Origin of the sequence: Paracidovorax wautersii (genome assembly GCF_900113035.1) — a bacterium.
GTDB classification, from domain to species: Bacteria; Pseudomonadota; Gammaproteobacteria; order Burkholderiales; family Burkholderiaceae_C; genus Paracidovorax; species Paracidovorax wautersii.
In genome coordinates, this window is the sequence record NZ_FONX01000007.1 from 169,004 (window position 1) to 226,049 (window position 57,046).

General features: G+C 69.7%; 46 protein-coding genes and 1 pseudogene (2 of these 47 cut by a window edge). 29 read left to right on the forward strand and 18 right to left on the reverse strand.

Annotation, left to right across the window (positions count from 1 at the left end; translation table 11 throughout):
• On the forward strand, positions 1-629 hold the end of the coding sequence (ahpF, locus tag BM070_RS12725; RefSeq protein WP_092939778.1) for an alkyl hydroperoxide reductase subunit F. 940 nt of this gene lie to the left of the window's left edge; only the last 629 of its 1,569 coding nucleotides appear in the window; its start codon lies beyond the left edge, outside the window; the stop codon is at positions 627-629.
• A gap of 128 nt (positions 630-757) precedes the next feature.
• Here ahpF and BM070_RS12730 read toward each other — a convergent pair whose 3' ends face one another.
• Complete coding sequence (locus BM070_RS12730; protein ID WP_092939779.1) at positions 758-1,663, reverse strand: LysR family transcriptional regulator; 906 nt, start codon at positions 1,661-1,663, stop codon at positions 758-760.
• A gap of 104 nt (positions 1,664-1,767) precedes the next feature.
• On the opposite strand from BM070_RS12730, the gene BM070_RS12735 reads away from it, so the two are divergent.
• A complete protein-coding gene (locus tag BM070_RS12735) occupies positions 1,768-3,261 on the forward strand; it encodes a carboxylesterase/lipase family protein (protein WP_092939780.1) in 1,494 nt (497 codons plus the stop codon).
• Positions 3,262-3,348: 87 nt separating this feature from the next.
• On the opposite strand, the gene BM070_RS25280 is transcribed toward BM070_RS12735, so the two are convergent.
• Positions 3,349-3,471 (reverse strand): hypothetical protein, encoded by a 123-nt coding sequence (locus BM070_RS25280; protein ID WP_281245415.1) that lies wholly within the window; start codon positions 3,469-3,471, stop codon positions 3,349-3,351.
• Here BM070_RS25280 and BM070_RS24240 point away from each other — a divergent pair.
• The 3 genes from BM070_RS24240 to BM070_RS12745 all read left to right on the forward strand — a co-directional run bounded on the left by BM070_RS24240 (position 3,470) and on the right by BM070_RS12745 (position 6,871).
• Positions 3,470-3,664, forward strand: a complete 195-nt coding sequence (locus BM070_RS24240; protein WP_217648946.1) for a hypothetical protein — start codon at positions 3,470-3,472, stop codon at positions 3,662-3,664. The genes BM070_RS25280 and BM070_RS24240 overlap by 2 nt on opposite strands.
• Before the next feature lie 53 nt (positions 3,665-3,717).
• A complete protein-coding gene (locus tag BM070_RS12740) occupies positions 3,718-5,922 on the forward strand; it encodes a phosphocholine-specific phospholipase C (protein ID WP_092939781.1) in 2,205 nt (734 codons plus the stop codon).
• Positions 5,923-6,097: 175 nt separating this feature from the next.
• The gene (locus BM070_RS12745) at positions 6,098-6,871 is read left to right on the forward strand and encodes a DeoR/GlpR family DNA-binding transcription regulator (protein ID WP_092939782.1); all 774 of its coding nucleotides are present in this window, start codon (positions 6,098-6,100) and stop codon (positions 6,869-6,871) included.
• A gap of 41 nt (positions 6,872-6,912) precedes the next feature.
• On the opposite strand, the gene BM070_RS12750 is transcribed toward BM070_RS12745, so the two are convergent.
• The 4 genes from BM070_RS12750 to BM070_RS12765 all read right to left on the reverse strand — a co-directional run bounded on the left by BM070_RS12750 (position 6,913) and on the right by BM070_RS12765 (position 14,769).
• On the reverse strand, positions 6,913-8,487 hold the full coding sequence (locus tag BM070_RS12750) for a methyl-accepting chemotaxis protein (RefSeq protein WP_092939783.1): 1,575 nt from the start codon (positions 8,485-8,487) through the stop codon (positions 6,913-6,915).
• A 135-nt stretch (positions 8,488-8,622) separates the two neighbouring features.
• Positions 8,623-10,206: an efflux transporter outer membrane subunit gene (locus BM070_RS12755; RefSeq protein WP_092939784.1), complete on the reverse strand. Its 1,584-nt coding sequence runs from the start codon at positions 10,204-10,206 to the stop codon at positions 8,623-8,625.
• Complete coding sequence (locus BM070_RS12760) at positions 10,203-13,397, reverse strand: efflux RND transporter permease subunit (protein WP_139222822.1); 3,195 nt, start codon at positions 13,395-13,397, stop codon at positions 10,203-10,205. The genes BM070_RS12755 and BM070_RS12760 overlap by 4 nt, the downstream gene beginning before the upstream one ends.
• 16 nt (positions 13,398-13,413) lie before the next feature.
• Positions 13,414-14,769, reverse strand: a complete 1,356-nt coding sequence (locus BM070_RS12765) for an efflux RND transporter periplasmic adaptor subunit (protein WP_092939785.1) — start codon at positions 14,767-14,769, stop codon at positions 13,414-13,416.
• Positions 14,770-14,980: 211 nt separating this feature from the next.
• Between BM070_RS12765 and baeS the strand changes: the two genes are divergently transcribed.
• From baeS to BM070_RS12795, 6 genes and pseudogenes are all read left to right on the forward strand, one after another.
• A complete protein-coding gene (gene baeS / locus BM070_RS12770; RefSeq protein ID WP_245785201.1) occupies positions 14,981-16,450 on the forward strand; it encodes a sensor histidine kinase efflux regulator BaeS in 1,470 nt (489 codons plus the stop codon).
• On the forward strand, positions 16,447-17,175 hold the full coding sequence (locus BM070_RS12775; protein WP_092939786.1) for a response regulator: 729 nt from the start codon (positions 16,447-16,449) through the stop codon (positions 17,173-17,175). The genes baeS and BM070_RS12775 overlap by 4 nt, the downstream gene beginning before the upstream one ends.
• A 310-nt stretch (positions 17,176-17,485) precedes the next feature.
• Positions 17,486-19,155, forward strand: a pseudogene (locus BM070_RS12780) (methyl-accepting chemotaxis protein).
• A gap of 283 nt (positions 19,156-19,438) precedes the next feature.
• Positions 19,439-20,092: a DUF937 domain-containing protein gene (locus BM070_RS12785; protein ID WP_092939787.1), complete on the forward strand. Its 654-nt coding sequence runs from the start codon at positions 19,439-19,441 to the stop codon at positions 20,090-20,092.
• A 168-nt stretch (positions 20,093-20,260) separates the two neighbouring features.
• Positions 20,261-20,707 carry a CBS domain-containing protein gene (locus BM070_RS12790; protein WP_092939788.1) on the forward strand — a complete coding sequence of 149 codons (447 nt, stop codon included), beginning with the start codon at positions 20,261-20,263 and terminating at the stop codon, positions 20,705-20,707.
• A gap of 82 nt (positions 20,708-20,789) precedes the next feature.
• A complete protein-coding gene (locus tag BM070_RS12795; RefSeq protein ID WP_092939833.1) occupies positions 20,790-22,568 on the forward strand; it encodes a bifunctional protein-serine/threonine kinase/phosphatase in 1,779 nt (592 codons plus the stop codon).
• Positions 22,569-22,574: 6 nt separating this feature from the next.
• Here BM070_RS12795 and BM070_RS12800 read toward each other — a convergent pair whose 3' ends face one another.
• Positions 22,575-23,792, reverse strand: coding sequence for an MFS transporter (locus BM070_RS12800; protein WP_092939834.1), 1,218 nt, complete (start codon positions 23,790-23,792; stop codon positions 22,575-22,577).
• A 373-nt stretch (positions 23,793-24,165) separates the two neighbouring features.
• On the opposite strand from BM070_RS12800, the gene BM070_RS12805 reads away from it, so the two are divergent.
• The 5 genes from BM070_RS12805 (at position 24,166) to BM070_RS12825 (ending at position 29,488) form a co-directional block, all read left to right on the forward strand.
• On the forward strand, positions 24,166-26,517 hold the full coding sequence (locus BM070_RS12805) for an ATP-binding protein (protein WP_092939789.1): 2,352 nt from the start codon (positions 24,166-24,168) through the stop codon (positions 26,515-26,517).
• Complete coding sequence (locus tag BM070_RS12810; RefSeq protein WP_139222825.1) at positions 26,517-27,254, forward strand: methyl-accepting chemotaxis protein; 738 nt, start codon at positions 26,517-26,519, stop codon at positions 27,252-27,254. The genes BM070_RS12805 and BM070_RS12810 overlap by 1 nt, the downstream gene beginning before the upstream one ends.
• Positions 27,251-27,889, forward strand: a complete 639-nt coding sequence (locus tag BM070_RS12815) for a hypothetical protein (RefSeq protein WP_245785203.1) — start codon at positions 27,251-27,253, stop codon at positions 27,887-27,889. Before BM070_RS12810 ends, BM070_RS12815 begins: the two co-directional genes overlap by 4 nt.
• Positions 27,890-27,997: 108 nt before the next feature.
• Positions 27,998-29,065 (forward strand): chemotaxis protein CheX, encoded by a 1,068-nt coding sequence (locus tag BM070_RS12820; protein ID WP_092939790.1) that lies wholly within the window; start codon positions 27,998-28,000, stop codon positions 29,063-29,065.
• A 57-nt stretch (positions 29,066-29,122) separates the two neighbouring features.
• Complete coding sequence (locus BM070_RS12825; RefSeq protein WP_092939791.1) at positions 29,123-29,488, forward strand: response regulator; 366 nt, start codon at positions 29,123-29,125, stop codon at positions 29,486-29,488.
• A 783-nt stretch (positions 29,489-30,271) separates the two neighbouring features.
• On the opposite strand, the gene BM070_RS12830 is transcribed toward BM070_RS12825, so the two are convergent.
• The 5 genes from BM070_RS12830 to BM070_RS12850 all read right to left on the reverse strand — a co-directional run bounded on the left by BM070_RS12830 (position 30,272) and on the right by BM070_RS12850 (position 36,953).
• Positions 30,272-31,084 carry an ABC transporter ATP-binding protein gene (locus BM070_RS12830; protein WP_092939792.1) on the reverse strand — a complete coding sequence of 271 codons (813 nt, stop codon included), beginning with the start codon at positions 31,082-31,084 and terminating at the stop codon, positions 30,272-30,274.
• Positions 31,081-32,037, reverse strand: coding sequence for a nitrate ABC transporter permease (gene ntrB, locus BM070_RS12835; protein WP_092939793.1), 957 nt, complete (start codon positions 32,035-32,037; stop codon positions 31,081-31,083). The genes BM070_RS12830 and ntrB overlap by 4 nt, the downstream gene beginning before the upstream one ends.
• 66 nt (positions 32,038-32,103) lie before the next feature.
• Positions 32,104-33,348 carry a CmpA/NrtA family ABC transporter substrate-binding protein gene (locus tag BM070_RS12840; RefSeq protein WP_092939794.1) on the reverse strand — a complete coding sequence of 415 codons (1,245 nt, stop codon included), beginning with the start codon at positions 33,346-33,348 and terminating at the stop codon, positions 32,104-32,106.
• 426 nt (positions 33,349-33,774) lie between these two features.
• A complete protein-coding gene (locus tag BM070_RS12845; RefSeq protein ID WP_092939837.1) occupies positions 33,775-34,401 on the reverse strand; it encodes an ANTAR domain-containing response regulator in 627 nt (208 codons plus the stop codon).
• 149 nt (positions 34,402-34,550) lie between these two features.
• On the reverse strand, positions 34,551-36,953 hold the full coding sequence (locus tag BM070_RS12850; protein WP_245785204.1) for a S53 family peptidase: 2,403 nt from the start codon (positions 36,951-36,953) through the stop codon (positions 34,551-34,553).
• A gap of 225 nt (positions 36,954-37,178) precedes the next feature.
• On the opposite strand from BM070_RS12850, the gene tsaD reads away from it, so the two are divergent.
• Positions 37,179-38,243: a tRNA (adenosine(37)-N6)-threonylcarbamoyltransferase complex transferase subunit TsaD gene (tsaD, locus tag BM070_RS12855; protein WP_092939796.1), complete on the forward strand. Its 1,065-nt coding sequence runs from the start codon at positions 37,179-37,181 to the stop codon at positions 38,241-38,243.
• 90 nt (positions 38,244-38,333) lie between these two features.
• On the opposite strand, the gene ppsR is transcribed toward tsaD, so the two are convergent.
• On the reverse strand, positions 38,334-39,155 hold the full coding sequence (gene ppsR, locus BM070_RS12860; RefSeq protein ID WP_092939797.1) for a posphoenolpyruvate synthetase regulatory kinase/phosphorylase PpsR: 822 nt from the start codon (positions 39,153-39,155) through the stop codon (positions 38,334-38,336).
• Between the two features lie 239 nt (positions 39,156-39,394).
• Here ppsR and ppsA point away from each other — a divergent pair, with 239 nt between their 5' ends.
• The 5 genes from ppsA to BM070_RS12885 all read left to right on the forward strand — a co-directional run bounded on the left by ppsA (position 39,395) and on the right by BM070_RS12885 (position 45,439).
• Complete coding sequence (ppsA, locus tag BM070_RS12865; RefSeq protein WP_092939798.1) at positions 39,395-41,785, forward strand: phosphoenolpyruvate synthase; 2,391 nt, start codon at positions 39,395-39,397, stop codon at positions 41,783-41,785.
• A gap of 37 nt (positions 41,786-41,822) precedes the next feature.
• Positions 41,823-42,179, forward strand: a complete 357-nt coding sequence (locus BM070_RS12870; protein WP_092939799.1) for a DUF4212 domain-containing protein — start codon at positions 41,823-41,825, stop codon at positions 42,177-42,179.
• The gene (locus tag BM070_RS12875; protein ID WP_092939800.1) at positions 42,172-44,280 is read left to right on the forward strand and encodes a VC_2705 family sodium/solute symporter; all 2,109 of its coding nucleotides are present in this window, start codon (positions 42,172-42,174) and stop codon (positions 44,278-44,280) included. Before BM070_RS12870 ends, BM070_RS12875 begins: the two co-directional genes overlap by 8 nt.
• Positions 44,281-44,400: 120 nt before the next feature.
• Positions 44,401-44,877, forward strand: coding sequence for a hypothetical protein (locus BM070_RS12880; protein WP_092939801.1), 477 nt, complete (start codon positions 44,401-44,403; stop codon positions 44,875-44,877).
• A gap of 145 nt (positions 44,878-45,022) precedes the next feature.
• The gene (locus BM070_RS12885; protein ID WP_092939802.1) at positions 45,023-45,439 is read left to right on the forward strand and encodes a nuclear transport factor 2 family protein; all 417 of its coding nucleotides are present in this window, start codon (positions 45,023-45,025) and stop codon (positions 45,437-45,439) included.
• 122 nt (positions 45,440-45,561) lie between these two features.
• On the opposite strand, the gene BM070_RS12890 is transcribed toward BM070_RS12885, so the two are convergent.
• A complete protein-coding gene (locus BM070_RS12890) occupies positions 45,562-45,921 on the reverse strand; it encodes an FKBP-type peptidyl-prolyl cis-trans isomerase (RefSeq protein ID WP_092939803.1) in 360 nt (119 codons plus the stop codon).
• Between the two features lie 120 nt (positions 45,922-46,041).
• Positions 46,042-46,347, reverse strand: a complete 306-nt coding sequence (locus tag BM070_RS12895; RefSeq protein WP_092939804.1) for a winged helix-turn-helix transcriptional regulator — start codon at positions 46,345-46,347, stop codon at positions 46,042-46,044.
• Between the two features lie 246 nt (positions 46,348-46,593).
• Between BM070_RS12895 and BM070_RS12900 the strand changes: the two genes are divergently transcribed.
• The 3 genes from BM070_RS12900 (at position 46,594) to BM070_RS12910 (ending at position 49,318) form a co-directional block, all read left to right on the forward strand.
• Positions 46,594-47,850: a CaiB/BaiF CoA transferase family protein gene (locus tag BM070_RS12900; protein ID WP_092939805.1), complete on the forward strand. Its 1,257-nt coding sequence runs from the start codon at positions 46,594-46,596 to the stop codon at positions 47,848-47,850.
• A 147-nt stretch (positions 47,851-47,997) separates the two neighbouring features.
• A complete protein-coding gene (locus tag BM070_RS12905) occupies positions 47,998-48,999 on the forward strand; it encodes a DnaJ C-terminal domain-containing protein (protein WP_092939806.1) in 1,002 nt (333 codons plus the stop codon).
• 4 nt (positions 49,000-49,003) lie between these two features.
• Entirely contained in the window at positions 49,004-49,318 is a 315-nt protein-coding gene (locus BM070_RS12910) for a chaperone modulator CbpM (RefSeq protein WP_092939807.1), read from the forward strand.
• 183 nt (positions 49,319-49,501) lie between these two features.
• On the opposite strand, the gene BM070_RS12915 is transcribed toward BM070_RS12910, so the two are convergent.
• Positions 49,502-50,500: a LysR family transcriptional regulator gene (locus BM070_RS12915; protein ID WP_092939808.1), complete on the reverse strand. Its 999-nt coding sequence runs from the start codon at positions 50,498-50,500 to the stop codon at positions 49,502-49,504.
• A gap of 126 nt (positions 50,501-50,626) precedes the next feature.
• On the opposite strand from BM070_RS12915, the gene BM070_RS12920 reads away from it, so the two are divergent.
• The 4 genes from BM070_RS12920 (at position 50,627) to BM070_RS12935 (ending at position 54,577) form a co-directional block, all read left to right on the forward strand.
• Positions 50,627-51,574, forward strand: coding sequence for a dihydrodipicolinate synthase family protein (locus tag BM070_RS12920; RefSeq protein ID WP_092939809.1), 948 nt, complete (start codon positions 50,627-50,629; stop codon positions 51,572-51,574).
• A 78-nt stretch (positions 51,575-51,652) separates the two neighbouring features.
• Complete coding sequence (locus tag BM070_RS12925; protein ID WP_092939810.1) at positions 51,653-52,627, forward strand: Bug family tripartite tricarboxylate transporter substrate binding protein; 975 nt, start codon at positions 51,653-51,655, stop codon at positions 52,625-52,627.
• Positions 52,617-53,342 carry an SDR family NAD(P)-dependent oxidoreductase gene (locus tag BM070_RS12930; RefSeq protein WP_092939811.1) on the forward strand — a complete coding sequence of 242 codons (726 nt, stop codon included), beginning with the start codon at positions 52,617-52,619 and terminating at the stop codon, positions 53,340-53,342. Before BM070_RS12925 ends, BM070_RS12930 begins: the two co-directional genes overlap by 11 nt.
• A 65-nt stretch (positions 53,343-53,407) precedes the next feature.
• Positions 53,408-54,577 carry a mandelate racemase/muconate lactonizing enzyme family protein gene (locus BM070_RS12935; protein WP_092939812.1) on the forward strand — a complete coding sequence of 390 codons (1,170 nt, stop codon included), beginning with the start codon at positions 53,408-53,410 and terminating at the stop codon, positions 54,575-54,577.
• Positions 54,578-54,860: 283 nt separating this feature from the next.
• On the opposite strand, the gene BM070_RS24245 is transcribed toward BM070_RS12935, so the two are convergent.
• Positions 54,861-55,952, reverse strand: a complete 1,092-nt coding sequence (locus BM070_RS24245) for a hypothetical protein (protein WP_139222823.1) — start codon at positions 55,950-55,952, stop codon at positions 54,861-54,863.
• A gap of 464 nt (positions 55,953-56,416) precedes the next feature.
• A protein-coding gene (locus BM070_RS12940; protein WP_092939813.1) for an amino acid ABC transporter permease crosses the window boundary here: on the reverse strand, positions 56,417-57,046 show its 3' portion. Its footprint extends 171 nt past the window's final position; 630 of the gene's 801 nt are visible here — the last part of the coding sequence; its start codon lies beyond the right edge, outside the window; the stop codon is at positions 56,417-56,419.

Here is a 57,046-nt window from a genome sequence, read left to right on the forward strand (position 1 = left end):
AGTCCCGCTCCGTCATCATTTCGACCGGCGCGCGCTGGCGCAACATGAACGTGCCGGGCGAAGAGCAGTACCGCACCAAGGGCGTGACCTACTGCCCGCACTGCGACGGCCCGCTCTTCAAGGGCAAGCGCGTGGCGGTGATCGGCGGCGGCAACTCCGGCGTGGAAGCGGCCATCGACCTGGCCGGCGTGGTGGCCCATGTCACGGTGCTGGAATTCGCCGGTGAACTGAAGGCCGATGCCGTGCTGCAGCGCAAACTGCGCAGCCTGCCGAACGTGGACGTGATCCTCAACGCCCAGACCACCGAGGTGAAGGGCGACGGCAACCGCGTGACCGGCCTGAGCTACAAGGACCGCACCACCGAAGAGCACCATGTGCTGGCGCTGGAAGGCATCTTCGTGCAGATCGGCCTGCTGCCCAACACCGACTGGCTCAAGGGCACGGTGGAGCTGTCGCGCTTCGGCGAGATCGTGGTCGATTCGCATGGCCGCACCAGCGTGCCCGGCGTGTTCGCGGCCGGCGACTGCACCACGGTGCCGTACAAGCAGATCATCATCGCGGCCGGCGAGGGCGCGAAGGCGGCGCTGGGCGCGTTCGACCACCTGATCCGCACCTCGGCTCCGGCCTGAGATCGTGAACACGTTCTAGGGGCGCGGCGGGCCTTGCGCCCGTCAGCGGTAGAAAAGGAAAAGACGAAGGGAGCGGCCGCAGGGTCGCTCCCTTTTTTGCTGCCTTGCGCGCCGCCCGGCCGCGCCGCTCAGGCGGAGGCGAGCCGCCGGGGCAGGTGTTCCGCGAGCATCGCCAGGAAGCGGCGCGCCGCCGCCGTGAGCGCGCGGCCGCTGGGGTAGAGCGCATAGATGGTCGCCGGCTCCGGCGTCCAGTCCGGCAGCAGCCGCGTGAGGTGCCCGCGGGCGATCGCGTCCTGGCAGAGTGCCTGCGGCAGCGCGGCGACGCCCAGGCCCTGCAGCGCGGCCTGCAGCAGCGCCGTGGGCACGTTGGTGGTGAACACCGGCTCGAAGCGGTGCGTGGCCGTGTGGCGCCCGCGGCGTAGCCGCCAGACCCATTCGGCGCCGCGCCCGCCCAGGCCCAGGCAGCGCAGCGGCGCCAGGTCGTCCGGGTGCAGGGGCGCTGCGCCGGCTGCGAGCACGCCCGGGCCGGCCACGAGCGCGTAGTCCACGGCGGCGATCCTGCGCGCGACCAGCGAGGCATCCGGCAGCGGGGCGAAACCCGGATGGATGATGAGATCGGCATGCCGGTCGCCCGGGTCGAAGGCCCCGGCGACTTCTTCGAGATGCAGGCGCACATCCGGCATCGACGCCGCGAAACGGGCCGCCAGCCCGTCCACGATGGCCGCGCCGATGGCGGGCGGGCAGACCACGTGCAGCACGCCGCTGGGCCGGTTGCGCAGCCGGTCGGCCAGGGCCAGCACCTTGTCGGCCTCGGCCGCCAGCTGCACGCAGTGGGCATGGCATTGCGCGCCGAAGGACGTCAGCGCAAAGCCCTGGCCGCCCCGGTGGTAGAGCGGCAGGCCGAGCCGTGCTTCCAGCTCGCCGATGCGGCGCGCCAGCGTGGACTTGGGCAGGTCCAGACTCCGTGCCGCAGCGGAGATGCCGCCGTGCTCCACCACGGCCCTGAACAGGTACATGTCGTCGATGCCATGCATGCTGCCGTCCCATTCCTGTCGATATGAAGTCCTGATTATGGGACGGCTGGCGACGGGGCCCGGACGTAGGATTTCCCCATCGCAACACTCCAGGAGCCATTGCCATGCGGGAACCCTCCGAAACCATCGTCCATACCCTTTTCGGCGCGCTGCGCGGCGACGCGCACGACGGCGTCGCCTGCTTTCGCCGCGTGCCCTACGCTCCCGCGCCGGTGGGCCCCGGCCGATTCGCGCCGCCCGGCGAGCCGCCGTGCTGGGCCGGCGTGCGCGAAGCGCGCTCGCCTGGCACGGTGGCGCCGCAGCTGCCGTCGCGGCTGGACGCCGTCATGGGCGCCTACCCGGCGGACATGGACGAAGACTGCCTGCACCTGGACATCTGGACGCCCTGGCCGGACGGCGCGCTGCCTGCCGCGCCCGCGCCGGTGCTGGTCTTCCTGCACGGCGGCGCGTTCATGACGGGCGGCGGCTCGCTGCCTTGCTACGACGGCGCCTTGCTGGCCCGCCGGGCCGGCATCGTGGTGGTGAACGCCAGCTACCGGCTGGGGCTCTTCGGCTTTCTCGCGCACCCGGGCTTCGCGCCGGCCAACCTGGGGCTGCGCGACCAGCGGGCCGCCGTGCGCTGGGTGTCGCGGGCGATCGGCGCCTTCGGCGGCGATGCCGGGAACATCACGGTGGCCGGCCAGTCGGTGGGGGCCTTCGGCGTGGCGGCCTTGCTGGCCGAGCCGTCCTGCCGGGGGCTGTTCCAGCGGGCCATCCTCATGAGCGCGCCGCTGGGCCTGGCGCTGCCCCGCGCCCTGGCCGCGCCGCCGACGGCCGAGGCCCTGCTGCGTGCGCTGGGGCGCGATCCCGCGGACCTGGAGCCGCTGCGCACCCTGCCCGTGGCCGATCTGCTGGGTGCGCTGGACCGGGTGCAGCAGGCAGGCCGGCTGGAGCCGCCCCTGGTGCCGGGCGACATGACGCCGCCCTTCCTGCCCGCGATCGACGGGGACTGGCTGGCCCGCGACCCCCTCGATGCGCTGCGCGAAGGGGCTGGCGCCTGGTGCGACACCCTGGTGGGCACCACGCGCGACGAGTACGCGGCGTTCTCGCACGGCAACCCGTCGTTCGAGCGGTTCACGGCGGCCGAGCTGTGGACGGAATACGCACGCCTGCATGGCGAACGCGCGCAAGAAGCGCTGGCCTGCGCGCGGGCGCGGCTGGCGCCCGCCGATCCCGGCTCGGTGCTCAGCGCCCTGCGTGGCGACGAGATATTCACCGGCCCGGCGGTCGATCTGGCGCGGGCGCAGGCGCGGCATGGGGCGCGTTCGTACCTGTATCAGTTCGACTGGTCTGCGCCGCAGTCCGGCCTGGGCGCCTGCCACTGCATCGACCTGCCATTCCTCTTCGGCAACTTCGGCACATGGCAGGCCGCGCCCATGCTCCAGGGGGCCGGTGCGCGGGAGCTGCAGGATCTGTCGTCGATCTTCCAGGGAGCGCTCTGCGACTTCATCCGCACGGGCAGCCCCGACGGCGGCAGCCGGCCCCGCTGGCCCCAGTTCGGCCACAACGGAGCGCGCATGCATTTCGACGCCAGGGTGGGCGCCAGCGCCGATTGCTGAGGGCCGCGCAGGAGGGCAGGGCGCGTGGGGCAACGCGGAGGGCAAGAGGCTGCATCCCGGTCATCGGACTGACATGGGGCAGGCGGATCATGCGACCTGTTGATTTGCGAATTTGTGTGTTTGTGCAAATTTCTGCAAATAGGTCTGTCGTGCCCGGGCCTGGCCCGGCGGCAGGCCCATCGCTTCCTTCACCCCGATGAGGCCCTCCATGACCCCTTCCACAGATTCCCTCGCGCGTCCTCGCTGGATGCGGCTCGTTCTCGGCCTGATGGCCGGCTCGGCACTGGCCTGCGCCCTGGCCGGTTGCGGCGGCGGCGGCTCCGCCGGCAACGGCGGCGGCGGCAATCCGGGCAGCGGCAACCCGCCGGCTGCCGAGCAGCCGCGCCTGCGCTGCGCGCCGTAGCCCTCTTGCGCCGCCCTCCCATCCCACGCCCCCGGAACCCTCCCGCGCCCACCATGACCATCGATCTTTCCAAACGCAAGCTCCTGCAGGCCGCTGCAGGCACCACGGCCGGTGTTGCGGCACTGAGCCTTTTCCCGCCCAGCATCCGCCGCGCCCTGGCCATTCCCGCCGCCCAGCGCACCGGCACGATCGCGGACGTGCAGCACGTCGTGATCGTGATGCAGGAAAACCGCTCGTTCGACCACTACTTCGGCACGCTGGCCGGCGTGCGCGGCTTCGGCGACCGCTTCACCATTCCCCTGCCGAACGGCCGCAGCGTGTGGCAGCAGTTCGACGCCAACGGCAACCCCGTGCTGCCCTATCACCTGGATCAGTCCGCCGGCAACGCCCAGCGCGTGAGCGGCACGCCGCACAGCTGGGTGGATGCGCGCAACGCCTGGGACCGTGGCCGCATGAGCGAATGGCCGCGCTACAAGAAGCCGCAGTCCATGGGCTACTACATGCAGACCGAGGCCCCGTTCCAGTTCGCGCTGGCCAATGCCTTCACGGTGTGCGATGCGTATTTCTGCTCGCTGCACGGCGGCACCAACTCCAACCGGCTCTTCCACTGGACCGGCACCAACGGCGCCACCGGGCCCTCCGGCCAGGTGGTGGTGAACAACGTCTGGGACGAACTGGATTCGGACACCGACATCCGCACAGGCGGCTACGACTGGACGACCTACCCGGAGCGCCTGCAGCAGGCCGGCGTGTCGTGGATGGTCTATCAGAACATGCCCGACAACTTCACCGACAACCCCCTCGTCGGCTTCAAGCAGTACCGCCAGGCCAACCTCGCCTCGGGCAAGCCGGTGTACAGCGACCAGGCCGTCTGCCCGGCCTACGACCCGGCCAAGGACGATGCCGGCAACCCGCTCTACAAGGGCATCGCCAACACCATGCCCGACGGGGGCTTCCTCGGCACCTTCCGCCAGGCCGTGCTCGACGGCTCGCTGCCGCAGGTGTCGTGGATCATTCCGCCGGCCACCTATTCCGAGCATCCCGGCCCGTCCAGCCCCGTGCAGGGCGCCTGGTACGTGCAGGAACTGCTGGACGCGCTCACCGCCAACCCCGACGTGTGGAGCAAGACCGTGCTGCTCATCAACTTCGACGAGAACGACGGCTACTTCGACCACCTGCCGCCCCCTTGCGCGCCCTCGCTGGACGGGCAGGGCGGCACGCTGGGCAAGTCCACGCTGGCGGCGGGCGACATGGCCTACGAGTACTACACCCACACGCCCTACGCCGGCACCAACATGCCGCCGCCCGACGGCGATTGCTACGGCCCGGGACCGCGGGTGCCGATGTGGGTGATCTCACCCTGGAGCCGCGGCGGCTGGGTGAATTCGCAGCACTTCGACCACACCTCGATCCTGCGTTTCCTGGAGGCGCGCTTCGGCGTGAAGGCGCCGCTGATCAGCCCGTACCGCCGCGCCGTCTTCGGCGACCTGACCAGCGCCTTCAACTTCGCCACGCCCAACGATGCGCCCCTGGCCACCCTGGCGGGCCGGCGCAGCAAGGTGGACGCCGACGCGCTGCGCACCGCGCAGGGGGCGCTGCCGCAGATCGCCGTGCCGTCGCCACAGGCGCTGCCGCTCCAGGATGCGGGCACGCGCCCGTCCCGCGCGCTGCCCTACGAGCTGCACACCAGCGCCCGCGCCGACGCCGCCGGCGGCACGGTGCAGCTGATCTTCTCCAACACCGGCAGCGCCGCGGCCGTGTTCCACGTCTATGACCGGCTGCACCTGGACCGCGCGCCCCGGCGCTACGTGGTGGAGGCGGGCAAGCAGCTCGACGACCGCTGGGACACCACGGCCGACAGCGGCGCCTACGACCTCTGGGTGCTCGGCCCCAACGGCTTTCACCGCAGCTTCGTGGGCAACCTGGCCGCGCTGCGCGCCGCCGCAACGCCCCACCCCGAGGTGCGCGTGTGCTACGACATCGACAAGGGCAACGTCTATCTCACGCTCATGAACCAGGGCACCGCCAACGCGGCGCTGCAGGTCAAGGCCGCCGCCTATCGCAACGACGGCCCCTGGAGCGCCAGCGTGGCGCCGGGGCAGACGCAGGAGCTGCACTGGGACCTGGGCGGCAGCGCCAGCTGGTACGACTTCGTGGTCACCTGCGATGCGCTGCCGGGCTTCGTGCGGCGCTTCGCCGGCCGCGTCGAGACCGGCCGTGACGGGCTGAGCGACCCGGCCATGGCCGCCGCGGGCTGAGCTGCCGCGCTGCCGCGCGCACGGCGGCCCGCTCGCAGAGAGCGCGCCGCCGTGGCACGATGAGGGCGCGTTCGCGTCGCCGGGGGCTCCTGCATGGCAGCAGCCCCCGGCGGCCGTTCCACCCCTGCATTCCGCACCCCTTCGTTCCATCCCCGCCAGGAGCCCTGAACCCGCCATGCTGCAAGAGGAGCGCCTGCTGCGCATCGAATCCCTGCTGGCCACCGACGTGCGCGTGAGCACCGAACGGATCGCCCAGGAACTGGACATCTCCCGCGAAACCGCGCGCCGCGACATCCTGGCGCTCGAATCCCGTGGCGCGCTGCGCCGGGTGCACGGCGGCGCCGTGGCCCTCAACCCCGTGATGCCCGAGGCCCCCTATGCCGAACGCCAGCGGCTGCGCGAGCGGGAAAAGCGCGCCATCGCCAAGGCCGCGCTGCGGCTGGTCTCGCCCGGGCAGACGCTGTTCATGGACGCGGGCAGCACCATGCACTGCTTCGCGCAGGAGCTGCGTTCCCTGAAGGGCCTGACCGTGGTCACCAATTCCATCGCCATCGCGCTGACGCTCGCCTCCCCGGACGGCAGCGGGGGCCACCGCGTGGTGCTGCTGGGCGGCGAGCCCCGCGCCGACGTGCAGGCCACCTTCGGCGAGGCCACGGTGGGCGAGATCCACCGCTTCCGGGCCGACATCGCCATGCTCTCGCCCGTGGGCCTGTGCGTGCAGCAGGGCGCGAGCAGCTACGAACACCACGAGGCCGCCGTGGCGCAGGCCATGGTGCGGCAGGCGGACCAGGTGGCGCTGCTGGCCGACCACACCAAGATCGGCGCGGCCAGCCGCCTGGCCTATTGCACGGCGCAGGACGTGGACGTGCTGGTCACCAACCGCCACGCCTCCACGCAGGCCGGGCTGGCGCTGCTGCAGCGCGAGGTGGGGCGGCTGGTGGTCGCCTAGAGGCTGTAACCACGGGCGGCCGCTGAAGCCACCTCCCGCGTTCAGCCGTGCGCCGGGGTGCCCCCCCGGGCGGCATTGCCGTTCAGGCGGAAGATCGAAACCGCATCCATGAGGGTGCGGGCCTGGCGCTCCAGGCTGTGCGCCGCCGCGGCGCTTTCTTCTGCCAGCGCCGCATTGCGCTGGGTGGAGTCGTCCAGCTCGCCGATGGCGCTGCCCACGGCCGCGACGCCGGTGCTCTGCTCCGCGGTGGCCGTGGCGATCTCCTTGACCATGGTGGCCATGCGCTGCACGGCGGTTTCGATCTCCTGCATCGCATCGCCGGACTCGGTCGCGATGGTGGAGCCGCTCTCCACCTGGGACTGGCTGGTCTGGATCAGCGCCTTGATCTCCCGGGCGGCGGCCGCGCTGCGCTGCGCCAGGTTGCGCACTTCCGACGCCACCACGGCGAAGCCGCGGCCTTCCTCGCCGGCACGGGCGGCCTCGACGGCGGCGTTCAGCGCCAGGATGTTGGTCTGGAAGGCGATGCCGTCGATCACGCCGATGATGTCGCCGATGCGGTTGGAGCTGCCGTTGATGTCGCGCATGGCTTCCACGACGCGCGATACCGCGCTGCGGCCCTTGAGGGCCACCTCGGCCGCGTCTTCGGCCAGCCGGCTCGCGGCATGCGTGTGGTCGGCGTTCGAGCGCACGGACTGCGTGAGCTCGTCCATGGTGGCTGCCGTTTCCTCCAGCGCGCTCGCCTGGCGCTCGGTCTGCTGGCTCAGGTTGGAGCTGCCCGCGGCGATCTGCGTGGCGCCGGTGGAGATGGAGTCGGAGGCCTGCTGCACCTGGGTGACGATGCCGTGCAGGCTTTGCTGCATGGAGGCGATCAGCGCGAGCACGCTGTCGGGCTGGGCGGAGGCCGGCAGGGTGATCGGTGTCAGGTCACCTTGGGCGACCTGCAGCGCCGCGCCGCCCAGTTCGGTGGGCTCGCCGCCCAGCGAGCGGCGGACGCTGCGCACGATGGCCCAGGCGGCGCCCGCGGCCAGCAGCGCGCCCAGCCCGCCCAGCGCCAGGGCCAGCCAGGCGGTCCGCTGCGCGTCCTGCCGCGCGTCCTGCGCGAGCGAGGCGGAGAGTTCCACCTGCCGCTTCACGCCGTCGTCCATCGCCTTGACGAGCGGCATCTGGCGTTCGCGCATCGGACCGATCAGGTTCTTGCGGGCGTCGTCCAGCGAGCCGGCCAGCGCCAGCCGGGCGGTGTTGTCGATCTCGGTGTTGAAGGGCTCCAGCAGCCGGGCGATGTCCTGCAGGTGGCGGCGCTCGGCGTCGTCGGTTTCGACCAGCAGCAGGTCCGCCACGATCTTCTGGTTGGCGGCCTTGATGGCGTTCGCCTTCTTCAGCTCGGCGTCCTGGAAGGCGCGGTCCGGGCTGATGAGCACGTTGCGCAGCTGGTGGCCCTGGGCGTTGAAGTTGTTGCGCAGCAGCTGGAGCTGTTCCAGGCGCACGATCCGCTGGCTGGCGATGACATCGGCCACGTCGGCCAGGCCGCTCATGCGCAGGGAGAAGTAGCCGCAGACGATGATGAGCAGTGCAACGATGAGTGCGTAGCCCAGAGCGATGCGCGTGGAGAGCTTCATGGCAACGTGGCGATGTGATCGTGGTGCCACGAATGTATCAATATGTCACTTTCACATCGTGAAGAATTGACAGCTGTTGGGCCCTGCCTACAGAGGCTGGACGCAGCGTTCTGCCGTGTGACCCCGGCGGTGCGCTCAGTCCGCGCCGCCCAGCACCTTGTAGAGCGTGATGCGGTTGGTCTGCTCGGTCAGCTGCAGGCCGATCAGCGTCTGCTGCGCGGCGTAGAGCGAGCGCTGCGCGTCCAGCACCGCGAGGTAGCTGTCGGCGCCCAGGCGCCAGCGCGCCAGGGTCAGGTCCAGCGCCCGCTGCGTGTTGGCGACCAGCGATGCCTGCGCCTGCAGGCGTTCCTGCAGCGTGGCGCGGTCGGCCAGGGCGTCCGCCGCCTCGCGGAAGGCGGTCTGCACGGCCTTGTCGTACTGCGCCAGCGCCGTGTCGCGGGCCACTTCGGCCACGCGCAGGTTGGCCTGGTTGCGGCCCGCGTCGAAGATCGGCAGGCGGATCTGCGGCGCGAAGCTCCAGGTGCTGTTGCCCGATCCGAAGAGGCCCGAGAGCGCGTTGCTGGCCGTGCCGACGCTGGTCGTGAGCGTGATCGACGGGAAGAACGCGGCGCGCGCGGCACCGATGCTGGCGTAGCTGCCCTGCAGCGACCGTTCGGCGGCCTGGATGTCCGGGCGGCGCAGCAGCACGCTGGAGGGCAGGGCGGAGGGCACGGCCAGCAGCGGGGCGGCTTCCAGCGTGGGGCGCTGCCAGCGCGCGGCGTCGGGGCTGCCGGCCTGTGCCGATGGGGCCGCGCCGGCAGCCGCTTCCATGGTGGTGGGCGTGGCAGCCAGGGCGAAGGCTTCCACCGCGCTGGGCGGCAGCAGCGTCTCGGGCAGTGGCGCGCCGACCAGCAATTGCAGGGCGTTGCGGTCCTTGGCGATCTGCGCGGCGGCGGCGGCGGCATCGGCGCGGGCGCTGTCCACCGTGGTCTGCGTCTGGGTCAGTGTCAGGCCCGAGGTGGCGCCGCGTTCGCGGCTCTGGCGCGACACGGCGAGCGACTGCTCGCGCGTGCGCAGCGTTTCGCGGGCCAGCAGCAGGCGGCGCGCGTCGGCATCGAGCGTGAGCCAGGCGCCCGCCACGTCGGCGATGAGCGACAGGCGCAGGCTGCGCGCGTTCTCGCCCACGCGCAGGAATTCCTGCAGCGCGGCGTCGTTCAGGTTGCGCACGCGGCCGAAGAAGTCGAGCTCGTAGCTCGCGAAGCCGACCTGGGCGCTGTATTGGCCCGTGGTGTTGCTGCGGCCGGCGGCGGTCAGGTCGTCGGCCGTGCGTGCGCGTGTGCCTCCGCCGGTGGCGGCCACGGTGGGCAGCAGGTCGGCGCGGCTCACGCCGTACTGGGCGCGGGCGCGCTCGATGGCGAGCAGGGCCACGCGCAGGTCGCGGTTCCCTGCCAGGGCGCGGCCGACCACGTCGCGCAGGCGCGGGTCGGTGATGAACGATTCCCAGGCCGGCAGGCGGGCGCCGTCCTGCGCGGCAGCGTCGGCCGATGCGCTGGCCGCAGCGGTTGACGCAGCGGTTGAGGTCGCGGAGGCGCCGGCCGTGGCCTGGCCCTCCAGCGTGGCGGGCACCGGCAGGGCCGGCGGCGCATAGGGCGGCGCCAGATTGGCGCAGCCGGCCAGCAGCGCGGCGGCGGCGCAGGCCAGCAGCGCGCGGCGCGATGGGGGGAGCGAGATGCGCGTCATGCGGAGGCTCCGGAAGAAGAGTCGCCTGCGCCCGGGTGGGAGGGCGGGGCGCTGCCGGCATCGCGCACGGCGCCGCGGGCGAAGAAGCTGCGGATCAGCACGAAGAACACCGGCACGAAGAAGATGCCCAGCACCGTGGCGGCCACCATGCCGCCCAGCACGGCCGAGCCGATGGCCTGGCGCCCGCCGGCGCCCGCGCCCGTGCCGATGGCCAGGGGCAGCACGCCGAAGCCGAAGGCCAGCGAGGTCATGAGGATGGGGCGCAGCCGCAGCCGCACGGCTTCGAGCGTGGCGTCGATCACGCTCTTGCCGGCGGCCTGCAGCTGGGTGGCGAATTCCACGATCAGGATGGCGTTCTTGCAGGCCAGCCCCACGGTGGTGAGCAGGCCCACCTGGAAGTACACGTCGTTCGACAGCCCGCGGATGCCGATGCCCAGCAGCGCGCCCACGATGCCCAGCGGCACCACCAGGATCACCGAGAACGGCACCGACCAGCTTTCGTAGAGCGCCGCCAGGCACAGGAACACGAACAGGATGGAGACGGCGTAGAGCGCCGGCGCCTGCGAGCCCGAGAGCCGTTCCTGGAAGGAGGCGCCGGTCCATTCGTAGCCGATGCCCGGGGGCATCTGCTTCATGATGTCTTCCACCGCCGCCATGGCCGCGCCGGAGCTCACGCCCGGCGCCGCGTCGCCCACGAATTCATAGCTGGAGCTGCCGTTGTAGCGCTGCAGCTGGGGCGAGCCGTAGGTCCAGTAGGTGCTGGAGAAGGCCGAGAACGGCACCATCTGGCCCTGGTTGTTGCGCACCGTCCAGGGGCCGATGTCCTGCGGCAGCATGCGGAAGGGCGCATCGCCCTGCATGTAGACGCGCTTGACCCGGCCCTTGTTGAGGAAGTCGTTCACGTAGGTGCCGCCGATGGCGCTGGAGAGCGTGCTGTTGATGTCGGCGGTCGCCAGGCCCAGCGCGCCGGCCTTGGCGTCGTCGATGGTCACGCCCAGCTGCGAGGTGTCGTCCGCGTTGTTGAAGCGCAGGTTGGAGATCTCGTGCCGGCCGCGGGCCAGCTCCAGCACCTTGTCGCGCGCGGCCACCAGCGCCTCGTGGCCCAGTCCGTTCAGGTCCTTGAGCTGGAAGTTGAAGCCCGCGTTGGCGCCCAGGCCGCGCACGGCCGGCGGCAGCACCACGAAGATGCGCGCATCGCGGATCTGGCGCAGGTCGCGCGTGGCCTTGCGGGCGATGGCGTCGGCGCTCTGCTCGGGCCGGGTGCGCTGGCTCCAGTCGGTCAGGCGCACGAAGCCGCGCGCCGAGCTCTGGTCGCCGTTGGCGCCGGTGATGGAGTTGAAGCTCACCACGTCGGGCTGGGCGGCGAAGTATTTCTGCACCTCGGCCATCACGGCCTGCAGCCGCGTGTTGGAGGAGCCCGCCGGCAGCGTGATCTGGATCTGCACCGCGCCCTGGTCTTCGTTGGGCAGGAACGAGGTGGGCAGGCGCATGAAAAGCACCGCCATGCCGCCCACGATGAGCGCATAGACGACCATCATGCGGCCGCCCCGGCGCACCACGCGGCCCACGCCGCGCTGGTAGCCGTCGGCCGTGCGGTCGAAGCGGCGGTTGAAGCCGTCGAAGAAACGGTCCGTCAGGCCCATCAGCCCGCGCCGCGGCGCGGCCCCGTGGGGGCTGTGCGCGCCCTTGGGGATCGGCTTGAGCAGCGTGGCGCAGAGCGCCGGCGTGAGCGTCAGCGCCACCAGCACCGACAGCACCATGGCCGAGACGATGGTGATGGAGAACTGCCGGTAGATCACGCCCGTGGAGCCGCCGAAGAAGGCCATGGGGATGAACACCGCCGACAGCGTGAGCGCGATGCCCACCAGGGCCGGCGTGATCTCGGCCATGGACTTGCGCGTGGCCTCCTTCGGGGAGAGGCCTTCCTCGCTCATCACGCGCTCGACGTTCTCCACCACCACGATGGCGTCGTCCACCAGCAGGCCGATGGCCAGCACCATGCCGAACATGGTCAGCGTGTTGATCGAATAGCCCGCGGCCGACAGCACGCCGAAGGTGCCCAGCAGCACCACCGGCACCGCGATCGCGGGGATCAGCGTGGCGCGGAAGTTCTGCAGGAAGAGATACATCACCAGCACCACCAGGGCCATGGCTTCCACCAGGGCCTTGATGACCTCTTCGATCGAGGCCTTGACGAAGGGCGTGGTGTCGTAGCTGGTGAAGGGCTTGAGCTCGTAGGGGAAGAAGGGCTGCAGCTCGGCGATCTTGGCGTTCACCGCCTCGGCCACCGCCATGGCGTTGGCGCCGTCGGCCAGCACCACGCCCATGCCCGCGCCGGGCTGGCCATTGAGGCGCGTGGTGATGGTGAGGTTGTCCGCGCCCAGCTCGATGCGCGCCACGTCCTTCAGCCGCACCACGGCGCCGTCGGTGGCGACCTTGAGCACGATGTTCTCGAACTGCTCCTTGCTCTGCAGCTTGCTGCGCGCCGTGATGGTGGCGTTGAGCTGCTGCTGGCCCACGGCGGGCAGGGCGCCCAGCTGGCCGGCCGAGACCTGGGCGTTCTGCGAGTTGAGCGCGCTGCCCACGTCGGAGGGCATGAGCCCGTATTTCTCCAGCTTGGCCGGGTCCATCCACACACGCATGGCGTAGCCCGTGCCCAGCGTGGCCACGTCGCCCACGCCGTCGATGCGGCTGATGACGTCCACCAGGTTGCTGGAGATGTAGTCGCCGATGTCCACCTGCGAGGCCGACGGGTCGGGCGAGGTGAAGGTGATGACCATCAGGTAGTCGTTGCCGCCCTTGGTCACCGTGACGCCGCGGCTCTGCACGGCCGGCGGCAGGCGCGACATGGCCTGCTGCAGCTTGTTCTGCACCTGCACCTGGGCCACGTCGATGTTGGTGCCGGCGTTGAAGGTGAGCGTGGTGCGCGAGTTGCCCGAGGCATCGCTGGTCGAGCCCATGTAGATGAGGTTGTCCAGCCCCTTGAGCTGCTGCTCGATCACCTGGGTGACCGAATCCTCCACCGTCTTGGCCGAGGCGCCCGTGTAGGTGGCGCTGATGGACACGCGCGGCGGGGCGATGTCCGGGTACTGCTCCAGCGGCAGGTTGCGGATGGAGAGCGCGCCCGCCAGCATGATGATGATGGCGATGACCCACGCGAAGATGGGCCGGTTGATGAAGAACTGTGCCATGGGCCGCGTTCCCCGGTCAGCGCGAGGCGGCCACGGCCGGCGCGGACGCTGCGGCTGCGGCAGGGGCTGCTGCCGCCGTGCCGCCGCCTGGTTGCGAGGCTGGTGCGGCTTGGGCGGCTTGCGCGGCCTGCGGCTTGATCTGCACTTCCACCGGCTCAGCGGCGTCGCCCGGCTTCACGCGCTGCAGGCCATCGACCACCACGCGGTCGCCGGCCGCGAGGCCCTGGGTGACCAGCCAGCGGTTGCCCACGGCGGAGCCCACCTCGATGCGGCGGCGCTCGATCTTGCTCTGCGCATTCACCAGCAGCACGCTGGCGCTGCCGGCCGTGTCGCGCGACACGCCCTGCTGGGGCACCAGCAGGGCCTGCTCATCCACGCCGGCCTGCAGCACGGCGCGCACGTACATGCCGGGCAGCAGCAGGCCGTCGGGGTTGGGCACTACGGCGCGCAGCGTGATGGTGCCGGTGGTCGGGTTCACGTTCACGCCGCTGAACTGCAGCCGGCCCGGATGCGGATAGGTGCTGCCGTCTTCCAGCAGCAGCTGGATGCGCGCGCTGCCGCCATCCGCCTGCTGGAAGCGGCCCTGCGCCATGTCGCGCTTCAAGCGCAGCACGTCGGTGGTGGACTGGGTCACATCCACATAGAGCGGGTCGATCTGCGAGATGGTGGTGAGCGCGCCCGTCTGGTTGGCCGTGACCAGCGCGCCCGGCGTGACCGTGGACGTGGTGGTGCGCCCGCCGATGGGCGCCTTGATGCGGGTGTAGCCCAGGTTGATGCGCGCGTTCTCCACCGCCGCCGCCGCCACGCCCAGGTCGGCACGCGCCTGCGAGAGCGCGGCCTGGCTGTCGTCATAGACCTGGCGGCTGATGGCGTCGATCTTCACCAGCTCGGCATTGCGCCGCGCATTGGTTTCGGCCGTGGTGACGGCCGAGCGGGCCTTGGCCTGGGCGGCCTCGGCGCTGGCCAGGGCCACGGCGAAGCCCGCATCGTCCAGCTGATAGAGCACCTGCCCGGCCTTGACCGAGGCGCCTTCCGTGAAAAGCCGCTTTTGCACGATGCCGCCCACCTGGGGCCTGATCTCGGCGCTCAGGTAGGCCGTGGTGCGGCCCGGCAGCTCGGTGGTGACCGTCTGCCGCTGCGGCTGCAGCGTGACCACGCCGACCTGCACCGGCCCGCGCGCCGCAGGCTGCTGCGCGGCCTTGTCGGAGCAGGCGGACAAGGCGACGAGCGCCACCAGCGCCGCAGCGCCGGCCCGCCAGCGCAGGCCGTGCCCCGGGCGGGTGCGCGGCGCGGCGGCAGGGGTGGCGAAGAGGTCGGATGCGGGCGGGAATGCGGGAGACGGGCGGTTGCTGGGGCGAGGGGGCGGATTCATCGTGCGGGCGCAAACCGGAGGGCGGAGGGCTGGGGGAGACTTGGAACATTCTGCCGGCGAATGTGGGAGAAAGGTTGAAGCGCCCCGCGCCGCGCCGGGTCGTGCGCCCGGGGCGGCGCGGCGGGTGATCTAATCCCTGCGCGACCCCTGGGAGATCGTGAACACGTTCTCAGGCGGCACCCTTTTCATCACCCTCGCTCCACAGGTATCCGTGCAACTTCCCTGGCGTCGCTTCCAGCCCGGCATCACGGCGCAGCTCTTCCTGGCCGTGCTCAGCACGGCCATCTTCATGGTCGTGGCCATGGGCGCGGCGGCGCAGTGGAGCTTCAGCCGCGGCTTCCTGGGCTATCTGAACGAAGCGGCGGCCGACCGCCTGCAGGCCGTGCGCCCGCGGCTGGAGCAGGCCTACGCCGAAAACGGCGGGCAGTGGGACTTCCTGCGCGATGACCGCAAGCGCTGGTTCAAGCTGCTGCGCCCGGTGGCCGACGCCGATGCCTCCCCCGCGGCCGTGCTCGCGCAGCGCCCGCTGTCGGACCTGACCGGCGCGGCCCTGCGCAGCACGCTGCTCGATGCCGAGCTGCATTTCGTCGTCGGCTACGAGGGCTTCCGGCTCGATGCGCCCCGCTGGTCGGTGCAGGTAGGCGGCCGCACGGTGGGCTGGATCACCACCGCGCCGTTCGAAAGCGTGAGCGCGGCGGGCGACGTGCGCTTCGCCGCCAGCCAGTACCGCGCCAGCTGGACCATGGGCGCCGTCTCCGTGCTGCTGGCCGCGCTGATCGCGCTCTGGGCGGCGCGCCGGCTGCTGCGCCCCTTGCGGGCGGTGGCGGCGGCCACCCACCGGCTGGCGGCGGGCGACTATGCCACCCGCGTGCCGGTGGTGGCGGCCGGCGAGGTCGGCCAGCTCGCCTCGGACTTCAACCGCCTGGCCGTCACCCTGGAGCGCAACGAGCAGATGCGGCGCGACTTCATGGCCGACATATCGCACGAGCTGCGCACGCCGCTGGGCGTGCTGCACGGCGAGCTGGAGGCCATGGAAGACGGCGTGCGCCCGCTCAACCGCGCGGCGGTGCATTCGCTGCAGGCCGAGGTCGCCACGCTCAACAAGCTGGTGAGCGATCTCTACGACCTGTCGCTGGCCGAAGCCGGCGCCATGACCTTCCGGCTGGTGCCGCTCGATCTGGCGGAGCTGCTGCAGGCCAGCGCCACGGCCTACCGTTCGCGGCTGGCCAGTGCCGGCATCGCGCTGGAGATGCGGCTGGCGGCGCAGTCGCTGGCCGTGGCGGGCGACGGGCGGCGGCTGCACCAGCTCTTCGGCAACCTGCTGGAGAACGCGGTGCGCTACACCGACGGCGGCGGCACGCTGCGCATCGAGGCCGAGCGCGATGCCGCGGGCTGGGTGCGGGTGGCGTTCAGCGATTCGGCCCCCGGCGTGGCGCCCGAGCATCTGCCGCGCCTCTTCGACCGCTTCTACCGCGTGGATGCCTCGCGCAACCGCGCCAGCGGCGGCGCCGGCCTGGGCCTGGCCATCTGCCGCCGCATCGCCGAAGCCCATGGCGGCCGCATCGAAGCCCGGCAGTCGCCGCTGGGCGGCCTGTGCGTGCTGCTGTGGCTGCCGGTGCCAGTGGGCGATTCGCTCGCGCAGGGTGCGAGCCTTCCCCCGTCGATGGAGGAAGCGCCATGAGTTCCTTGGTGCAGCGCGCAGCCGAGGCCGTGCCGCCGGCCCGCATCCTGGTGGTGGAGGATGAGCCCAAGATGGCCGCGCTGCTGCTGGACTACCTGCGCGCCGCCGGCCACGAACCGCACTGGCTGGACGATGGCCGCGCCGTGGCGCCCCATGTGCGCGAGCACGCGCCCGACCTGGTGCTGTTGGACGTGATGCTGCCCGGCCGCGATGGGCTGGAGGTGTGCCGCGAGCTGCGCGGCTTCAGCGACGTGCCCATCGTCATGCTCACCGCGCGCGTGGAAGAGGCCGACCGCCTGGCCGGCCTGGAGTGGGGCGCCGACGACTACATCTGCAAGACGCCGTTCAGCCCGCGCGAGATCGTGGCGCGCGTCAAGGCCATCCTGCGGCGCAGCCGGCTGGTGCCGGCGCAGGCCGCCGCGCCCGCACCCGTGAGCGAGCCGGTGCTGCGCATCGACGTGGAGAGCTACCGCGCCTACTTCCACGGCGCGCTGCTGGACCTGACGCCCGTCGAATTCCGCCTGCTGCGCACCCTGGCCGCGGCGCCCGGGCATGTCTTCTCGCGCGACGTGCTGCTGACCAAGCTGCACCACGACCACCGCGCCGTGACCGACCGGGCGGTGGACAGCCACATCAAGAACCTGCGCCGCAAGCTGGCCCAGGTGGATGCGGACTGCGATCCGATCCGCGCGGTCTATGGCGTGGGCTTCCGGCTCGATCTGTAGCGCTTGGCCTGCCGGGCGCTGCCCGGGAATACCTTCTGCGTTTCCTTCTCCACTGGGCCCTTGGGCGCCCAGGCGGCCTGCGTTGCGCGCGGTCTTCGCATTTTCTTGATGTGGGTCAAGCGCTACCCAATCAGTCTCGCGGGCCCGCTCGCGCTCTGGAGAATGCTGTTTACCAGCAGATGAAATTCTGGATGATTTGATGGATATGAAATAACATTTGAAAAAAATGTGAAATAAAACATTAAGTGCGGCTGGCGGGTGGGCGATCCCCATACCCCCGGTCGGTGGAACCCGCCATATCGAGGACCTCATGCGCGTCAACCTTCCCGTTACCACCCGCGAATATCCCTTCCCTCGCGGAGAGACCCTGGTTTCCACGACCGACCTGCAGGGTCGCATGCTGTACTGCAACCCGATGTTCATCGAGGTCAGCGGCTACACGCGCGAGGAATTGCTGGGCCAGCCGCACAACATGATTCGCCACCCCGACATGCCCGAGGAAGCCTTCCGCGACATGTGGGCCACCATCTCTTCCGGCCTGCCCTGGTCGGCCCCGGTGAAGAACCGGCGCAAGGACGGCGACTTCTACTGGGTGATGGCCAACGTCACGCCGCTGATCGAGGGCGACCGTCCGGTGGGCTACATGTCGGTGCGCACCGAGGCCACGCGCGAGCAGATCCAGGCGGCGGAAGCGCTCTACGCCCGCATGCGCGCCGAGAAGGAGTCCGGCCGCCAGGTGCTGGCGCTGCAGGCCGCCCGCCTGGTGAGCAACACCCCGCTGGGGCGCGTGGCGCAGGCCCTGCGGCTGGGCATGGGCACCAAGGTGTGGATGGCCTGCGCGGCCGTGTTCCTGGCCTGCCTGCTGGCCTCGCTGGCCGGCACGCCGCTGTCGGGCATGGGGGCTGCGGCAGCCTGGCTGGCGGCGCTCGCCGTGGCCGCGGGCGCGGCCTTCTACATCAGCAGCGCCGCCGTCGCGCCGCTGGGCCAGATGGTGCGTGCGGCCAACCGCATGGCAGCCGGCGACCTCACGCAGTCGCTGCAGGTCACGCATTCCGACCTGATGGGCGATCTGCAGAAGGCGCTGAGCCAGCTCAACGTGAACCTGCTGTCCATCGTGCGCGACGCGCGCGAGGAGAGCGAGAAGATGCGCAACGCCACGCAGGAGATCGCGCGCGGCAACCGCGACCTCTCCAGCCGCACCGAGACCCAGGCCAGCAGCCTGGAGGAGACGGCCGCGTCGATGGAGGAGATCACCGGCACCGTCAAGCTCACGGCCGAATCTGCCAGCAAGGCCAGCCAGATGGCCAACCGCGCGACCGATGTGGCCGAGCGCACCAGCGAGGCCGTCAACAGCGTGGCCGACACCATGAAGCAGATCCAGGCCGCGTCGGGGCGCATCGGCGAGATCACCAGCTCATCGACAGCATCGCCTTCCAGACCAACATCCTGGCGCTGAACGCCGCCGTGGAAGCCGCCCGCGCCGGCGAGCAGGGCCGGGGCTTCGCCGTGGTGGCGCAGGAGGTGCGCAGCCTCTCGCACCGCACGCAGACGGCCGCCAAGGAAATCCGCGCGCTCATCGACGATTCGGCCGCCAAGGTGCAGGAAGGCCATCGCAAGACCGACGGCGCACAGACCACCATGGGCGAATCGCTGGAACTCGTGCGCGACATGAGCGCGCTGATCGGCGAGATCCACAGCGCGGCCAACGAACAGCTCTCGGGCATCTCGCAGATCAATTCCGCCGTGGCCCACCTGGACACCATCACCCAGCAGAACGCGGCGCTGGTCGAGCACAGCGCCGGCCTCGCGCAGCAGCTGCAGACCCAGGCGCAGACCGTGACCGAGACGGTGCAGATCTTCCGCGTCGCGGCCGGCACGTCCGCTGCCACGCGGCAGGACGCGGTATCGCTGCGCAAGGCCATGAAGGTGCAGCAGGCCCAGGCGGGCTCCTCCAGCCAGGCGATGCTGGAACAGGCCTAAGTGGAATGGGCCTGGGTGCCCAGGCCCAAGACCGGCGCGCTCCCCGTAGGTCAGCCCTCCGGTTCAAGGCCAAATCACCCTCTGGCGCAGGCTGAGCAAGCGCAGTGTGCTATCAATAGCGTAGCGATGGTGCTCGCGTGCGCCGCTGCCTGCGTTAACAAACGTGTCCGCGCACCCGGCGTGTCCCCGGCGTCTGGCGATGGACACGGCACTGGCCTACGATGCGCGGTCGCAGCCAGCCGGCTGCAGCTCACGCTTTCGACCGTTGCCAGAAGGACGCTTCATGACCAATTCCTCCGCTTCCCTTGCCGACCAGCTCTTCGCCCAACTGCAGGGCGAACCCCTGCAGCAGATCGCGCAGCAGCTGGGCACCAGCCCGGAGCAGACCCAGGGCGCCGTCAGCGCAGCCCTGCCGCTGCTGCTGGGCGCGCTGGGCCGCAATGCCCAGCAGCCCGGCGGCGCCGATGCGCTGCTGAACGCGCTGCAGCGCGACCATGCCGATGCCGCACCGGCCGCTCCTGCCGAAGGCGGCGGCATGGATTGGGGCGGCCTGCTGGGCGCGGTGCTGGGCGGCTCGGGCAGCGGCGGCGCCGCGCCTTCGGCCGGGGCCGACATCCTGGGCCACATCTTCGGCGGCCAGCAGCGGCAGGCCGCATCCGGCCTGGGCGAGGCCACGGGCCTGGGCGCCAATGCCGGTCAGCTGCTGCAGGTGCTGGCGCCCATCGTCATGGCCTTTCTCGCGCAGCACGTAAAGGCCAGCGGCATGGATGCCGGCGACCTGGGCGACACCCTGGGCCAGGAACACGCCCGCGTGCAGCAGCAGGGCGGCCTGGCCGGTGGCCTGCTGGGCAGCCTGCTGGACCAGAACGGCGACGGCAAGCTCGATCTGGGCGATCTGCTCAAGGTGGGCGGCAGCCTGTTCGGCGGGCGGCGCTGAAAGACCGCGGAGAACGTGTTCACGATCCCCTGCGAGATCGTGAACACGTTCTGAGGGCTGCGGCAGCCCGCGCCTGCGGCGGGTTGCCAGCGCCCCATGGTTGGGCCGACACTGGTGGCGCGTCTTGCTTCGCCACTTCGGCCAGCGCCATTCCACAAGGAGGCTCCCATGACCACCACCGTCGCAGAAATCCTCAAGTCCAAACCCCCGTCGGGCGTTCACACCGTCACACCGCAGGACACCGTGCTGCAGGCGCTCAAGGCGATGGCGGAGCACGGCATCGGCGCCCTGCTGGTCATGCAGGGCGACGAGATCGCGGGCATCTTCACCGAGCGCGACTACGCCCGCAAGGTGGCCCTGGCGGGCCGCACCTCGGGCGACACGCGGGTGAGCGAGGTGATGACCAGCGCCGTGCGCTTCGTGCGGCCCTCGCAGAACACCGACCAGTGCATGGCCCTGATGACCGAGAACCGCCTGCGCCACCTGCCGGTGGTCGATGACGCGGGCCGCCTCGCCGGCATCGTCTCCATCGGCGATCTGGTCAAGCACATCATCTCCGAGCAGCAGTTCATCATCGAACAGATGGAGCAATACATCACGGGCCACCGCGCCTGATGCGCCCGGCCGCCGCCCTGCGCGAACCACGCATCGCATGCGCCCGCTGCGGTGCTCCGTGCCCGCCGCAGGGGGCGCGCCCATGAGCTTCGACCTGGCCTGGGGCCAGGCCAGCGACGCCGGCCGCAAGCCGCCCAATGAAGACCGCGCTGGCCATGCCCAGGGGCAGGGCGCCGAGGCCGGGCACGGCGCCATCGCCGCCATCGCCGACGGCGTGAGCCGGGGCGGCCTGGGCGCCGAGGCCGCATCGACCGTGGTCGGCACGCTGCTGCGCGACTACTTCGCCACGCCCGGCACCTGGGACACGTCCGTCGCGCTCGACCGCGTGCTGCTGGCCCACAACCAGTGGCTGGCCGGCATGAACCGCCGGCGCAGCCCGGCCATGGGCCTCTCCACCCTCACCGCGCTGGTGTTGCGCGGGCAGACCTGGACCCTGGCGCATGTGGGCGACACGCGCGCCTACCTGCTGCGCGGCGGCCTGTGGCAGCAGCTCACCACCGACCACGTCCTCGCCCACCGCGACTTCGCGCACCAGCTCACGCGCAGCGTCGGCTCCGACGAGCGCCTGCTGGTGGACTACGTGCAGGGCGATCTGCTGGAGGGCGACCGCTTCGTGCTGCTCACCGACGGCGTGCACGGCGCGCTGCCCGATCCCGCGCTGCGCAGCCTCGTCGCCACGCCCGGCGCAACGCCCCAGGCCGTGGCCGATGCGCTGGTGCAGGCCGCCCTGGCCGCCGGCAGCCGCGACCACTGCACCGCGCTGGTGGTGCAGGTGCAGGGCGCCAGCCAGGCCACGCTGCACGACCGCACGCGGCAGGCCCAGGCGCTGCCCGTGCCGCCGCGCCTGCGCACGGGCGACGTGATCGACGGGCTGCGCGTGCTGGGCACCGTGTCCGACACCGGCACCCATCTGCTCTACCGCGTGGCCGAGACCGCGCCGCGCTCCGATGGCGGCGCAGACGCCGTGCCCGCCGAGCCGCGCCACTTCGCGCTCAAGGCCCTGGCCCCGAGCCGGGCGCACGATGCCGTCGAGCGCGACATGCTGGCCCACGAAGCCTGGCTGGCGCAGCGCCTGCAGGAAGGGCGCGCGGGCCGCCACCTGGCGCGCCTGCATGCCGCGCCGCCTGCGGGCGAGGCTTCGGCCTTCTACCTGCTCTACGACTGGCTCGAAGGCGAAACCCTGGCCCCCCTGCTGGCGCGCAGCCAGCCCGTGGACGTGGCCCGCGCCGTGGACTGGGCCATCCAGGCCGCGCAGGCGCTGGGGCTGCTGCACCGCCAGAGCGTGATCCACCGCGACATCAAGCCCGACAACCTGCATGTGGGCGCGGACGGCGTGCTGCGGGTGCTGGACCTGGGCGTGGCCCTCTCGGGCCGCGAGCCGGAGGCCACGCGGCTGCTGCATGCCGGCACGCCCAGCTACATCAACCCCGAGCAGTGGCCCGGCTACGACGCGGCCCGGCGCGGCGAGGCCGCCGTGCCCGATGCCGGCGGCGATCTGTTCGCGCTCGGCGTCACGCTCTACCAGCTGCTCACCCAGGGGCGCCTGCCGTACGGCGAGGTCGCGCCCTACCAGCTGGGCCGCTACCACCGCGACCCGGTGCCGCCCAGCCGGCTGAACCCGGCCGTGCCGATCTGGCTGGACCACATCGTCCTCAAGGCGGTGGCGCGGGCCGCGCCGCAGCGCTTCGAGACGGCCGAAGAGCTGGTGCTGGCACTGCAGCGCGGCGCATCCCGCCCGCTGCCGGCGCCCGGCGCCACGCCGCTGGCCGCGCGCTCGCGCCTCGCGCCCTGGCAGGTGGCGCTGGCCTTCAGCCTGCTGCTCAACCTGCTGCTGGTGTGCCTGGTGCTGCTGCTGCGGTGACGGGGCTCAGGCTGCCACGCGCGCCCGGCCGCCTTTTTCGGCCCAGGTGCGTGTCCAGCGGCGCTGCATCACCTGCAGCAGCACCAGCATGGCGGCGGCGGCCGCAGCGAACAGCACGAAGCCCCAGAGATAGCTGCCCGTGTATTGCTTGGAAAGACCCATCGCGTTCGGGATGAAGCCGCCGCCCAGCGCGCCGATCTCCCCGATCATCGATCCCGCGACCGCCGTGGTGAGCGGCCAGCGCAGCGGCACCAGCTGGAAGAGCGCGCCGTTGCCCGCGCCCAATGCTGCGAAGCACACGAGGAAAAGCAGCACGGTGGTGGGCAGCGAGCCCTGCGCGAAGCCGCACAGCAGCAGGCTGGCCGCGGCGGTGACCAGCACGGCGGTGAGCGTGTTCACGCCGCCCCAGTGGTCCGACAGCCACCCGCCGAAGATGCGCAGCGCCGCGCCCATGAAGGCCACCAGCATGGTGAGCTGGCCAGCCTCGGTCTTGCTCACGCCGAACTGGTCGTAGAAGTAGCTCGGCAGGAAGGTCGTGAGGCCGATGAAGCCGCCGAAGGTCACGGCGTAGATCAGGCTGAAGGCCCAGCCGTCCTTCTCGAAGAGGCAGGCCACGTGCTCGCGCAGGCTGGCGTGCGCGTCCACGTCGGGCGGCTCCTGCGCGAAGGCGATCATCACCACCACCGGAACGGCCATGGCGAGCGCGGCCAGGCCATACACCGTCTGCCAGCCGAAGCGCTGGGCCAGCAGGGGCGCCAGCAGCGCGCACACGGCCGTGCCCACGTTGCCCGCGCCCACCAGTCCCATCGCCAGGCCCTTGTAGCGCGGCGGGAACGAGCCCGAGCCCAGCGACAGCGCCACGCCGAAGCTGGCGCCCGCGATGCCCAGCAGCACGCCCATGGCCAGCAGGTCGTGATAGCTGTCCACGAAGAAATAGCCGAAAGCCATGGCCAGGGCGATGCCGCCCATCTCCACCAGCGTGGCGTTCTTGCGGCCGATGTACTGCGCCAGCACGCCCAGCGGAAAGCGCATCAGCGCGCCCGCGAAGATGGGGATGGACAGCATCAGCCCCTTTTGCGCGGGCGTGAGCTGGTAGGCCTCGCTGATGAAGGGCGCCATCGCGCCGTTGATGACCCAGATGCCGCAGGAGAAGGCGAAGTAGAGGAACGAGGCCCACAGGGTGGGCGCGTGGCCGGATCGGTGGAAGTCGCGCAGGGATGTCATGGTGCGGGGCCGGCTGTGCCGGAAGTCTTTGCGGTGCGGGAAGGCCAAAACAAAAAAAGGCGTCCGCCCGCACGGGCCGGCCGGAAGCCGGGTTCGTGCGGGCGGACGCCTTCGTCCTTGGGGGCCTGACGCAGCGTCGCGCCTGGCTCTGCGTGAGGGCAAGCAAGCTCGATGCCAGTCGGGTGCCCTGCGCGAGGGCGGCCAACCCGCCTCAAGAGCCCCGGAACGCCCGGCCATGCCCCAGGTTGGGGCCCATGCCACGTCCTCGCGGCCTCCGGCGAAATTTCCTCAATTGTTAATTGGTGTGTCACGAACCCGCCATAGATGGTGCCGATACTCTGTCTTTATTGTTAAAAACTGTGAATTCATTCCTATGACTGTACGTTCACGAATCGCCTTGCTGATCGTGCTGGCCCTGTTGGCGCTGTGCGCCATCGGCGGCTTCGCGCTCTACCAATCGTCCCAGGGCGCCCTGCAGGTCAAGCGCGTGACCGAGGGCGTCGTGCCCAGCACCATCCACTCGGTGGAGCTGATGGGCCAGCTCAAGGACGTGCAGATCGCGGCCTTGAACATGGTGGGCGCGCCGGACCGCGCCGCCGCCGAGGCCATGCACCAGCAGGTGACGGAGCGCAAGGACGCGCTGCGCCAGGCGCTGGAGGCGCAGTCCCGCAGCGCCGACAGCGAGGCCCAGCGCGGGCTCATCAAGGAAGCCGAGATGAGCCTGGACAACTATTTCGCCGCCATCGACGACACGGCCAAGTTCAAGCTGGCCGGCCAGCAGGAGGCCGCCGAGGCCTACATGGCCGCCACGGTGGACCAGTACCTGCGCGAGCAGGGCCAGATGATCGAGGCCGTGCAGGTCGAGCGCCGCCGCAGCAAGGACGAAGCCATCGCCGAGCTCAACCAGCAGCTCGAACGCACCACCACCATGCTGCTGCTGGTGGCGGCCGTGAGCGTGATCGGCCTGGGCGGCGCGGGGCTGATGCTCTACCGCCAGATCGTGCAACCCATCGGCGAGATGCAGCTGAAGATGACCGAGATCGCCACCAGCCAGGACTTCTCGCACCGCGTGCCCGTGGCCCGCATGGACGAGATCGGCCGCTCGCTCACCGCCTTCAACGCCATGGTGGCCAAGATCGAGGAAAGCTCCGAGCTGGTGCGCCAGAAGACGGCCGACATCCAGGCCATGCTGCAGACGCTGCCCCAGGGCATCCTGACGCTCGAAGCCGGGCGCCGCATCCACCCCGAATACTCGTCCTACCTCTGCACCCTGCTGGAGCGCCAGCAGCTGGCCGGCCGCACGCTGGACGAGGCGCTGCTCGACCGCTGCGAGGGCAGCGCCGACGCCCGCGCCCAGGCCGATGCCGCCATCGACGCCTGCATCGGCGAGGACGAGCTCAACTTCTCGTTCAACGCCCACCTGTTGCCCAAGGAGCTGTGCCTGGCCTGCGACGACGGCCGGCGCAAGATCATCGAGCTGGGCTGGTCGCCCATCACCGCGGCCGACGGCACGGTGGCGCGCCTGCTGGTCAGCCTGCGCGACGTGACCGAGCTGCGCGAGCTGGCCCGCGATGCCCAGGCCCGCAAGGAAGAGCTGTCGATGGTGGGCGAACTGCTCGCCGTGCCGGCCGAGAAGTTCCGCGCCTTCGCCGGTGCCGCAGCCCAATTGCTGGACGAAGCCCGCGTGCAGCTGCAGGCGCCGCAGCAGGCGCGTGCCTCGGCCATCGCCGCGCTCTTTCGCGGCATGCACACCATCAAGGGCAATGCCCGCACCTACGGCCTGCCGCGCATCGCCGATGCGGCGCACGTGGCCGAGCAGCGCTATTCCGCGCTGCGCGACGACCTCTCCGGCTGGGACGAGGCGGCGCTGGTGGCCGACCTGGACGCGGTCGATGCCGCGCTGCAGGCCTACGTGCATGTGAACGACGAGACCCTGGGGCGCGGCGCCGCCGGCCACGAGGGCGCGGAAGGCGCGGTGCGCATCGCCCGCGAGCGGCTGGACGCGCTGCGCGCCAGCATCGACAGCGTGCTGCTCGAGGGCGACTGGCCGCAGGACCACCGCGAGCGGCTGGCGCAGGTCGCACATGCGCTGCAGCACCCCGATGCGGCCGGCCTCGCCGAGGTCTTCGGCAGCGTTGCCGCCTCGCTGCCGGACCTGGCCCGCGAGCTGGGCAAGGAAGCGCCTGTGGCGGAATGCACCGGCACCCCCGTGCTGCTGCGCGCCCAGGCCGGGCAGGCGATGCGCGATGCCTTCGTGCACCTGCTGCGCAACGCGGTGGACCACGGCATCGAACCGCCGCAGGAGCGTGCGGCCAAGGGCAAGCCGGCCCGGGGCCACATCCGCGCGCAGACGCAGATCGACGGCGATGACGTCATCGTGCGCCTGCAGGACGACGGCCGGGGGCTGGACCTGGCGCGCATCCACGACAGGGCCCTGGCCCAGGGCCTGCTGGGCCCGGACGACGCCCCCAGCGCCGAGGCGCTGGCGCAGATGATCTTCGCGCCCGGCTTTTCCACCGCCAGCCAGGTGACGGCCGTTTCCGGCCGGGGCGTGGGCATGGATGCGGTCAAGGCCTTCATAGAGGCGCTGGACGGCAGCGTGGCCGTGGTGCTGGATGCGGACGCGGCGGTGTACGCCACGCCCTTCACCACCGTCATCCGCCTGCCGCTGCGCTGGACGGTCAGCGCCCAGGGCAGCCGGGGCGCGCTGGGAGAGGCCGCGTGATGGTGCTGGGAGACTGGTGGAGTGGATGGCTGGTGGGCGCGCTGCTGGGCGCCGTGCTGATGTGGCGCTTCGCCGCCGCCCGGGCGCGGCGCGCTGCCGAGGCCGCCGCCCGGCAGGCGGCCCCGCAGGCCGAGGCGCTGGCAACGGCGCTGCGCGAGAACGCCTCGCTGCAGGCCGACCTGGACCGGGTGCAGGCCGAATGGAACAAGGAACGCGAGCAGTGGCAGAGCGCCGCCACGGCCTGGGAAGGCCAGCAGCAGGACAGCGTGCTCAAGGCCGAGCAGGCGCGCCGTTCGCAGGTGGTGCCCGCGCTGGAGCACATCCACACGCAGGGCCGCTCGCTGCAGGAACTGCAGGGCATCGGCAAGACCTTCGAGCGCTGGCATGCCGACATGAGCGCGCTGGTGCAGCACAACCGCACCATGCACGACAAGAACGACGAGTTCGCGCGCATCGTGCGGCAGATGGTGATCGTGGCGCTCAACGCCTCCATCGAGGCGGCGCGCGCGGGCGCGCAGGGGCGCGGCTTCAACGTGGTGGCCGGCGAGATGCGCGAGCTCTCGTCCCGCGCCGAGGCGCTCTCGCGCGACTACCGCGCCAGCCTCTACGCCAACGACCTCATCGCCACCACCACCTTCCAGGACATGCAGGCGGGCGGCAAGATGGTCATCAACGCCGCCATGGGCCTGCAGATGACCAACGGCCGCATCCAGGCCGCGCTGGAGGAGGCCGCATGAGCGCCGCGGGGTTTTCCGCTTCTTCGTTCTCCGCAGCCGTTGCGAAGCCGGCGGCTTCGGAGGTGCTGCGCCTGCTGAGCCAGCGCGCCTGCGACAGCCTGGACCGCATGATGCTCTCGGGCCTGCGCCAGAGCCTGGTGCCGGGCGACGCCGGCGCCGTCATCGAGGCGGTCGATGCCGTGCCGCCGGGCGCCGCCACGCACATGGCGGTGCTGTCCATCGCGTCCTTTCCCTTCCGGCTGAACACCGCGCTGCACTTCGCCCGCACCGAGGCCCTGCTGGCCTGGGCCGCCCGGCGCGCCGGCATGGAGGAGGGCGCCGAGCCCATCGGCGAGCAGCAGTTCATCGACGTCATCTGCGAAGTCGGCAACCTGTGCTGCGGCTCCATCAACCGCGACCTGGGCGAGTTCCACTCCTTCCTGGGGCTCTCCACGCCGCAGATCCTGGATGTGCGCTGCCTGCCGCATTTCGTGCGCGACGGCGCCGAGCATCTGCGCCACTTCCGCGTGCAGGTGCAACCCGATCTGACGCTCTACGCCTCGCTCTGCGCGCGCGCCTACCTGCCGCAGGACTTCCACTGGAGCGGCCCGCCCGCCGAAGCGGCCGTGGAGTCGGGCGAGCTGGAAATGTTCTGAGGCCGGCTTGCCTGCCCCGGAGCGCGGCGAGTCGCTGCTGCCGCACCGCCGCCGTTCTTCTTGTTGTTGACTGTCTTTTCTTCAATCCCTGCCGGAGGACACCTGCGTATGGAAACCGCACTGCCCGAGATCGAGAACGCGCCCGCTGATGCTGAAGCCGCTGATGCCGCCGCTGCTGCAGCCAATGGCGCTGCGCCCGAGCCCGCCGCGCTGGTCAGCAAGGTTCTGGTCATCGAGACCGATGCGGGCGCGCTGGCCGCCATCCGTGACTTCTGCGATGCCCACGGCCTGCAGGGCCACAAGGTCCATCCCCTGAACGTGCCCGCCGTGCTGCGCTCGCGCATCGACCTGGGCGCGGTGTTCGTGGGCGCCGAACTGCAGGGCGCGGTGACCGACGGCCTGGCCCTGGCGCGCGACATCGCCTGGCTGCGGCCCGAGCTGCCGCTTTTCCTGCGCATGGACGGCATGCCCGAGGCGGAGGCCGAAGCCGCCGCCATCGCCCTGCAGCGCGAGCCATCGGTGGTGCGCTACACGCTCGCCGAGATCGATGCCCTCAAGGCCGAGGTGGACCGCAAGCTCTTCGACCGCGTCTATCCCACCTCGCTGGTGCGCACGCTCGGCGAGATGACGCAGGCGGCCCTGGCCAGCCAGTTCAAGGGCATGCAGGTGCGCCTGGACCCGCCCTACGTGGTGCGCGACCGGCTGATCCACGGCGAGCTGTTCACGCTCATCCCCATGGAAACGCCCTGGTGCCGCGGCTTCATGACGCTGCAGACCGACGCCGGCTCCCTGCGCCGCGCGGTGGCGGCCGGGCGCACGGCCTTCTCGGCCGAAGAGAGCGCGGATTTCCGCAACCTCAACGCCATCCTGGGCGAGCTGACCAACCTCGTCTGGGGCGCGTTCCGCAACCGCTTCGGCACCGAGGGCGCGAGCGGCTCCTTCGGCGTGCAGGTGCCGATCATCGTCAACCACCTGCACCGCTACATCAGCTTCGGCACCGAAAGCCCTCAGCTGTGCTTCAAGTGCCAGCTCTGGGCCCCGGAAGACCCCGAGGCCACGGCCATCACGATCTACCAGCGCTTCGCCTTCAGCCTGAGCTGGGCGCCCGAGCTCTACCGCGAGAGCGAGGCGCTGCTGAGCGGCTTCGTCGAATCCGGCGAGCTGGAGCTGTTCTGAGCTTTTTCTCTTCTTTCTCTTTTTCTTTTTCTCTTTCTGTTTCCGAGGAGCATTTCCATGGCCAACGTTCTGGTTGTTGACGATTCGAGCACCGTGCGCAACGAGGTGGGCAACTTTCTGGGCAACAACGGCTTCCAGGTCGCGCTGGCGGTGGACGGCCACGACGGGCTGGCCAAGCTGCGGCAGGACAGCGGCATCAAGCTGGTCGTGTGCGACGTGAACATGCCCAACATGGATGGCCTGACCATGGTGGAGCGGGTGCGCAGCGAGCTGGGCAACCACAAGGTCAACATCGTGATGCTGACGACGGAGAGTTCGCCGGCGATGAAGGAGCGGGGGAAGGCGGCGGGGGTGAAGGGGTGGATCGTGAAGCCGTTCAATGGGGCGGCGGTGTTGGGGTCGTTTCAGAAGTTGGCTGCTTGAGGGGGTGTTGGCCTCATTGGCTTGACAGGCCTTTGTTGGGCGTTTGCTTCCCGGGGCCGGGTCTCGCCCCGGCGGGCGAGGTACTTTTCTTTGCTTCGCCAAAGAAAAGTACCCCAAAGAAAGGCGACCCTACTGTGCGTGTCCCTCCGCTGCGCTACGGGCAACCTGCGATGCTCGGTCGGCGGGTGCTGCCGCAGAACTCACTGCGCGCACTGCGTGCGCTCCGTTCGGACAGCTGCGGCAAGTCAGAGCACGAAGTGCGTGTGTCCTTCGGCACACGCACGCACCCGCCGCCCTGCGCTTCTCGGCACGCACAGAAGGGAGTGGGGAACCAGTCGGGCCATCGCTGCGCTCGGCCCTCGCACGGAGAAAGCCCAGCGCAGCGCGAAGCGCGCGCGATGTGGGCCGAGCGAAGCAATGGCCCGTGTGCGGCTGTTCACCCCCTGCTGGCTGCGCCTGCGGCGGGGTGCTTGCGGGGTGCGCATGCGTGCCGAAGGACACGCATGCCTCGTGCTCTGACTCGCCGCGGCTGTCCGAACGAAGCGCGCAGCGCGTAGTGAGTTCTGCGGCGGCACCCCGCAAGCGCCCCGCCGCAGGTCTGCCCCGTAGCGACAGCGAAGGGGTCGCAGACTGGGGGGCGCCTTTTCTTTGCTTACTTTCTTTTGGCGAAGCAAAAGAAAGTGAGTGCGCTGTCGGGCGCACATCCCGATCCCCGGGAAGTGATCTCGCCGCAGCGCCGAAAAGAACCAGCCTCAACTCAGCCCAGCCAGAGCACCCAGCCCCTCAAGCCACCTTCTCCACATGCCCTTGCCGCGTGTAGAGAAAATCAATCACCGCCTTGCGGCACTGCAGATACATCGGATCTTCCGCCAGCTCCACCCGGCTGCGCGGCCGCGGAATGTCCACCTGCAGCACCTCGCCGATGGTCGCCGCCGGCCCGTTGGTCATCATCACGATCTTGTCGGACAGCAGCACGGCCTCGTCCACGTCGTGCGTCACCATCACCACCGTGCTCTGCGTGCGCGCCACGATCTCCAGCAGCTCGTCCTGCAGCTTGGCGCGGGTCAGCGCGTCCAGCGCGCCGAAAGGCTCGTCCATCAGCAGCACCTGCGGCTCCATCGACAGCGCCCGGGCGATGCCCACGCGCTGCTTCATGCCGCCGGAGATTTCGCCCGGGCGCTTCTGCGCGGCGTGCGTCAGGCCCACCAGCGCCAGCGCCGCATCGGTGCGCTCGCGCAGCTGGGCCTTGCTTTCCGTGCGGCTGAAGACGCGTTCCACGGCCAGATAGACGTTGTCGAAACAGGTCAGCCACGGCAGCAGCGAATGGTTCTGGAACACCACGGCGCGTTCCGGCCCGGGGCCCTTGATCTCCTTGTTGGCGCAGAGCAGGGCGCCGGAGGTGGGCGTGGTCAGGCCGGCGATCAGGTTCAGCAGCGTGCTCTTGCCGCAGCCCGAATGGCCGATGAGCGCGACGAACTCGCCCTTGGCGATGGTCAGGTCTATGCCGCGCAGCGCGGGGAACAGGCCCTTGGCGGTCTTGAAGGTCTGATCGACGCGCTGGATTTCGATGAACTTGGACGTGAGCGACGCATTCATGCTTTCACCTCTTCGAACGTGAAGGCCGTGGCCAGCTTGACCAGGGCGTATTCGAGCAGCAGCCCGACGATGCCGATCACGAAGATCGCGATCAGGATGTTCTTGACGTTCAGGTTGTTCCACTCGTCCCACACCCAGAAGCCGATGCCCACGCCGCCGGTCAGCATCTCGGCCGCGACGATCACCAGCCAGGCCGTGCCCACGGCCAGGCGCACGCCGGTCAGCATGTAGGGCAGCACCGAGGGGAAGAGGATGGTGGTGGCGATCTTCCATTCCGAGAGGTTCAGCACGCGGGCCACGTTCATGTAGTCCTGCGGCACGCGCTGCACGCCCACGGCGGTGTTGATGATCATGGGCCAGATGGAGCAGATGAAGATGGTCCAGATGGCGGCCGGGTTGGCGCCCTTGAACACCAGGAGGCCGATGGGCAGCCAGGCCAGCGGCGACACCGGCCGCAGCAGGCTGATGAGCGGGTTGAACATGCGCGAGAGGAACGTGAAGCGCCCGATCACGAAGCCCGCAGGAATGCCCACCACCGCCGCCAGCCCGAAGCCGATGGCCACGCGCTCCAGCGAGGCCAGCACGTTCCAGCCCACGCCCTGGTCGTTGGGACCGTTGCGGTAGAACGGGTCGCTGAAGATGGTCACGGCCTGCCGCCAGGTCTCGGCCGGGCCGGGAATGCTCTGGCCGGTGGTGGCCGACACGAGGGCCCAGATGCCCAGCAGCAGGCCCAGCCCGCAGGCCGGCGGCAGCACCGCCATCCAGAAGCTGCGCGAGAGCGCGGCCCAGTCGCGGCGCTGCGGGGCTGCGGTGGCGCTGGCGTTGCCAGCAGCCGCCGGGGCCTGCGCGGCCAGGGGCTTGGCGGCGCCCGTGGATGGCGCGTTGCCAGCGATGCTCTTGATGGCTTCCGGCGACGCGGAATCCAGCGGGGAATGGAAGACGGCACTGACCATGGTGTGTTCTCCGGTGTGCGTGGGCGGACGAGGGGCGGGGAGCGCGGGAGGCGAGGGGTACAGCCGTCAGGCGTGGATCTTGAAGCCGTCGGCGTACTTCTTCGGGTCCTTGCCGTCCCAGACGACACCGTCCACCAGCTTGGCGGTGCGCATCTCGCTGGCGGGCAGCGGCGTCTTGGCGGCGGCGGCGGCCTGCTTGTAGAGGTCGATGCGGTTCACGGACTTGGCCACGGCCAGGTAGTCGGGGTGTTCCTTCAGCAGGCCCCAGCGCTTGTGCTGCGTGAGGAACCACATGCCGTCCGAGAGATAGGGGAAGTTCACCGCGCCGCCGGCGTAGAACTTCATGTGGTCCGGGTCGTCCCAGGTCTTGCCCAGGCCGTCCTGGTAGCGGCCCAGGATGCGCTGGTTGATCGCGTCCACGCCGGTGTTCACGTAAGCCTTGCCGGCGATGGTCTCGGCCATCTTGCTCTTGTTGGCCAGGCTCTCGTCGATCCAGCGGCTGGCTTCCAGGATGGCCGCCGTCACGGCGCGCGCGGTGTTGGGGTTGTTCTGCACGAACTCGGACGTGGTGCCCAGCACCTTCTCGGGGTGGTCCTTCCAGATCGCCTGCGTGGTGGTGGCGGTGATGCCGATGCCGTCCATGATGGCGCGGTGGTTCCAGGGCTCGCCCACGCAGAAGCCGTCCATGTTGCCCACGCGCATGTTGGCCACCATCTGCGGCGGCGGCACGGTGATGACCTTGGCGTCCTTCATCGGGTCGATGCCGTTGGCCGCCAGCCAGTAGTACAGCCACATGGCGTGCGTGCCGGTCGGGAAGGTCTGGGCGAAGGTGTATTCGCGCTTCTCTGCGGCCATCAGCTTGGCGAGCGTGGGCCCGTTCACGGCGCCCTTGTCCGCGAGCTTCTTGCTCAGCGAGATCGCCTGGCCGTTCTGGTTCAGCGTCATCAGCACGGCCATGTCCTTCTTGGGGCCGCCCACGCCCAGGTGCACGCCATAGACCAGGCCGTAGAGCACGTGGGCGAAGTCCAGCTCGCCGTTGACCAGCTTGTCGCGCACGCCGGCCCAGCTCGCTTCCTTGCTGGGGATGATCTTCACGCCGTACTTCTGGTCGATGCCCAGCACCGAGGCCATGACCACGCTGGCGCAGTCGGTGAGCGGAATGAAGCCGATCTTCACTTCCTTTTTCTCGGGGGCATCGGAGCCTGCGGCATACACCAGGGAGCGCAGCGCGGGGCTGATGCCCACGGCGCCCACGGTGGCCGCCTGCAGCACGGTGCGGCGTTGCAGGCTGGTTTTCGAAACATCGGTCATGGCAGCGTCCTCGAAGCGGATGGAAAGAGACGGAACAAGACAAGGCAAGACAAGGCAACACGAAGCGAAACAGCGCAGGCAAAGAAAAAGGCGTCCACACATCGCAACTGCGCTCTGGCGTGAGCGCAACTGCGAGTGGGGACGCCTTTGTCCTGGGGTGCGATGCAGGCCGCCCGTCATTGGGCTGCCTGCTTCGCGGAAGCATCGACCTGCGTTGGTCTGCACGGTGCTACGCAAGCGGTGTGCCAGCGCGCCTGGGTGTTCTGCCGCGCTATGGAGTCGATAGCTGGATGCGCCGGTCGGATAAGGGCTGCAGGGCGATCAGGCTCAGATGGCACCGGCGCTGCAGGCCGCTCGCGGCAGAGCCGGCACGGTGCCGGCCCGCACTGCGCTTGTGCGCTGCACCAAAAGAGAAGCGAGGGGAGCTCAGCCCAGCAGGTCGGCCACGTCCAGCATGCGCTGGGCGACCTCGGCGAGCTTCAGGCCCTTGTCCATGGCGGTCTTGCGCAGCTTGTCGTAGGCGGCCTGTTCGGTCAGGCCCTGGCGCTGCATCAGCAGGCCCTTGGCGCGGTCGATGGTCTTGCGGTCCTTGAGCTCGGAGCGCGCATCGGCCAGCTGCGAGCGCAGCGATTGCTCGTGCTGGAAGCGCGCCATCGCCACGTCCAGGATCGGGCGGATGCGCTGGGGCGCCAGGCCCGCCACGATATAGGCCGACACGCCCAGCGCCACCGCGTCCTTCACGTGGCTGGTGTCCTCGTCGTTGGTGAACATGACGATGGGGCGGCGCTCGTCGCGCGTGGCCATCACCACGTGTTCGAGCGCGTCGCGGGCCTCGCTCTCGGCGTCCACGATGATGAGGTCGGGCTGCAGCTGCGCGATGCGCTCGCGCAGGAACACGTCGGCCGGCAGCGTCGCCACCAGGTTGAAACGGTTCTCCAGCAGGCCGATGCGCAGCGCGCGCGAGCGCTCGGCCTGCATCTGGGCATGCTCGTCATCTTCCCCCGTCTCCGACAGGTCGGGGGCCACCACCACGATGCGCAGGGACTCGTTCATGACCGGCATTGTGAGCAAGAAACACGCCAAATTGGTGCATCGTGCTGGTGCGTGCCAGGGGCCGGCGGCCACGGAAACGGCGGCGCCCGGCGGTGCGGACTTCGAGTCCGACACCCCGGGCGCGGCGGCAGAGCGCTGTGGCGGGCGCGTCAGCGGATGGTGACGGGCACCGTGATCTGCGCCGTGCGGCCCAGCGAATCACGCGCCACCACGGTCAGCGCATAGTTGCCGGCCACCGGCGAGGGCCAGATCGCCGTGATGGTGGTGCCCTGCATATAGAAACCCATGCCCAGCGGCGCGCCGGAGAGCGTGACCGACAGCCACGAGGCGCCCGGCGCGGCGATCGCGATGCTGCCGGAGAGCGCCTGCCCGGGCTTGCCCGTCCACGGCGCCGCCGTGATCGAGAGGCCGTTGGACGAGACGGTGCTGCCCGCCGCCGCGATGCGGACCGTATAGGTGCCGCGGCCCACCAGGTTGGTCTTGGTGTCGGTGGCCGCAACGGTCACCGTGTAGGTGCCCAGCACCGGGCTGGCCCAGCTCACCGTGCCGTCGGTGCCGACCGCCATGCCTGCTGGCGCGCCGCTCAGCGCATAGCGCAGCGGGTTGACCGAAGGCGCCGCGGCGCTGAAGGACAGGGCCTTGCCCACCGTGCCGGCGATGCTGCCGCCCGGCACGGCCGGAGGCGTGGGCGCCGCCACGGTCACCTTGTAGATGCCCTGGCCGGTGAGGCCGGTCTTGGTGTCGCGGGCGATGGCGGTGACCGAATAGATGCCCGCCACCGGCGCCGCCCAGTTGACCACGCCCGCGCTGGACACCGTCATGCCCGCCGGCGCACCGGCCAGGCTGTAGGTGACCGCATTGGTGGCCGTGACGGACACGGTGAAGGAGAGCGGCTGGCCGGCCAGCCCGCTCACCGCGGCGCTGCCCACGGCCGGGGGCGGCGCGGCCACGGTGGCGCCGGAGAGCAGCGTCAGCAGGCTGCTGGCGCGCGGCGTGCCCAGCCCGGTGAGCTGGTCATAGCCGGTGCGCGCCGTGCAGGTGCCGCAGGTGCCGTGCGTGCCGGCCGAGACGTCGAGGAAGCCGCTGGCGTAGTTGCCGGGCTGCGCGCCGATGTTGCCGTAGAGCACCGCATGCGGCCGCCCCAGGGCTGCCTGGCCGGCCTGGGCGCGCAGTGCGCCGGCCGAGGCCAGCAGGCCGGCCCACATCGGCGTGGACATGCTGGTGCCGCCCGCGCTCAGCCACTGCGCCGTGCTGGCGCCGGGCGAGATCACGGCCACGTACTGGCCGGTGGAAGGGTCGGCATTCATCGCCACGTCGGCCACCGTGCGGCGCGCCACCGTGCCCACGCCGGGCAGGCCCGACTGCTGATAGGCCGGCGTGCCGAAGTACGCGCTGGTGCCTCCGCCCGTGCCGGACCAGGCCACTTCCGAGCGCGAGCCCGTGCCCGAATAGGTGAGCGAGGTGCCGCCCACGGCCAGCACGCCGGGCGATGCCGCCGGCCACATCACGCCCGCGCCCCAATCGCCGGTGGCGGCGAGATAGCTCATGCGCGTGCCGGTGAAGGCCGATTCCAGCCCGCTGGCCCAGCTGCCTTCGCCGGCGCCGAAGCTCATGGACACATGGCCGGGCCCCATGGCGTTGGCGAGGCGGATGGCGGCGGACAAAGCGCCCACCGAGGCGTCGGGCGCCTCGATCAGCACGATGCGCGCGGCCGGCGCGATGGCGTGCGACCACTGCACGTCCAGCGCGATCTCGGTGGCCCAGCCGGAGTCGTAGGTTGGCGCTGCGGACGCGAGGCCGCCCGAGGTGTTCGCATAGGCCACCCACAGCTCGCAGCCGGCATTGGCGGCCGGCGCGGCCAGGGGCAGGGCGGTGACGGCGGGCAGCACCTTGGCGGCGCAGGCGGGCAGGCCGAACTTCTGGTTGAAGGTGGCCAGCTCCGCCGCGGCATTGGGGTTGTGATAGGCCGCCACGATGTAGATGGTCTGGCCCGCGCCCATCTGCGCCCACTGCTGCGCGGTGGGCGCAGCGCCCGTGGCGGGCAGCGCCGGCAGGCCGTAGGCCGCGCGCACCTGGGCGGGGGTGTAGGTGGCGACCGCGCCGGTCGCGAGCGGGGCCGCCGTGGCGCCGCCGTCGGCCGCCTGCGCCTTGAGGTGGGCGGCTTCGAGCTTGCCCAGCGTCAGGCCCTTGGTGGAAAGGGCGGCCAGGCCCGCGTCCACCGCCTTCAGGCTGGGCTGCATCGCGGCGCTGGCTCCGGGGTCGGCCACGTCCTGGTCGCCGGGCTCGGGCAGCAGCACGGGGGCGACGTGGAAGGTGGGCTGTGCCTGCAGCGTGGCGGGCACGTCGGGCGGCAGTCCGTCCTGCGAGGAGAGCGTGGTCAGGCTGGCCGCGATCTCGCCGGCCTGCATCGTGACGTTGTCGGTGGCCGAACTGCCACCGCCGCCGCAGGAAGCCAGGCTGGCCGCCATGGCGACCAGCGTCCAGGCCAGGGCCGCGGGCCTGCGCGGCGGGCAGGGCGAAAGCGATGAGGTTCCAAAGCGGGTGTGGGGCATGGCGGGCGGTCTCCGTGGGTGTTGTGGCCGGGGCTCCGGGTGCGGGGCGCTATGCGCCTTCGTGGCCCGCCGGCAGGTGGTCGAACGCCTGCAATGTAAATGATTGTTTCTTTTTGTTTATCAAATATTTCAATTGAATGCGTGTTTGCGATGCTTGAATTGATCTAAATGATAGTTTTGGCCCTGCGATGGGGTGGGCGGAAGGGCCCGTCTAAACTCCCGCCCATGAGTCAGCTGATCCTTGGAATCGAATCCTCCTGCGACGAGACCGGCGTGGCGCTGGTGCGCCTGCCCGACGGTGCGGGCGTGCCCGTGCTGGAGGCCCACGCGCTGCACAGCCAGATCGAGATGCACCAGGCCTACGGCGGCGTGGTGCCCGAGCTGGCCAGCCGCGACCACATCCGCCGCGTGCTGCCGCTCACGCAGAGCGTGCTGGACCAGGCCGGCCGTCAGCTGGCCGAGGTGGACGTGGTGGCCTACACGCGCGGCCCGGGCCTGGCCGGCGCGTTGCTGGTGGGCGCGGGCGTGGCCTGCGCGCTGGGCGCCGCGCTGGGCAAGCCGGTGCTGGGCGTGCATCACCTCGAAGGGCATCTGCTCTCGCCCTTCCTGAGCGCCGATCCTCCCGAATTCCCCTTCGTCGCGCTGCTGGTCTCGGGCGGGCACACGCAGCTCATGAGGGTGGACGGCGTGGGCCGCTACGAACTGCTGGGCGAAACCATCGACGACGCGGCGGGCGAGGCCTTCGACAAGTCCGCCAAGCTGCTGGGCCTGGGCTACCCGGGCGGGCCGGCCCTCTCGCGGCTGGCGCAGCAGGGCGATGGCGAAGCCTTCAAGCTGCCGCGCCCGCTGCTGCACAGCGGCAACCTCGACTTCTCCTTCGCCGGCCTGAAGACCGCCGTGCTCACCCAGGCCAGGAAGCTGGGCGACGATCTGGACGCGCGCCGCGCCGACCTGGCCGCGAGCACCGAGGCGGCCATCGTGGACGTGCTGGTCCGAAAGACCCTGAGCGCCCTGAAGGGCACTGGCCTGCGCCGCGTGGTGGTGGCCGGCGGCGTGGGCGCCAACCGCCTGCTGCGCGAACAGCTCGACGCCGCCTGCGCGCGCCTGAAGGTGCGGGTGCACTATCCTGAGCTGCACCTGTGCACCGACAACGGCGCCATGATCGCCATGGCCGCCGCCATGCGCCTGCAGGCCGGCCAGCAGAGGCCCAGCCGCGACTACGCCTTCGACGTCAAGCCGCGCTGGCCGCTGGATTCGCTCCAGACGGATGCGCCCGCCGTGGCGGCCTGAATCTGCGGTCGATACGGGCGTAGCGCAGGCTGTGCCTGCGCATCGTGCTATCTATTGAATAGCAAACGGCGCGCCGTGCGCCCGGTACGGTCAGTACATGAGGCGCTCGGGCCGCACTTCCTGCAGGATGGTCGTGGCGATCTCTTCGATGCTCTTGGTGGTGGTGGACAGCCACCGGATGCCCGACCGCCGCATCATGCTTTCGGCCTCCGAGACCTCGTAGCGGCAGTTGAGCAGGTCGGCGTATTTGGAGCCCGGCCGCCGCTCGTTGCGGATCTGCGAGAGCCGCTCGGGCTGGATGGTCAGGCCGAAGATCTTCTTGCGGTGCGGCTCCAGCGCGGGCGGCAGCTGGCGGCGCTCGAAGTCTTCCGGAATCAGCGGGTAGTTGGCCACCTTCAGGCCGCACTGCATGGCCAGGTACAGGCTGGTGGGCGTCTTGCCCGAGCGCGAGACGCCGATCAGGATCACGTCGGCGCCGGCCAGGTCGCGGTGGCTCTGGCCGTCGTCGTGGTCCAGGCTGAAGTTGATGGCGTCGATGCGCTGCGTGTATTCCTTGCTCAGGCTCACGTCCGAGAAGCGCCCCACGCGGTGGTGGGACTTGATGCCCAGCTCGGTCTCCAGCGGGCGGATGAAGGTGCCGAACATGTCCAGCAGCATGCCCCGGCATCCCTGCTCGATGATGTGCAGCACGCTCATATTCACCAGCGTGGTGAAGACGATGGGCTTCTTGCCCTCCAGCTCCGCCGTGTGGTTGATCTGCCGCACCACCTGGTGGGCCTTGTCTTCGGTGTCGATGAAGGGCAGGCGCACGTGGCGGGGCTTCATGTCGAACTGGGCGAGGATGGCGTTGCCGAAAGTTTCGGCGGTGATGCCGGTGCCGTCGGAGATGAAGAAAACGGTGCGCGTGTGCATGGAGCGGGTGGTTTGGCGAGGGGCGGTGGGAGGGATGGCGGGGTGTGCGGCCGGCGGGCTGGGGCGCATGCGCCTCGGCCGGCCTACAATCGCGCCCATTATTCCCAATTCATCACCATGCAACGCGGCTGCCCACTACCAGAACAGCAAAGCCAGCTGCCTTGCATGGGCGCGCGCCCACCTCGTTCGCTCCGCTTGGGCGCAGGCGCAGACCCGGTTTCAACTTCTGGAGCTTTCCCATGTCTGCACTGTTCGAATCGACCGCCCTGGTCGTTCCGTTTGAAAACCTGAGAATGAGCGACGTCGAGTCGGTGGGGGGCAAGAACGCCTCCCTCGGCGAGATGATCTCCCAGCTGCCCCAGGGCGTGCGAGTGCCCACCGGCTTCGCCACCACGGCGCATGCCTTCCGTGAGTTCCTGAAGCACGAAGGCCTGGCCGACCGCATCAGCCAGCGCCTGGCCACGCTCGACACCGAAGACGTGCGCGCGCTCGCCGCCGCCGGCGCCGAGATCCGCGGCTGGCTCGAAGCCCAGCCCTTCCCGGCCGACCTGGAAAAGGCCGTGCGCGACGCGTTCGCCACGCTGTCCGAAGGCAACCCGCAAGCCAGCTTCGCCGTGCGCTCGTCCGCCACGGCCGAAGACCTGCCCGACGCCTCGTTCGCCGGCCAGCAGGAAACCTTCCTGAACGTCGTCGGCATCGAAGACGTGCTGCACAAGATGAAGGAGGTGTTCGCCTCCCTCTACAACGACCGCGCCATCAGCTACCGCGTCCACAAGGGCTTCGCGCACGACGTCGTGGCCCTCTCGGCCGGCGTGCAGCGCATGGTCCGCTCCGACAAGGGCGCGGCCGGCGTGATGTTCACGCTCGACACCGAGTCCGGCTTCGAAGAGGTCGTCTTCATCACCTCCAGCTACGGCCTGGGCGAGACGGTGGTGCAGGGCGCCGTGAACCCCGACGAGTTCTACGTCCACAAGCCCATGCTGGCCGCCGGCAACAAGGCCGTGATTCGCCGCAACCTGGGCTCCAAGCTGATCCAGATGGTGTTCGCCTCGCCCGAGGAGAAGAAGGCCTCCGGCAAGCTGGTGCAGACCACCGACGTGCCCGCAGAGCTGCGCAACCGCTATTCGCTGACCGACGCCGAAGTGCAGCAGCTGGCCGAATACGCCATCGTCATCGAGAAGCACTACGGCCGTCCGATGGACATCGAGTGGGGCAAGGACGGCACCGACGGCAAGCTCTACATCCTGCAGGCGCGCCCCGAGACGGTGAAGAGCCAGTCCAAGGGCCAGGCCGAGCAGCGCTTCAAGCTCAAGGGCACCGGTACCGTGCTGGCCGAAGGCCGCGCCATCGGCCAGAAGATCGGCACCGGCCCCGTGCGCCTGGTGAGCGACATCGCCGAAATGGACAAGGTGCAGCCCGGCGACGTGCTGGTCACCGACATGACCGACCCCAACTGGGAGCCGGTGATGAAGCGCGCCAGCGCCATCGTCACCAACCGCGGCGGTCGTACCTGCCACGCGGCCATCATCGCGCGTGAACTCGGCATCCCGGCCGTGGTGGGCTGCGGCGACGCCACCAGCCTGCTCAAGGACGGCACCCTGGTCACCGTGAGCTGCGCCGAGGGCGACACCGGCAAGATCTACGATGGCCTGCTGGAAACCGAGGTCACCGAGGTGCAGCGCGGCGAGATGCCCGCCATCAAGACCAAGATCATGATGAACGTGGGCAACCCCCAGCTGGCCTTCGACTTCTGCCAGCTGCCCAACGAAGGCGTGGGCCTGGCCCGGCTGGAATTCATCATCAACAACAACATCGGCGTCCACCCCAAGGCCATCCTGGACTACCCCCAGATCGACGCCGACCTGAAGAAGGCCGTCGAATCCGTGGCCCGCGGCCACGCCTCGCCCCGCGCCTTCTACGTGGACAAGGTCGCCGAAGGCGTGGCCACCATCGCCGCCGCCTTCTGGCCCAAGCCGGTCATCGTGCGCCTGTCGGACTTCAAGTCCAACGAATACCGCAAGCTCATCGGCGGCAGCCGCTACGAGCCCGAGGAAGAGAACCCCATGCTGGGCTTCCGCGGCGCGGCGCGCTACATCAGCGAAGACTTCGGCGAAGCCTTCGCCATGGAATGCGATGCCTTGAAGCGCGTGCGCGGCGAGATGGGCCTGACCAACGTGCAGGTCATGGTGCCCTTCGTGCGCACGCTGAAGCAGGCCGACCGCGTGACGAAGCTGCTGGCCGACCATGGCCTCAAGCGCGGCGAGAACGGCCTGAAGGTCATCATGATGTGCGAGGTGCCCAGCAACGCCGTGCTGGCCGACGAGTTCCTGCAGTACTTCGACGGCTTCTCAATCGGCTCGAACGACCTGACCCAGCTCACCCTGGGCCTGGACCGCGACTCCGGCCTCGAATTGCTGGCAGCCGACTTCGACGAGCGCGACCCGGCTGTGCAGGCGCTGCTCAAGCGCGCCATCGGCGCCTGCCTGGCGCAGGGCAAGTACGTGGGCATCTGCGGCCAGGGCCCCAGCGACCACCCCGACTTCGCCCAGTGGCTGGCCGACGAGGGCATCTCCTCGATCTCGCTCAACCCCGACAGCGTGATCGCCACCTGGCAGCAGCTGGCGCGCTGACGCCCGCGCCGGCCTGGGCTACCGACCGATCGCCGCCATGCCGCAGCCGGCACCGGACGAAGCGTTCCGTGAGGGCGCTCCGTTCGCGCCGGACCTGCACGATGCGCGGCACCTGTGGCTCAAGGCTGGGCTGCTGCTGGCCTGGGTGCTGGTCTCCTTCGTCGCCTGCTATTTCGCGCGCGATCTGCAGGTGATGGTGGCCGGCTGGCCCCTGGGCTACTGGATCGCGGCGCAGGGGGCGATCCTCGCCTTCCTCGCCATCACCGTCTTCTACTGCGTGGCCATGGACCGCTTCGAGCGCCACGACGCGGGCGCTTGCGCCCCCGCTGCCAAATCCGACTCATCCGGCTCGCCCGAGCATCCGGCCGCCGCGCCGCGCCCGCCCCATGGCTGAGCGGCAGGGTGGTGGCGAAGGCTACGGCGCGGGCGCCTCCGGCTCCTCCGGCGCCACTTCGGCCCTGCACCGCATCGTGTGGATGTACGTGGTGGGCGTGCTGCTCTTCGTGGGCGTCATGGCCTGGGCCGAGCAGCAGGGCCTGTCGCGCCAGTGGATCGGGCCGATCTTCCTCTTCCTCACCGTGATGGCCTATGCCGTCATCGGCGTCTATGGCCGTACGACCGACCCGGACGACTACTACGTCGCCGGCCGCCGCGTGCCCGCCGTCTACAACGGCATGGCCGCCGCCGCCGACTGGATGAGCGCGGCCTCCTTCATCAGCCTGGCCGGCGCGCTCTACCTGCAGGGCTTCGCCGGCCTGCCGCGCCAGGCGGGCGGCCTGGCCTACCTGCTGGGCTGGACGGGGGGCTTCTGCCTGGTCGCCATGCTGATCGCGCCGCACCTGCGCGCCATGCGGCTCTACACCGTGCCCGACTTCTTCCAGGTGCGCTTCGGCGGACGCTGGCCGCGCGTGATCGCCGCGCTGGCGGCGGCGGCCTGCTCGTTCACCTACGTGGTCGCGCAGATCTACGGCGTGGGGCTGATCGCCTCGCGCCTGACGGGCGTGCAGTTCGAGATCGGCATCATGCTCGGCCTGGGCGGCGTGCTGCTGTGCTCCTTCCTGGGCGGCATGCGCGCCATCACCTGGACGCAGGTGGCGCAGTACGTGGTCATGCTGCTGGCCTTTCTCATCCCCGTGTCGTGGCTGGCCTACAAGCAGCTGGGCAACCCGGTGGCGCCCCTGGTCTATGGCGCGCAGATCGGCAAGATCGCCGAGCTGGAATCGCGCCTGCTGGCCTCGCCCGCCGAGCACGAGGTGGTGCTCGCCTACCAGCGCCGCGCCGAGGAGCTGCAGGCGCGGCTGGCCGATGTGCCCGCCGCCATGGAGCACGAGCGCCAGGCCCTGGGCGAGCGCATGCGCACGCTCCGCGCGCAGAACGCCGACGTGGGCCTGATCGTCGCCGCCAGCCGCGAGCTGGCCGCGCTGCCGCACGACGAGGCCGTGGCCCGCGAGCGCTGGACGCGCGAGATGCGCGAGAACCTGGAGCGCGCGCGCCCGCTGGGCGGCCTGCCGCGCCACAGCCAGGCCTACGGCGGCGACCCGGACGGCACGCCGGAGCAGCAGGCGGAATACGAGAGCATGCGCCGCAACTTCCTCGCGCTCATGTTCTGCCTCATGGTCGGCACGGCCGGCCTGCCGCACCTGCTCACGCGCTACTACACCACGCCGGGCGTGTCGTCGGCGCGGGCCTCGGTGGCCTGGACCATCTTCTTCATCGCGCTGCTCTACCTGAGCGCGCCGGCCCTGGCCGTGCTGGTCAAGTTCGAGGTGATGAACAACCTGGTGGGCAGCCATTTCGACGCGCTGCCGCACTGGATGGCGCAGTGGGCGCGGGTCGATGGAGCCCTCCTGTCGGTGGAAGACGTGAACGGCGACGGCATCCTGCAGTTCGGCGAGATCCGCATGGGCACCGACCTCATCATGCTCGCCACGCCCGAGATCGGCGGGCTGCCCTATGCCGTCTCGGGCCTGGTCGCGGCGGGCGGCCTGGCGGCGGCGCTGTCCACGGCCGACGGGCTGCTGCTCACCATCAGCAATGCGCTGGTGCGCGATCTCTACTTCCGCGAAACCCGCCGCAAGGCCTCGCCCGAGCAGCGCGTGATCCTCACCAAGTTCACGCTGCTCATCGTGGCGCTGGCGGCGGCCTTCGTCGCGGCGATGAAGCCGTCGGACATCCTGCCCATGGTCACGGCCTCGTTCTCGCTGGCGGCCTCGGCCTTCGTGCCGGTGATGGTGCTGGGCATCTTCTGGCGGGGCACCAGCCGCCAGGGCGCGGTGGCCGGCATGCTGGCCGGGCTGGGGGTGACGGTGTATTACCTGCTCTCCCACGTGGGCGGCGTGCGCGCCGTGGTGCCCGCGCCGCTGCTGGCCGATGGCCTCTGGTTCGGCATCCAGCCGATCTCGGCCGGCGTGTTCGGCGTGCCGGTGGGGCTGGCTACCGCCTGGGCCGTGAGCCTGGCCACGCGCGGCGGCCGCCAGACCGCGGTTTCTGGATAAACCCCGATTCACGGGCGCGGGCGCGGGTGGCACGCTCGCCGCCAGAACTCCATTCCGCTCGCTTCGCCCCATCCGCCCATCCCGCGCCAGAGCGCGGCCAGTCTTTCCTCGAAAGGCGCCATGATCTTCTCGAAGACGCCGGCCGGCCTGCAGGCGCTGAAAGCCCGCCACGGCCTGCTCACCCCGCGCCAGCGCTCGGCGTTCATTCTCTTCGACGGCCAGCGCACGCTGGGCCAGGTGCTGGAGGCCACTTCCAGCCTGGGCATCACCATGGCGGACGTGCAGGCCATGCTCGACTTCGGCCTGCTGGAAGTGGGCGGTGCGGCCGAGCCTTCCGTGCCGCCGCCTGCGCCGCCAGCTCCTTCACTTGGTTCGCCCCCGCAGGCCGGCAGCGGGCGGCCGGGCATCGAGCGCTATCAGGCGGCCTACCCGGTGGCCACGCAGCTCACCGGGGGCCTGGGGCTGCGGGGCCTGCGGCTTAACCTGGCCGTGGAGCGCGTGCGCAGCTTCGAGGAACTGGCCGCGCTGGCACCGCGCATCCGCGAGGCCGTGGGCGAGGTGGCCTACGCCCGGCTGCATGCTGCGTTGTTCGATTGATCGGCCGCGCCTTTCACGCGCCGCCGCGCGGGCTGCACTGGCACGCCGTTTGCGGGCAGGCGGTAAGGCCGATGGGCGAGGGCGCCCGCAGCTTCGTGCACGCCGGCCCCTGCGACGACTCTTTTCTTCTCCCGAACGAATCACCATGCATCACGAACCCCTGGAAACCGTCCGCACCTATCTGAAATGCCTGCACGCGGGTGACACCGCCGGCCTCGTGGCCGCGTTCGAGCCGGACGGCGTGGTGCATTCGCCCTTCCTGGGCACGATGCGCGCGGATGAATTCTTCCAGCGGCTGGCGCAGGCCTCCAGCCGCAGCGTCATCACCGTGCTGGACCTGTTCGCCTCGGTGCAGCCCACCGACCCGCAGGGCGTGCGCGTGGCGGCCTATTTCCGCTACGACTGGACGCTGGCCGACGGCAGCGTGGTGGACTTCACCTGCGTGGACGTGTTCACCTTCCGCCCGGGCAGCGCCCGCATCCAGGACATGCGCATCGTCTATGACACGCATCCGCTGCGCGAGCAGGTCGGCGACAAGTATGCCGCGGCGCCCAAGGCCTGAACGGGAACCATCCAGGCAAAAGAAAAGCGGCCCGCAGGCCGCTTGGAGGGATCCATGTGGCAGCCCGGGGGGCTGCCGGCACGCGGGGCCGAAGGCCGGCCCGCAAGCGCTGCCGTGGACGATCAGCGGCCGACGGCCAGCAGTTCCACGTCGAACTTCAGCGTGGCGTTCGGGGGGATCACGCCGCCCGCGCCGCGTGCGCCGTAGCCCAGGGCTGCGGGGATGATCAGCGTGCGCTGGCCGCCCACCCTCATGCCCTGCACGCCTTCGTCCCAGCCCTTGATGACCATGCCGGCGCCCAGGCCGAACTGGAAGGGGTCGTTGCGGTCGCGGCTGGAGTCGAACTTGGCGCCTTGCTCGCCGTTGTTGTAGAGCCAGCCCGTGTAGTGGACGCTGACGTGCTGGCCGCGCGTGGCCTCGGCGCCTTCGCCGACGACGGTGTCTTCGTATTGCAGGCCGGATGCGGTGGTGGTCAATGCCATGGTGTTCCTCGGTGTGCTAATTTGCTATGAAAAGATGAGCTGCATGCGCAGGTTTTGCAAGGGCTGCAGCCCGAAAAGCCTGTAAGCGCGCAGCCGGGGCGCGCGCCGGAGGGCGATGGCTTACTTCTTCACGCGGGCGGCGGCCCAGCGGGTGGCGAAGGCCTGCACGTCCGACAGGCGCTTGAGCAGGTCCACGCCCGAGGGCGTGACGGTGTAGCCGTCGCTGCCATGGTCCAGCAGGCCGCACTCGCGCAGTTCCTTGATCCGGGTGTTCAGCGTGTTGGGGGTGATGCCGCCCACGCTGTCCTGCAGCAGGCGGAAGGTCTGCGGATGGCCGTCGCGCAGGGCCCACAGCACGCGCAAGGCATAGCGGCATTCCAGCTTCTCGAACAACTGGTTGATGGCGGCGTTTTCTTTGGAGCTCATGGATGCTTCTCCTTGCTCAGGTATCAGGGTATTTGGCCGTCGTGCCGGGCGGGCGGCGACTTCCGCGAGATCGCTATCAATATAGCGGCGAAATGAATTTGCTACAAGTTTAATAGCTCGGTAGTGAAGTGCTATCTGCGCTGGAGGGTGAAAACCCCGTCGTGACAATGTGTTGCAGCCATGCCACGGGGCGGCTGCGCTTCCTAGAATCCAGGCCTCCACAGGCTCCTGCCGCCCGGCCACGCCATGCACCACAGCACCCCAGCGGCCGACGCCGCCACCCCGCCATCCGCCTCGCAATCCGCCACGCCCGCCCGGGCCGCGCTGCCGCTCGCCGGCCTGCGCGTGGTGGAGTTCTCGCACATGGTCATGGGCCCGACCTGCGGCATGGTTCTGGCCGACCTGGGCGCCGAGGTCATCAAGGTCGAACCCGTGGAGGGCGACCGCACGCGCCACCTGCTGGGCGCGGGCGCCGGCTTCTTCGCCATGTTCAACCGCAACAAGAAGAGCATCGCGCTGGACCTGCGCAGCCCGGGCGGGCTGGAGGTCGCCATCCGCCTCGCCTCGTCGGCCGACGTGGTGGCGCAGAACTTCAAGCCCGGCGTGATGGCCCGCTACGGCCTGGACTACGCCGCGCTCTCGCGCCTGAACGAGCGGCTGGTCTATGTGAACCACGCGGGCTTTCTGCCCGGCCCCTACGAGCACCGCACGGCGCTGGACGAGGTGGTGCAGATGATGGGCGGCCTGGCCTACATGACCGGCCGCCCCGGCGACCCGCTGCGCGCCGGCAGCAGCGTGAACGACATCATGGGCGGCATGTTCGGCGCCATCGGCGCCATGGCCGCGCTGATGCAGCGCGCCGCCACCGGGCGCGGGCAGGAGGTGGATGCCGCCCTGTTCGAGAACAACGTCTTCCTGGTCGGCCAGCACATGATGCAGTACGCCGTCACCGGCCAGCCGGCCGCGCCCATGCCCGAACGCATCTCGTCCTGGGCGGTGTACGACGTGTTCAGCGTGCAGGGCGGCGAACAGATCTTCCTGGCCGCCGTGAGCGATGCGCAGTGGCGCACCTTCTGCGACGCGCTGGGCTATGCCGACCTGCGCGCCGATCCGCAGCTCGCCACCAACAACGACCGGGTGCGCGCCCGCGCCACCCTGCTGCCCGAGCTGCGCCGCCGCCTGGCCGCGCATACCGCCGCCGAACTGGCCGCGATCTTCGAGCGCCACGGCCTGCCGTTCGCGCCCATCGCCCGGCCCGAACAGCTCTTCGACGACCCGCACCTGAACGCCACAGGCGGCCTGGCCGAAGTCACCCTGCCCGACGGCGAACGCGCCGGCCACACCGCCCGCGTCGCCCTCATGCCGCTGCGCATGGACGGCCAGCGCCTGGGCGTGCGCAGCAGCCCGCCCCAGCGCGGCGAGCACACGGCCGCGCTGCTGCAGGAACTGGGCTACGCGCCCGAGGCGATCGCCGCGCTGCAGGCGGCGGGCGAAGTGGCGTAGGCGCCGCGCGCTGCCTCACCCCAGCGTTCTTCCGGCGCACCTCGTTGCCTGCAGGCGGACCGCAGAGCTTGCGTTTCGCCCGATCGCTACCATGTGCGCAAGAGTGGGCGCCCTGCGGCGCCTCTCAACCCGTGGGAGCCTGAACCGATGGATTTCAAGGACTACTACCAGACCCTGGGCGTGGAGCGCGGCGCCGATGCCGCCGCCGTCAAGAAGGCCTACCGGCGCCTGGCGCGCAAGTACCACCCCGACGTGAGCAAGGAGCCCGACGCCGCCGCCCGCATGAGCGAGCTGAACGAGGCCTACGCCGTGCTCTCCGACCCCGAAAAGCGCGCCGCCTACGACACGCTGGGCCAGCAGCGCACCACGGGCGCCGGCCAGGGCGCCGGGGGGGGCGAGCGTGGCGCCCAGGGCTTTCAGCCGCCGCCCGGCTGGGCCAGCGGCTTCGAGTTTTCCGGCGGCCCCGGCGGCATGGAAGGCGAGGGCGCCGACTACAGCGATTTCTTCGAATCCCTCTTCGGCCATGCCGCTGCGGCGCAGGGCCGGGGCGGCGGCGCGCGCCAGGCCGCACGCGGGCGCGACCACCATGCCCGCATCGACATCGACCTGGCCGACGCCTATGCCGGCGCCACGCGCGCCATGCACCTGCGCAGCGCCCAGCTGGACGGCGAAGGCCGCGTTCAGCCCACCGAGCGCACGCTGGAAGTGCGCATTCCCCAGGGCGTGAAGGAAGGCCAGCTGATCCGCCTGGCCGGCTACGGTGCGCCGGGCGGCGAGGGCAGGCCCGCGGGCGACCTCTACCTCGAAGTGCATTTCAACCCGGATGCGCGCTGGCAGGTCGAGGGCCGCGACGTGACGCAGACCCTGCGCGTGGCCCCGTGGGAGGCCGCGCTCGGCGGCGACGTGGACGTGACCACGCCCGCAGGCGGCACGCTGCAGGTCACCGTGCCGGCCGGCTCGCGCCCGGGCCGCAAGCTGCGCCTGAAGGGCCGGGGCATTCCCGGCAACCCCGCCGGCGACATGTATCTGGTGCTCGACATCGTCTGGCCGCCGGCCGACACGCCGCGCGCCCGCGAACTCTATGCCGCCATGGCGCGCGACCTGGCCTTCGATCCGCGTGCCGACGCCAACCCCACACCTCGGAGCTGATGCCATGAGCCATGAAACCTCTTCTTCCGTCACCGGGGTGCTGCTGGACGACGACACCCTGGGCCTGCACGACTTCGCCCACACCTGCGCGGTGGAGCCGCACTGGGTGATCGAGCGCGTGGAGTCCGGCCTGATCGAGCTGCCCGCGCAGGGCGACGGCGTGGACCGCGTGCAGTGGCGCTTCGCCAGCACCCACGTCGTGCGCGCCCGGCGCATGGCCTTCGTCGAGCGCACGATGGACGCCAACCCCGAACTCGCCGCGCTGGTCGCCGATCTCGAAGAAGAGATCGCCCGGTTGCGGCGGCGGCTGGGGGACTGAAGCGCGTATCGCCAGGCCGCCCGCCAGGTGCCGGTGGGGCCGTGCGGCCGGCGGGTGCCGAGAAGGAATCGAAGCCTTTTCGGCCGGTAGCGCTTATGGATCAAGCGCTGATAGCTATCAATTAAATAGCAATTTGACCCGAGGGCGCGATGCCCGCCGCCGCAAGCCGCCCGGCCTGCCGCGTCAGGCCCCAGCCGGCGCGCTGTCCCCGCGCGCCAGTGCCCACAGCGTTTCCGCGGTGGGCGCCATCTCGGCGCGCTGGCGGTAGAGGCGTATCTCCACCGGCACGTTCCAGGCCGCATCGCCGGCATGCATCAGGGTGCCGGCGCGCAGTTCGTCGGCGATCAGGCTGTGCGGCAGCCAGGCCACGCCCCGGCCTTCCAGCGCCATGGTCTTGAGCAGCGCGGCATGGTGCGCGGTGAACACCACCGCCACCCCTTGCGCGATGGCCGATTCCGGGCCGTCGCCGAACACGCCCCGCATGCGGGCCCGCATGATGCGGCCCAGGCCCGAGGCCTCGCCATAGGCCAGCACCGGCAGGGGCGCCGCGTCTGCCAACGGGTCCGCTCCCGAGCCCGCGCCTGTGGCCTGCGCGATCGGGTGCAGCGGCTCGGCCGCGCCCGGCGCCGCCGGCCCGCAGACGGGCATGAGCACATCGTCCGCCAGGCGCAGCACGGGGTATTGCGCCTCGTCCAGCCGGCCGGGCACGTCGGGGTGGCCGTGGCAGAGCACGAACTGCACGCGCCGCTGCAGCGCCTCGTCCTCGCAGGCGTCGTAGCTGTCGGAGATGGTCTGGATCGGGCCCAGCCGCAGCTGCGCCTCCAGCATGCCCAGCCAGCGCGGAAAGAAGGTGAGCGACAGCACGTGCGTGGCCGCGAAGCGCAGGCTGGCGGCGGCCTGGTCGTGCGCGGCGCGGGCCTTGATGCGCGCGGCCTCCAGATCGGCCAGCAGGGCGGCGAGCAGGGGGCGGAAGCGCTGGCCCGCCGCGGTGAGCGCCGCGGGGTGGGCGGTGCGGTCGAAGAGCTCCACGCCCACCCAGTCCTCCAGCGCGCGGATGTGCCGGCTGAAGGCCGGCTGGGCGATGGCGCGCGCCTCGGCCGCGCGCGAGAAATTGCCCGTCTCGGCCAGCGCCAGAAAGTCTTCCAGCCACTCCAGATCCAGCGGTCGGTTGCCTGGGCCCATGCGTCTCCTGTCGGTCGGAATAGTTGTATGCGATTCGGGTATTGGACGGCCCCGGGCCGTGCGGGAAATGATCCGCCCCGTCATTCAACGAAGCCTTGCCTTCCCCATCACGGAGACATCCCGCACATGCCTGCCATCCAGAATTATCGGGGGATCATCCCCGCCATCTCCTGCCCCTTCACGCCCGACCACCGCATCGACGAACCCGCGCTGCGCAAGCTGGCCTCCTGGCTGGCCGGGCACGAGGGCGTGGTCGCCATCATGACCAACGGCCACACGGGCGAAGTGTTCTCGCTCACCCCGGCCGAGCGCGCCGAGGTCACCCGCATCGTGGCCGATGAGCTCAAGGGCCTTCCTCGTCCTGTGCCCGTCATCTCCTCCATCGTCTGCGAAGGCCTGGCCGAAGCCGCCGAGCATGCCCGCGCCGCCGTGGCCGCCGGCGCCGTGGCGCTGGACGTGATGCCCCCGCACCACTGGCTGCGCTTCGGCTTCACCTCCGGCCACGCGCTGCAGTACTTCGAGGCCATCCACAAGGCCGCGCCCGATGCCGACCTGGTCTGCCACGTCTATCCCGCCTGGACGCGGGCTTCCTACTCGTCGCAGCTGCTGGCCGAACTGGCGAAGCTGCCCTACCTGCAGGCCTTCAAGGTGGGCCAGCGCGACATGAACAAGTACGCCCGCGACATCCAGGCCATCCGCGAGGCCGATGCCTCCAAGGCCATCCTGACCTGCCACGACGAGTACCTGCTGGCCTCCATGGTGCAGGGCGTCGATGGCGCGCTGGTGGGCTTCGCCACCTTCATCCCGCAGCTCATCATCGACCTGTGGAATGCCGTGAAGGCGGGCGACCTGAAAAAGGCCATGGAAGTGCAGGCCGTCATCACTCCGCTGAAAGACGCCGTCTATGGCGGCGGCGAGCCCACGGGCGAGGCCCATGCCCGCATGAAGGGCGGCATGTACCTGGCCGGCGTGATCGCCGACGCCACCGTGCGCCCGCCCACCGATGCGCCCAGCGCCAAGGAAATGGACGCGCTGCGCGCCGCCGTGCAGCAGGCGGGCCTGCTCAAGCGCTGAACCGCGCCGGTGCAGAGCGGGGGCCCTTCACGCCCCCGCATCGGGGTCCTCAGAACAAAAGACAGGAGACAAGACACCATGCAACGCAAGCATTTCCTCCGCGCCGCCCTGCGCGCAGCCGTGGGGGCCGCGGCCCTCGTGGCCGCCGCCGGCAGCTTCGCGCAGACCTATCCGAACAAGCCGGTGCGCGTGGTCGTGCCGTTCCCGCCGGGCGGCACGCTGGACACCGTGGCCCGCATGCTGGCCCAGCGCCTGGGCGACCAGATGGGCCAGCCCTTCGTGATCGAGAACAAGCCCGGCGCCAGCGGCGTGATCGGCGGCGACACGGTGGCCAAGGCGCCGGCCGACGGCTACACGCTGCTGTTCAGCGCCTCCACGCACACCACGGCGCCCATGACGCTCAAGTCCGTGCCCTACAACGTCACGCAGGACTTCACGCCCGTCGCCCTCGTCGCCAAGGCGCCGCTCTCGGTCGCCATCAACAAGAACCTGCCCATCACCGACATCAAGTCGCTGCTGGCCTACGCCAAGGCCAACCCCGGCAAGATGACCTTCGCCGTGGGCTCCATCGGCTCGGCCGGGCACCTGTCCACCGAAATGCTCAAGCGCGCCGGCCACATCGAATACATGATCGTGCCGTACAAGGGCACGGCCCCGGCCTTCCAGGACCTGATCGGCGGGCAGATCGACGGCTTCATCGACCCCATCCTGGGCTCGCTCCAGTACCACAAGAGCGGCATGCTGCGCGTGGTGGCCGTCACCTCCGCCCAGCGCGTGCCCAACCTGCCCGACGTGCCCACCGTGGCCGAAACCATCCCCGGCTACGAGTTCTACAGCTGGTACGCCCTCTGGGCGCCGGCCAAGACGCCGCAGGCCATCGTGCAGCGCCTGAATACGGAAGTGAACAAGGCCCTGGCCGAGATGGGCCCCAAGCTCAAGGAACAGGGCCTGCTCGCCACGCCCGGCAGCGTCGAAGACTTCGCCAAGTTCCAGCGCGCCGACATGGAGCGTTCCCAGAAGATCGTGACCGAAGGGAACATCCGTGCCGAATGAGCTGCGTCCGCAGCCGCAGCGCCATGCCGTGGTCACGGGCAGCAGCAGCGGCATCGGCCAGTGCATCGCCCAATCGCTGCTGGCCGCCGGCTGGCGCGTGACGGGCCTGGACGTGGCCGCACCCACCCTGGCGCAAGGCGTGGCCGGCAGCAGCTTCACCCATGTGCCTCTCGACCTGGCCGACGGTGCCGCCATCGCCCGCGCCACCGCCGCGCTGCCCGCCGTGGACGCCCTGGTGCATGCCGCCGGTGTGCTGCGCGTGGGCCCGCTGGGCCAGCTCGACCACGCGGGCGGCGAGCTGATGTGGCGCCTGCATGTCGATGCCGCCACGCGCCTGGCCGACGCCCTGGTGCCCGGCATGGCCCAGCGCGGCAGCGGCCGCGTGGTCTTCATCGGCAGCCGCGTGGCGCAGGGCATGGCCGGCCGGGGGCAATACGCCGCCACCAAGGCCGCGCTCATCGCGCTGGCGCGCAGCTGGGCGGCCGAGGTGGCGGGGCAGGGCGTGACGGTGAACGTCGTCTCGCCCGCCGCCACCGCCACCGGCATGCTGAGCGATCCCGCCCGTGCCGGCAGCGCGCCGCGCCTGCCGCCCATCGGCCGCCTGATCGAGCCGGCAGAGATCGCCGCGCTGGTGGGCTACCTGCTGTCGGCGCCCGCCGCCGCCATCACGGGCCAGGACATCGCCATCTGCGGCGGCTCGTCGCTCGCCCGCTGATCCACCTCGATGGGCTCCGCCTTCTCCTTTTAAAGACACCCCCTCATTCCATTCCAGAGAGCACCATGAAAATCGTCGATATCGTCGAATCCACCCGCCCCATCAAGTCCGACATCCGCAACGCGTATATCGACTTTTCCAAGATGACGCTGAGCCTGGTGGCCGTGGTCACCGACGTGATCCAGGACGGCAAGCCCGTGATCGGCTACGGCTTCAACTCCAACGGCCGCTACGGCCAGGGCGCGCTCATGCGCGACCGCTTCATCCCCCGCGTGCTGGAGGCTGACCCCGCCTCCCTGGTGGACGACACCGGCGACAACCTCTGCCCCCACAAGATCTGGGCGCGCATGATGATCAACGAGAAACCCGGCGGCCACGGCGAGCGCTCCGTCGCCGTGGGCACCATCGACATGGCCGTGTGGGACGCCGTGGCCAAGATCGCCGGCAAGCCCCTCTACCAGCTGCTCGCCGAACGCTACGGCAACGGCAAGCCCGCCAACCCGCGCGTCTTCGTCTATGCGGCCGGCGGCTACTACTACCCCGGCAAGGGGTTGGACGGCCTCAGGAAAGAGATGGAAAGCTACCTGGCGCGCGGCTATTCCGTCGTCAAGATGAAGATCGGAGGCGCAACGCTGGCCGATGACTGCGAGCGCATCGAATCGGTCCTCAAGATCCTCGGCCCCGGCCAGCAACTCGCCGTGGACGCCAACGGCCGCTTCGACCTCAAGACCGCCGTCGACTACGGCCGTGCCCTGTCGCAATACCCGCTCTTCTGGTACGAAGAAGCCGGCGACCCGCTGGACTACGAACTGCAGGCCAAACTCGGCGAGGTCTATCAGGGCCCCATGGCCACGGGCGAGAACCTCTTCTCCATGCAGGACGCCCGCAACCTCATCCGTCACGGCGGCATGCGCCCCGACCGCGACTGGCTGCAGTTCGACTGCGCCCTGAGCTACGGCCTCGTCGAATACCTGCGCACGCTGGACATGCTCAAGGACCACGGCTGGTCCCCCAGCCGCTGCATCCCCCACGGCGGCCACCAGATGTCCCTGGCGATCGCCGCCGGCCTGGGCCTGGGCGGCAACGAAAGCTACCCGGACCTGTTCCAGCCCTATGGCGGCTTCCCCGATGGAGTAAAGGTGGAGAACGGGTATGTGACGCTGCCGGCGTTGCCGGGCATCGGGTTCGAGGGCAAGTCGGATCTGATTGCGGAGATGCGGGCGTTGGCGAGTTGAGGTGGAATAGGGCGCCAGCGCTTGCGGGGTAAGCGCTGGTTGCTATGGAAATTGAAGTGGCCGCTTTGCGGCCACTTCAATTTCTGTACTCCTGCTCTGATCGCTTGCTGGTGCTAACGAAATTGAAAGTAAGGCTGCGGGGCAACGGTTGGCGTAGTCAAGTGAAGTCTCATATCGGTAGCAAATCCGCCAAGAAAATGCAGTTAGTAATCTGCAAGTGCTGGTGCAGTGTTATATGATTTCTGCGGGAATTTGTGTCGTTGCGAAAGAATCTGATTTTTGCTTAGGCGTCCGGAGGCAAAAGATTTCCTTGCCCGTTGTTGGCTTGGTCATTGACTTCGGTCATTGAGATTGCTGCTATCGTCTCCTTGCTCAGTCGATTCGTTCGTCGGTTCTTGGAATGAAGCTTGTGGACCTCATTAACTACGTACTCATGGGGTTGTGGTATGCCTGCTTCATCCTCTTTCTGGTGTACGACTAGCCGACAAATCATGGATGTGCCGTTCTGGAACTTCACTTGCTTCAGGGCAACTTGCATCAGGAATCGATCGTCGCTTATCACAAAGCTGATATTGCGCTTTCCGAATCGTCCACGCCACTTGCCGCCATCCCGTGTCAGCACGGGCGCGATAATTTCTATGTCTGCCCGTTCAATTACTCTTGGCTCTAAATCTTCCAGGCTTACCACGAAGCCTTGGAAGCGCGCTCGCGGGACAAGCGTCTCTTCATCACCCGTGGGTGTGTGTGTGTTCGCGAACCCTATTGCTTCCACCTTGTCGTAGGTGAGTAACGACTCATAGAGTTGTGAACGCAATTTGATAATTCTGCGATTAGCGAGTAGGGAAGGTAAAATTGCTCCGACGGTAGGGGCATCTTCAAGATGCAACGAGAGGTTAGAGTCCGTGGCCGGCAACTTAGGAGCGTCTGCCGCCACCTCTTGCTCCATCTTTCTTAGTTCTAGGCGAGTCTTTCGGAGATTCAACTCGTTCTGTTCGATCTGTTGAGCAGCAAGTTTCTTGTCGCGGTCTATAGCCATAGAGTTGGCTTCGATCTGCTGGCCTAATAATGTGCTCTGGTAGTGCCACCAAGCGCTTGCAGAGCAGATTGCTGTTACTGCCGAACCGATGAGGCCTAGCGCTATAGCATGTTTCCCAATGAAGTTCAGATAGACTTCAAGGCCGCCTTCGCCATGCGCCATCGTCTCGATGCGCATGGAAATACCAAGCTGTTTGGCTACCTCCTTGACCAGTGCCAGTATCTCACCCTCGCATTCGTGGAGCACCCACGCATCCATCTCATGCGATTGATCTGCTAGCACAAAGTGCACCATGAGGCGACCAGGGCTTTCGCTTAAATCGACGGCGTTCATCTGCATGCTCTGCTCCTGATTTGTGTTCGCCGAGAATGTACCGGCAAAAAGGCAGTGAATTGCTTAGGTGAAATTCCGTGTGGTAGATAGGCCCTGTGGCCATCCTTAAAAATTGGCGCCCCCATTTCAGCGAAATTTCGGCTAGCTTGGCTACGTGAGGCCAGAAATTGGATTCGTGCCCGTCGATATTCTCAAGTCCCGATCTTAGTCGCAGTAGTTTTCTTGGAAGGACGATCTGCTGACTGTATTCAGTCTAAAGCGGTAGCACGGGTACGCATCGTCAAGCTCAGCGAAAGCCTCGATGCGTCACCAGCAAGAATGCTGTTCAGTCTTTATCGGTAGCTGCAAAAAGGGGCATGTCCACCAATGGGGCTATCTCCACCGAGCGTTTGACGACGGTTGTCTCTGATTGGTCGCCGTTCTGCTGCGGCATCTATCGACTGCTGTACGAAAAATAAACCCGCTGCCACTCAATACACCGGCCGCCCCACCCACCGGCTCGCCCGCGATATCCCGTAATTCACCAGGCAATACAGCCCCGCCACGACCAGGTACACCGGAACCAGCGAGTGGTAGTTGGCGATCAGCACCTTGGCGTTCTGCATCAGCTCGCCATAGGTCACGACATAGCCGAAGGTGGTGTCCTTCACCACGATGACCAGTTGCGCGACCAGGGCCGGGACGATGTAGCGCAGGGCCTGGGGGAAGACGATGGTGAAGAAGACCTGGGTTTCGGTGAGCCCCAGGCTGCGTGCGGCCTCGGTCTGGCCGCGGGGGACGGCGAGCACGCCGGCGCGATAGACCTCCGCCACCACGGCGGCGGTGCTTAAGGCGATGGGCAGGGTCAGCATCCAGTAGGTGCTGAGCTTGATGCCAGCCGAGGGCAGCACCAGAAAGCACAGGTAGATGAGCAGCAGCGTCGGCGTGCCGCGCAGGAATTCGATGGCCGCGATGCTGGGCCAGCGCAGGATGCGGGGCCGCGCCAGGCGCCCGGTCATCAGCACCAGGCCCAGGGCCAGCGCGATGGCGGCGCCCATCGCAGCCGACTGCAGCGTGCCGAGCAGGCCCTTGGCGAGGAAGGCCCAGGTCGTGGGCCAGGC

Coding starts and splice junctions, on each gene's coding strand:
- BM070_RS12785 (WP_092939787.1), top strand. CDS start 19,439: ATGACCAATTCCTCCGCTTCCCTTGCCGACCAGCTCTTCGCCCAACTG.
- BM070_RS12800 (WP_092939834.1), bottom strand. CDS start 23,792: ATGACATCCCTGCGCGACTTCCACCGATCCGGCCACGCGCCCACCCTG.
- BM070_RS12730 (WP_092939779.1), bottom strand. CDS start 1,663: ATGCATGGCATCGACGACATGTACCTGTTCAGGGCCGTGGTGGAGCAC.
- BM070_RS12880 (WP_092939801.1), top strand. CDS start 44,401: ATGATCTTCTCGAAGACGCCGGCCGGCCTGCAGGCGCTGAAAGCCCGC.
- BM070_RS12925 (WP_092939810.1), top strand. CDS start 51,653: ATGCAACGCAAGCATTTCCTCCGCGCCGCCCTGCGCGCAGCCGTGGGG.
- BM070_RS12885 (WP_092939802.1), top strand. CDS start 45,023: ATGCATCACGAACCCCTGGAAACCGTCCGCACCTATCTGAAATGCCTG.
- BM070_RS12760 (WP_139222822.1), bottom strand. CDS start 13,397: ATGGCACAGTTCTTCATCAACCGGCCCATCTTCGCGTGGGTCATCGCC.
- BM070_RS12900 (WP_092939805.1), top strand. CDS start 46,594: ATGCACCACAGCACCCCAGCGGCCGACGCCGCCACCCCGCCATCCGCC.
- BM070_RS12820 (WP_092939790.1), top strand. CDS start 27,998: ATGGAAACCGCACTGCCCGAGATCGAGAACGCGCCCGCTGATGCTGAA.
- BM070_RS12735 (WP_092939780.1), top strand. CDS start 1,768: ATGCGGGAACCCTCCGAAACCATCGTCCATACCCTTTTCGGCGCGCTG.
- BM070_RS12740 (WP_092939781.1), top strand. CDS start 3,718: ATGACCATCGATCTTTCCAAACGCAAGCTCCTGCAGGCCGCTGCAGGC.
- BM070_RS12790 (WP_092939788.1), top strand. CDS start 20,261: ATGACCACCACCGTCGCAGAAATCCTCAAGTCCAAACCCCCGTCGGGC.
- BM070_RS12920 (WP_092939809.1), top strand. CDS start 50,627: ATGCCTGCCATCCAGAATTATCGGGGGATCATCCCCGCCATCTCCTGC.
- BM070_RS24240 (WP_217648946.1), top strand. CDS start 3,470: ATGACCCCTTCCACAGATTCCCTCGCGCGTCCTCGCTGGATGCGGCTC.
- BM070_RS12830 (WP_092939792.1), bottom strand. CDS start 31,084: ATGAATGCGTCGCTCACGTCCAAGTTCATCGAAATCCAGCGCGTCGAT.
- BM070_RS12905 (WP_092939806.1), top strand. CDS start 47,998: ATGGATTTCAAGGACTACTACCAGACCCTGGGCGTGGAGCGCGGCGCC.
- BM070_RS12870 (WP_092939799.1), top strand. CDS start 41,823: ATGCCGCAGCCGGCACCGGACGAAGCGTTCCGTGAGGGCGCTCCGTTC.
- ppsR (WP_092939797.1), bottom strand. CDS start 39,155: ATGCACACGCGCACCGTTTTCTTCATCTCCGACGGCACCGGCATCACC.
- BM070_RS12875 (WP_092939800.1), top strand. CDS start 42,172: ATGGCTGAGCGGCAGGGTGGTGGCGAAGGCTACGGCGCGGGCGCCTCC.
- BM070_RS12910 (WP_092939807.1), top strand. CDS start 49,004: ATGAGCCATGAAACCTCTTCTTCCGTCACCGGGGTGCTGCTGGACGAC.
- BM070_RS12795 (WP_092939833.1), top strand. CDS start 20,790: ATGAGCTTCGACCTGGCCTGGGGCCAGGCCAGCGACGCCGGCCGCAAG.
- BM070_RS12825 (WP_092939791.1), top strand. CDS start 29,123: ATGGCCAACGTTCTGGTTGTTGACGATTCGAGCACCGTGCGCAACGAG.
- BM070_RS12805 (WP_092939789.1), top strand. CDS start 24,166: ATGACTGTACGTTCACGAATCGCCTTGCTGATCGTGCTGGCCCTGTTG.
- ntrB (WP_092939793.1), bottom strand. CDS start 32,037: ATGGTCAGTGCCGTCTTCCATTCCCCGCTGGATTCCGCGTCGCCGGAA.
- BM070_RS12750 (WP_092939783.1), bottom strand. CDS start 8,487: ATGAAGCTCTCCACGCGCATCGCTCTGGGCTACGCACTCATCGTTGCA.
- BM070_RS24245 (WP_139222823.1), bottom strand. CDS start 55,952: ATGCAGATGAACGCCGTCGATTTAAGCGAAAGCCCTGGTCGCCTCATG.
- BM070_RS12815 (WP_245785203.1), top strand. CDS start 27,251: ATGAGCGCCGCGGGGTTTTCCGCTTCTTCGTTCTCCGCAGCCGTTGCG.
- BM070_RS25280 (WP_281245415.1), bottom strand. CDS start 3,471: ATGGAGGGCCTCATCGGGGTGAAGGAAGCGATGGGCCTGCCGCCGGGC.
- BM070_RS12765 (WP_092939785.1), bottom strand. CDS start 14,769: ATGAATCCGCCCCCTCGCCCCAGCAACCGCCCGTCTCCCGCATTCCCG.
- BM070_RS12745 (WP_092939782.1), top strand. CDS start 6,098: ATGCTGCAAGAGGAGCGCCTGCTGCGCATCGAATCCCTGCTGGCCACC.
- BM070_RS12810 (WP_139222825.1), top strand. CDS start 26,517: ATGGTGCTGGGAGACTGGTGGAGTGGATGGCTGGTGGGCGCGCTGCTG.
- BM070_RS12840 (WP_092939794.1), bottom strand. CDS start 33,348: ATGACCGATGTTTCGAAAACCAGCCTGCAACGCCGCACCGTGCTGCAG.
- BM070_RS12890 (WP_092939803.1), bottom strand. CDS start 45,921: ATGGCATTGACCACCACCGCATCCGGCCTGCAATACGAAGACACCGTC.
- tsaD (WP_092939796.1), top strand. CDS start 37,179: ATGAGTCAGCTGATCCTTGGAATCGAATCCTCCTGCGACGAGACCGGC.
- BM070_RS12935 (WP_092939812.1), top strand. CDS start 53,408: ATGAAAATCGTCGATATCGTCGAATCCACCCGCCCCATCAAGTCCGAC.
- ppsA (WP_092939798.1), top strand. CDS start 39,395: ATGTCTGCACTGTTCGAATCGACCGCCCTGGTCGTTCCGTTTGAAAAC.
- BM070_RS12895 (WP_092939804.1), bottom strand. CDS start 46,347: ATGAGCTCCAAAGAAAACGCCGCCATCAACCAGTTGTTCGAGAAGCTG.
- BM070_RS12775 (WP_092939786.1), top strand. CDS start 16,447: ATGAGTTCCTTGGTGCAGCGCGCAGCCGAGGCCGTGCCGCCGGCCCGC.
- BM070_RS12850 (WP_245785204.1), bottom strand. CDS start 36,953: ATGCCCCACACCCGCTTTGGAACCTCATCGCTTTCGCCCTGCCCGCCG.
- BM070_RS12845 (WP_092939837.1), bottom strand. CDS start 34,401: ATGAACGAGTCCCTGCGCATCGTGGTGGTGGCCCCCGACCTGTCGGAG.
- BM070_RS12915 (WP_092939808.1), bottom strand. CDS start 50,500: ATGGGCCCAGGCAACCGACCGCTGGATCTGGAGTGGCTGGAAGACTTT.
- BM070_RS12755 (WP_092939784.1), bottom strand. CDS start 10,206: ATGACGCGCATCTCGCTCCCCCCATCGCGCCGCGCGCTGCTGGCCTGC.